Source organism: Erysipelotrichaceae bacterium 66202529, from assembly GCA_017161075.1.
Classification (GTDB): domain Bacteria; phylum Bacillota_I; class Bacilli_A; order Erysipelotrichales; family Erysipelotrichaceae; genus Clostridium_AQ.
Genome location: CP046174.1, coordinates 1,326,444 through 1,384,114, shown reverse-complemented (window position 1 = coordinate 1,384,114; position 57,671 = coordinate 1,326,444). Strand labels below are relative to the sequence as shown.

General features: G+C 42.7%; 50 protein-coding genes (2 of these 50 cut by a window edge). 13 read left to right on the top strand and 37 right to left on the bottom strand.

Annotation, left to right across the window (positions count from 1 at the left end; all coding sequences use genetic code 11):
- Positions 1-745, top strand: the 3' portion of a protein-coding gene (hflX, locus tag GKZ87_06470) for a GTPase HflX (GenBank protein QSI25151.1). The gene continues 503 nt to the left of window position 1, outside the view; the window shows 745 of its 1,248 coding nt (coding positions 504-1,248); its start codon lies off the left edge, out of view; its stop codon occupies positions 743-745.
- 387 nt (positions 746-1,132) lie between these two features.
- Here hflX and GKZ87_06465 read toward each other — a convergent pair whose 3' ends face one another.
- Entirely contained in the window at positions 1,133-1,780 is a 648-nt protein-coding gene (locus GKZ87_06465) for a polymer-forming cytoskeletal protein (protein ID QSI25150.1), read from the bottom strand.
- A gap of 638 nt (positions 1,781-2,418) precedes the next feature.
- Here GKZ87_06465 and GKZ87_06460 point away from each other — a divergent pair.
- Positions 2,419-3,114, top strand: coding sequence for a response regulator (locus tag GKZ87_06460; GenBank protein ID QSI25149.1), 696 nt, complete (start codon positions 2,419-2,421; stop codon positions 3,112-3,114).
- On the opposite strand, the gene GKZ87_06455 is transcribed toward GKZ87_06460, so the two are convergent.
- Positions 3,069-4,823 carry a hypothetical protein gene (locus tag GKZ87_06455; GenBank protein ID QSI25148.1) on the bottom strand — a complete coding sequence of 585 codons (1,755 nt, stop codon included), beginning with the start codon at positions 4,821-4,823 and terminating at the stop codon, positions 3,069-3,071. The genes GKZ87_06460 and GKZ87_06455 overlap by 46 nt on opposite strands.
- Positions 4,824-4,853: 30 nt before the next feature.
- Here GKZ87_06455 and GKZ87_06450 point away from each other — a divergent pair, with 30 nt between their 5' ends.
- Positions 4,854-6,764: a GHKL domain-containing protein gene (locus GKZ87_06450; protein ID QSI25147.1), complete on the top strand. Its 1,911-nt coding sequence runs from the start codon at positions 4,854-4,856 to the stop codon at positions 6,762-6,764.
- Positions 6,765-6,944: 180 nt separating this feature from the next.
- Here GKZ87_06450 and GKZ87_06445 read toward each other — a convergent pair whose 3' ends face one another.
- The 3 genes from GKZ87_06445 to GKZ87_06435 all read right to left on the bottom strand — a co-directional run bounded on the left by GKZ87_06445 (position 6,945) and on the right by GKZ87_06435 (position 12,046).
- Positions 6,945-8,162, bottom strand: coding sequence for an iron-containing alcohol dehydrogenase (locus tag GKZ87_06445; protein QSI25146.1), 1,218 nt, complete (start codon positions 8,160-8,162; stop codon positions 6,945-6,947).
- A 361-nt stretch (positions 8,163-8,523) separates the two neighbouring features.
- A complete protein-coding gene (locus tag GKZ87_06440) occupies positions 8,524-9,573 on the bottom strand; it encodes a hypothetical protein (GenBank protein ID QSI25145.1) in 1,050 nt (349 codons plus the stop codon).
- A 937-nt stretch (positions 9,574-10,510) separates the two neighbouring features.
- The gene (locus GKZ87_06435; GenBank protein ID QSI25144.1) at positions 10,511-12,046 is read right to left on the bottom strand and encodes an NAD(P)H-hydrate dehydratase; all 1,536 of its coding nucleotides are present in this window, start codon (positions 12,044-12,046) and stop codon (positions 10,511-10,513) included.
- A 291-nt stretch (positions 12,047-12,337) separates the two neighbouring features.
- Here GKZ87_06435 and coaBC point away from each other — a divergent pair, with 291 nt between their 5' ends.
- Positions 12,338-13,546: a bifunctional phosphopantothenoylcysteine decarboxylase/phosphopantothenate--cysteine ligase CoaBC gene (gene coaBC / locus GKZ87_06430; GenBank protein QSI25143.1), complete on the top strand. Its 1,209-nt coding sequence runs from the start codon at positions 12,338-12,340 to the stop codon at positions 13,544-13,546.
- Positions 13,540-14,319 carry a type III pantothenate kinase gene (locus GKZ87_06425; GenBank protein ID QSI25142.1) on the top strand — a complete coding sequence of 260 codons (780 nt, stop codon included), beginning with the start codon at positions 13,540-13,542 and terminating at the stop codon, positions 14,317-14,319. Before coaBC ends, GKZ87_06425 begins: the two co-directional genes overlap by 7 nt.
- Positions 14,320-14,520: 201 nt before the next feature.
- Here the strand turns inward: GKZ87_06425 and GKZ87_06420 are convergent, their stop codons facing one another.
- The 6 genes from GKZ87_06420 to GKZ87_06395 form a co-directional block, all read right to left on the bottom strand.
- Positions 14,521-14,979 (bottom strand): GNAT family N-acetyltransferase, encoded by a 459-nt coding sequence (locus GKZ87_06420; GenBank protein QSI25141.1) that lies wholly within the window; start codon positions 14,977-14,979, stop codon positions 14,521-14,523.
- Positions 14,980-15,078: 99 nt separating this feature from the next.
- The gene (locus GKZ87_06415; GenBank protein ID QSI25140.1) at positions 15,079-16,236 is read right to left on the bottom strand and encodes a hypothetical protein; all 1,158 of its coding nucleotides are present in this window, start codon (positions 16,234-16,236) and stop codon (positions 15,079-15,081) included.
- A 34-nt stretch (positions 16,237-16,270) separates the two neighbouring features.
- Complete coding sequence (locus tag GKZ87_06410; GenBank protein QSI25139.1) at positions 16,271-17,137, bottom strand: DUF2179 domain-containing protein; 867 nt, start codon at positions 17,135-17,137, stop codon at positions 16,271-16,273.
- A gap of 74 nt (positions 17,138-17,211) precedes the next feature.
- Positions 17,212-17,847, bottom strand: a complete 636-nt coding sequence (locus GKZ87_06405; GenBank protein ID QSI25138.1) for a hypothetical protein — start codon at positions 17,845-17,847, stop codon at positions 17,212-17,214.
- Complete coding sequence (locus GKZ87_06400) at positions 17,816-18,172, bottom strand: hypothetical protein (protein QSI25137.1); 357 nt, start codon at positions 18,170-18,172, stop codon at positions 17,816-17,818. Before GKZ87_06400 ends, GKZ87_06405 begins: the two co-directional genes overlap by 32 nt.
- Complete coding sequence (locus GKZ87_06395) at positions 18,169-18,822, bottom strand: DUF4004 family protein (GenBank protein ID QSI25136.1); 654 nt, start codon at positions 18,820-18,822, stop codon at positions 18,169-18,171. Before GKZ87_06395 ends, GKZ87_06400 begins: the two co-directional genes overlap by 4 nt.
- A gap of 218 nt (positions 18,823-19,040) precedes the next feature.
- On the opposite strand from GKZ87_06395, the gene GKZ87_06390 reads away from it, so the two are divergent.
- The 5 genes from GKZ87_06390 to GKZ87_06370 all read left to right on the top strand — a co-directional run bounded on the left by GKZ87_06390 (position 19,041) and on the right by GKZ87_06370 (position 25,872).
- A complete protein-coding gene (locus GKZ87_06390; protein QSI25135.1) occupies positions 19,041-19,622 on the top strand; it encodes a TetR family transcriptional regulator in 582 nt (193 codons plus the stop codon).
- A 3-nt stretch (positions 19,623-19,625) separates the two neighbouring features.
- Positions 19,626-22,556 (top strand): 2-hydroxyglutaryl-CoA dehydratase, encoded by a 2,931-nt coding sequence (locus tag GKZ87_06385; GenBank protein ID QSI25134.1) that lies wholly within the window; start codon positions 19,626-19,628, stop codon positions 22,554-22,556.
- A gap of 2 nt (positions 22,557-22,558) precedes the next feature.
- The gene (locus GKZ87_06380; protein QSI25133.1) at positions 22,559-23,863 is read left to right on the top strand and encodes a 2-hydroxyglutaryl-CoA dehydratase; all 1,305 of its coding nucleotides are present in this window, start codon (positions 22,559-22,561) and stop codon (positions 23,861-23,863) included.
- 343 nt (positions 23,864-24,206) lie between these two features.
- Positions 24,207-24,434, top strand: a complete 228-nt coding sequence (locus GKZ87_06375; GenBank protein ID QSI25132.1) for an AAA family ATPase — start codon at positions 24,207-24,209, stop codon at positions 24,432-24,434.
- A gap of 4 nt (positions 24,435-24,438) precedes the next feature.
- Entirely contained in the window at positions 24,439-25,872 is a 1,434-nt protein-coding gene (locus GKZ87_06370) for an AAA family ATPase (protein ID QSI25131.1), read from the top strand.
- 413 nt (positions 25,873-26,285) lie between these two features.
- Here the strand turns inward: GKZ87_06370 and GKZ87_06365 are convergent, their stop codons facing one another.
- The 12 genes from GKZ87_06365 to GKZ87_06310 all read right to left on the bottom strand — a co-directional run bounded on the left by GKZ87_06365 (position 26,286) and on the right by GKZ87_06310 (position 41,256).
- On the bottom strand, positions 26,286-26,954 hold the full coding sequence (locus GKZ87_06365) for a uracil-DNA glycosylase (protein QSI25130.1): 669 nt from the start codon (positions 26,952-26,954) through the stop codon (positions 26,286-26,288).
- Positions 26,955-27,009: 55 nt separating this feature from the next.
- Positions 27,010-28,758, bottom strand: coding sequence for an EAL domain-containing protein (locus tag GKZ87_06360; GenBank protein ID QSI25129.1), 1,749 nt, complete (start codon positions 28,756-28,758; stop codon positions 27,010-27,012).
- A 348-nt stretch (positions 28,759-29,106) separates the two neighbouring features.
- Complete coding sequence (locus tag GKZ87_06355) at positions 29,107-31,029, bottom strand: FUSC family protein (protein ID QSI27906.1); 1,923 nt, start codon at positions 31,027-31,029, stop codon at positions 29,107-29,109.
- Between the two features lie 131 nt (positions 31,030-31,160).
- Positions 31,161-32,912 (bottom strand): ATP-binding cassette domain-containing protein, encoded by a 1,752-nt coding sequence (locus tag GKZ87_06350; protein QSI25128.1) that lies wholly within the window; start codon positions 32,910-32,912, stop codon positions 31,161-31,163.
- A gap of 444 nt (positions 32,913-33,356) precedes the next feature.
- Positions 33,357-33,905: a hypothetical protein gene (locus GKZ87_06345; GenBank protein QSI25127.1), complete on the bottom strand. Its 549-nt coding sequence runs from the start codon at positions 33,903-33,905 to the stop codon at positions 33,357-33,359.
- A gap of 11 nt (positions 33,906-33,916) precedes the next feature.
- On the bottom strand, positions 33,917-34,087 hold the full coding sequence (locus GKZ87_06340; protein ID QSI25126.1) for a hypothetical protein: 171 nt from the start codon (positions 34,085-34,087) through the stop codon (positions 33,917-33,919).
- Positions 34,088-34,215: 128 nt separating this feature from the next.
- Positions 34,216-34,884: an AAA family ATPase gene (locus GKZ87_06335; protein ID QSI25125.1), complete on the bottom strand. Its 669-nt coding sequence runs from the start codon at positions 34,882-34,884 to the stop codon at positions 34,216-34,218.
- A 20-nt stretch (positions 34,885-34,904) separates the two neighbouring features.
- Positions 34,905-35,105, bottom strand: coding sequence for an AAA family ATPase (locus GKZ87_06330; protein QSI27905.1), 201 nt, complete (start codon positions 35,103-35,105; stop codon positions 34,905-34,907).
- Between the two features lie 363 nt (positions 35,106-35,468).
- Positions 35,469-36,797, bottom strand: coding sequence for an NOL1/NOP2/sun family putative RNA methylase (locus GKZ87_06325; GenBank protein ID QSI25124.1), 1,329 nt, complete (start codon positions 36,795-36,797; stop codon positions 35,469-35,471).
- Positions 36,798-36,825: 28 nt separating this feature from the next.
- Positions 36,826-39,273, bottom strand: coding sequence for a hypothetical protein (locus tag GKZ87_06320; protein QSI25123.1), 2,448 nt, complete (start codon positions 39,271-39,273; stop codon positions 36,826-36,828).
- A 454-nt stretch (positions 39,274-39,727) separates the two neighbouring features.
- The gene (locus tag GKZ87_06315) at positions 39,728-40,270 is read right to left on the bottom strand and encodes an NADH peroxidase (GenBank protein ID QSI25122.1); all 543 of its coding nucleotides are present in this window, start codon (positions 40,268-40,270) and stop codon (positions 39,728-39,730) included.
- 233 nt (positions 40,271-40,503) lie between these two features.
- Positions 40,504-41,256, bottom strand: a complete 753-nt coding sequence (locus tag GKZ87_06310; GenBank protein ID QSI25121.1) for a hypothetical protein — start codon at positions 41,254-41,256, stop codon at positions 40,504-40,506.
- Positions 41,257-41,458: 202 nt separating this feature from the next.
- Here GKZ87_06310 and GKZ87_06305 point away from each other — a divergent pair, with 202 nt between their 5' ends.
- A complete protein-coding gene (locus tag GKZ87_06305; GenBank protein QSI25120.1) occupies positions 41,459-41,737 on the top strand; it encodes a hypothetical protein in 279 nt (92 codons plus the stop codon).
- 49 nt (positions 41,738-41,786) lie between these two features.
- Here the strand turns inward: GKZ87_06305 and GKZ87_06300 are convergent, their stop codons facing one another.
- From GKZ87_06300 to GKZ87_06260, 9 genes are all read right to left on the bottom strand, one after another.
- Entirely contained in the window at positions 41,787-42,335 is a 549-nt protein-coding gene (locus GKZ87_06300; GenBank protein QSI25119.1) for a DUF1836 domain-containing protein, read from the bottom strand.
- A 242-nt stretch (positions 42,336-42,577) separates the two neighbouring features.
- Positions 42,578-43,864: a hypothetical protein gene (locus tag GKZ87_06295; protein ID QSI25118.1), complete on the bottom strand. Its 1,287-nt coding sequence runs from the start codon at positions 43,862-43,864 to the stop codon at positions 42,578-42,580.
- 1 nt (position 43,865) lies between these two features.
- A complete protein-coding gene (locus tag GKZ87_06290) occupies positions 43,866-44,612 on the bottom strand; it encodes an alpha-mannosyltransferase (protein QSI25117.1) in 747 nt (248 codons plus the stop codon).
- A gap of 9 nt (positions 44,613-44,621) precedes the next feature.
- Positions 44,622-45,962, bottom strand: a complete 1,341-nt coding sequence (locus GKZ87_06285) for a hypothetical protein (protein QSI25116.1) — start codon at positions 45,960-45,962, stop codon at positions 44,622-44,624.
- Positions 45,959-47,392 carry a hypothetical protein gene (locus tag GKZ87_06280; protein ID QSI25115.1) on the bottom strand — a complete coding sequence of 478 codons (1,434 nt, stop codon included), beginning with the start codon at positions 47,390-47,392 and terminating at the stop codon, positions 45,959-45,961. The genes GKZ87_06285 and GKZ87_06280 overlap by 4 nt, the downstream gene beginning before the upstream one ends.
- Positions 47,393-47,405: 13 nt before the next feature.
- Positions 47,406-48,221 carry a sugar ABC transporter permease gene (locus tag GKZ87_06275; protein ID QSI25114.1) on the bottom strand — a complete coding sequence of 272 codons (816 nt, stop codon included), beginning with the start codon at positions 48,219-48,221 and terminating at the stop codon, positions 47,406-47,408.
- Complete coding sequence (locus GKZ87_06270) at positions 48,199-48,948, bottom strand: ATP-binding cassette domain-containing protein (GenBank protein ID QSI25113.1); 750 nt, start codon at positions 48,946-48,948, stop codon at positions 48,199-48,201. The genes GKZ87_06275 and GKZ87_06270 overlap by 23 nt, the downstream gene beginning before the upstream one ends.
- 56 nt (positions 48,949-49,004) lie before the next feature.
- Complete coding sequence (locus GKZ87_06265) at positions 49,005-49,379, bottom strand: GntR family transcriptional regulator (GenBank protein ID QSI27904.1); 375 nt, start codon at positions 49,377-49,379, stop codon at positions 49,005-49,007.
- Positions 49,380-49,739: 360 nt separating this feature from the next.
- On the bottom strand, positions 49,740-50,594 hold the full coding sequence (locus GKZ87_06260) for a LysR family transcriptional regulator (GenBank protein ID QSI25112.1): 855 nt from the start codon (positions 50,592-50,594) through the stop codon (positions 49,740-49,742).
- A gap of 116 nt (positions 50,595-50,710) precedes the next feature.
- Between GKZ87_06260 and GKZ87_06255 the strand changes: the two genes are divergently transcribed.
- On the top strand, positions 50,711-51,232 hold the full coding sequence (locus tag GKZ87_06255) for a DUF4865 family protein (GenBank protein QSI25111.1): 522 nt from the start codon (positions 50,711-50,713) through the stop codon (positions 51,230-51,232).
- A 72-nt stretch (positions 51,233-51,304) separates the two neighbouring features.
- Here GKZ87_06255 and rpiA read toward each other — a convergent pair whose 3' ends face one another.
- From rpiA to GKZ87_06235, 4 genes are read right to left on the bottom strand one after another with little or no spacing between them, the layout of a single operon-like run.
- Positions 51,305-51,970, bottom strand: a complete 666-nt coding sequence (gene rpiA / locus GKZ87_06250) for a ribose-5-phosphate isomerase RpiA (GenBank protein ID QSI27903.1) — start codon at positions 51,968-51,970, stop codon at positions 51,305-51,307.
- Positions 51,963-53,366 (bottom strand): glucose-6-phosphate dehydrogenase, encoded by a 1,404-nt coding sequence (gene zwf / locus GKZ87_06245; protein QSI25110.1) that lies wholly within the window; start codon positions 53,364-53,366, stop codon positions 51,963-51,965. The genes rpiA and zwf overlap by 8 nt, the downstream gene beginning before the upstream one ends.
- The gene (gene gndA / locus GKZ87_06240) at positions 53,363-54,775 is read right to left on the bottom strand and encodes an NADP-dependent phosphogluconate dehydrogenase (protein ID QSI25109.1); all 1,413 of its coding nucleotides are present in this window, start codon (positions 54,773-54,775) and stop codon (positions 53,363-53,365) included. The genes zwf and gndA overlap by 4 nt, the downstream gene beginning before the upstream one ends.
- A 12-nt stretch (positions 54,776-54,787) precedes the next feature.
- Complete coding sequence (locus GKZ87_06235) at positions 54,788-55,720, bottom strand: beta-propeller fold lactonase family protein (protein QSI25108.1); 933 nt, start codon at positions 55,718-55,720, stop codon at positions 54,788-54,790.
- A gap of 560 nt (positions 55,721-56,280) precedes the next feature.
- Here GKZ87_06235 and GKZ87_06230 point away from each other — a divergent pair.
- Positions 56,281-57,240, top strand: coding sequence for an Rpn family recombination-promoting nuclease/putative transposase (locus tag GKZ87_06230; protein ID QSI25107.1), 960 nt, complete (start codon positions 56,281-56,283; stop codon positions 57,238-57,240).
- A gap of 410 nt (positions 57,241-57,650) precedes the next feature.
- On the opposite strand, the gene GKZ87_06225 is transcribed toward GKZ87_06230, so the two are convergent.
- On the bottom strand, positions 57,651-57,671 hold the 3' portion of the coding sequence (locus GKZ87_06225; protein QSI25106.1) for an ECF transporter S component. The gene runs 612 nt beyond the window's last position; only the last 21 of its 633 coding nucleotides appear in the window; its start codon lies off the right edge, out of view; it ends in the stop codon at positions 57,651-57,653.

The following is a 57,671-nucleotide window of genomic DNA, read 5'->3' as shown; positions in this document are numbered from 1 at the left end:
GCTGAAAAAGGTGGAAGCCCAACGCCTCACACAACGCCGTTCCCGCCAGAAATCCATGCTGCCACTGGTATCACTGGTCGGCTATACGAATGCCGGGAAAAGTACGATTATGAATATGCTGTTGGAATACAGCAGCCCGTATGAGTATGATAAAAGGGTACTGGAAAAGGATATGCTGTTCGCAACTCTGGATACCAGCATCCGGCATATCGATCTTCCTGATGGAAAATCCTTTCTATTATCTGATACGGTTGGTTTTATATCTGACCTGCCGCATGACCTTGTGGATGCCTTTCATTCCACATTAGAGGAGGTTCGCTACGCCTCATTGCTTGTACAGGTCGTGGATGTATCAAGTGAAGCCTGCGCAAGACAAATGGAAATCACGCAGGACACCCTGCAGCAGATCAACGCTGCTGATATTCCCATGATCACCGTATATAATAAGTGTGATCAAAGTCAATATCCCTATCCCAGAGAGCACGCACACGACCTGTATATGAGCGCAAAGGAAAAAGCGGGCTTACATGAATTGCTGGAGCTGATCCACCGGCATCTGTATCCGGATGAAAAGCATGTAATCATGCATATCCCCTACCAGCAGACAGGAATCTATTCCCTCTTAATGAAGCATGCCCGGGTCATCACACGAACGGATGAGGAGGATGGCATCCATCTGGAAGTTGTGATATCAGATCATTTGTATCAGAAATATCAGGAATATGTAACAGCTATACGCACATAACAGTTGTACAAAAACAAGACCCCATATTAGGTAAAGGGTCTGTGAACAAATCAGCTTACTGACGCAGAAAGCAATGCATACAGGAGGAAATTCTGAATGAATGCACGGAACTATGATGCTCAGGAAGCAGAACGATAAGAACCGCCTTCATCCTACACACAGCATGAGCCTTTATAAGTAAAAGCATGAGCCCTTACTTATAAAGGCTGTGCGCTGGATATACCACAACCAAAAAGACGAATTTCTTGCAGTTAAGCTTCTTTCCCGCAAGCATCCGGTTTCCCGGATATTTACAGGTAAGAACACTTTTAACGACCGCATGCTGAATTCGTCTTTTTTTATAGATTGGACAATTGATTGTGATCAGATGCTAATCAATGCATCCGCTTATGAATTTATTTCCTTGCGTTTCACAGGCTCAACAAGCAGATTTCCCTGTAAAACAGCACCTGATTCGATTTCAAGAACCTGCGTCTGTACATCTCCGATCACACAGGAGGTTGACATAAATTTTGCATTTTCAGATACCAGTGTATCTCCCTTGACCTGTCCCGAACAGATAATATCACACACACGGATATTCCCCTTTACCGTAGTTTCCTCACTGATTTCCATATGCTGCTCACATTGAATATCCCCTTCGATCTCAGCCCGCTGCAATACAACATTCTGACATGTCACATTCCCCTTGACACTGCCGCTGACAATCAGATTACCACCACAATGAATATTACCGATCAATGTACCATGAATCGTGATATTATCATCGCTGTTCATATCTCCCTGTATGGTTGTGTTGTGTTGTATAACGGTTGTTTCCTTACTGACAGGTCTGCTATCTGCCAGAGGAGCTGCGGATGCTGTTTGGGGCTGTGCAGCCTTCACCTGTATTTCTTTTTTCATTAACTGCTCCTTTTTTACCGTCTGTTCTACCGCGGCTTCCTTTTCCTGTGATGTTAGCGTTTTTCCTTCACTGCCGACAATTTCCTTTTGATTCTGATCATACAGCTTCTTCTGTTTCTCATACCATTTCATATTTCATAGTCCTTTCTCTAAAAGCTTCAACAATTCCCTATAAAATTGTCTCCAACGAATACCGGCTTCCACAGGAGCCGTATCCATAAGAGAAAAAAGATTCTTTTTAACACCACTTTTATAGGATTTTCAACATTCAAATTATAACAGACACATCCCCTGTCTTCCATATACCTATAGTAAAATGTAACGCCAGCGGATATTGGCAGATTTTTTTTTACATCGTCTATATTCTTTGCTTTCGTATTTTTTCATATGCAGAAAGTGAGCTCATATCATCACATCTGTATCATATCCTATTACCGGCTTACGTAAATCTAAGGCGACAGATACCGCAATGCTTTGTCCATTTATTCCTGCGCAGGATGAACCGTATTCGACAGAATTTACGGGTAACAGGACTACAATCCTGCAGACCAATCATTAGCCACAGCTGCTTTTTTTGACCGCGTAATGAAGCCTTATTAGAATAAGATGCAAATCCAGGAAAGCTAATGAGACTTTCCCGTTAAAAGGCACACGCTTCATTCACTGCCATTACCATAACCAGCTATAAAAAACGGACACTCAGCGGATAATCGCAGACGGTATGCAAAGGAATACATGATATAATATTATGGTAGTAAAGGAGTGGACATATGTATCATATATTATTCATAGACGATGACGACATGCTGCTGGAAAGTGCATGGCGATTCTTTAAAGGTATAAATTATCAAATGGATAAAGCAGCGAATGCAAAAGAGGGTTTAAAAAGAATGCAGTCACGTAGCTATGACTGCATCATTCTGGATTTAAAGCTCCCGGATCTGGATGGTTATGAGGTTCTTCGACAGATGCGTCTGCATACCTCAACACCGATTATTATTCTCTCAAATTATACAGAGGTAGACCGCCGTATTCAGGGACTGCGGATGGGAGCAGACGATTATGTATGCAAACCGTTCTCCTTTGATGAGCTCCTGCTTCGCATACAGCTTCGTATACAGGACAGCCGGAAACGGACAGCTGTTGTTTTGAATTATGGTGAGCTCATCATTGATACCGGTACACAGAAGGTCACGTATCAGGGAAATACCATATTTTTCAATCGCACAGAATTTGAAATACTTTCCCTGCTTGCAAGCCAGCCTGGCAGAATCTATACCTATGAACAGATTTACGACGCTGTATGGAAAGAACCATTAAATGAAAGCAGACATACGCTGCAGGCCCGCGTGGCAGAGGTTCGTATCAAGCTGCTTACTTTAACCGGACTGCAATATATTATTACTGTTCGTGGAAAGGGCTATTTATTCACCGCTGAGCCACAGAAATGCCGCAATACTGCATAAGAGAGCAGCACCAGCATTGAAACAGCTCCTGCACCAAGCAGAATCTGAACAGAAGCACTTCTGCTTTTCTCTTTTACAAATGCATGCTGTTCCTGTACAGGCAGCTTCTGTTCCTTCTGCCGTGAAGCCTTTTGTATGTTTGGTTCGCTTTTTTCAGGATATACCCGCTGAACCTGTCCTGCTTGAGATGACAGATATGTATTTTCTGTATGTTTAGAAAGCATAGGGGGATGTTGTATATTGGCAGAACGTAAATCCTGATTTATAATGAAATGAGGCTTTATGAAAGAAACAGAATTAAAATCGGATTTTTCAACATGGTCAGTGTGCATTCCTGCTAATGACCCCATTCCCGCTTCATTTTGTTCAGGCAGCTGTAATGGCAGCTCAATCTGATCTGTGTTCTCCTGTCCGGCAGGGAGCTGCTCTTTAGATGGCTGTTGTTCATAATTAGAACCAGAGGAGGGCTCCTGTTCAGGTACTGTATTGGAAACGGAATCATTCTGATCTGGTTCAGGCTGTGGAGGCTTTTGTGGCAGCAGCTCAACACCGCCACCCCTGCCGCCTTCGATGTCTTGAAAAACCAGTTTGTTTTTTTCCCATGATATCACGTTGGTCGCATAAACACCCTGATCCAGTACAACCTCTGCATAAAATTCAACATATTCTTTCTTATCCAGCAGGTAGACAAGGAATTTGCCTTCATCCAACCAACTTTCATCCTGCAGAACAGGTGTTATCTGCCAGGAATCCGTTGGTGCTGTTCTCCAACCGATAGCAACAGATTTGGGACGCTGTGCGCTATATACTGAAAATTCAGCCATCTCTGCTTCATAATTATAGCTGTAGGATTTGCGCATTCCCAACAGCGCCACACCGCCATCGGTGGTGATTACCCGCACACTGGGAGGTGTCAGAACATAAACATCATGAAAATCAGAGGCAGGAACACCCTTAATATCCAGCTTTCCGGCATACCTGCCATGATAGGTGTAAAATGTATATGGCTTTGGATGCGGATATTCATCCACATCCCAGACGATATCCGCATACTTTACATTATAGGATTTTCCCTGATAATAGAGGCTCAGACTATTGACATAGGATTGCAGCATATCCTCATGCAGTGTCTGCTGCTCAGATAAAACGACATCCGGCAATGTTATATTCGATGCATCAATAACCGGCTTTTGTGCAAACCGCACCTCTCCCTGGATCCTATTGCCATATACCGGGTTTAATTCTTTTGAAATACATCCCAGCACACTGCCTTCCTCCTGTATAAGAGCAAAGCCGCAAGCAGCTTCTATATTTACCATACCGATATCCGCATTCCCACCGGGCAAAACATGAATCAGCCCCTGTTCATTCCCCTCCCCGCGTATGGTCAGCTTGTAATTTAAAGCCTCCATTAACAAAAAGCCTTTCACATAAATGGTATGTGCACCAGTGTCAATGGTAACCGGCTGCAGATATCTGATCATTGTTCCTGATAAATAATCAAAATCATGTTCAATATAAATATCCTGTGTCAGTGTAAGTGTGCCGCCTGTTGTTTTGTGCGCATGCAGCCACGCTTCAAATTCCTCTGCTGTTGCGGCGGTATCGTTGCCGTTCACTACGGCAGCAGTCTGTCGTGCATACAGCGTATTGGGGAAACAGAAGAGAAAGCCCCATGTGACAAGAAATAAAATGCATAAACGTTTCATAACGGCTCCTTTCAGAAATGAGGTGATTTCATGCGTCGCTATACAGCTCTGTCTGCGATACTTTTTCTATTTGTTATTTTTTTGGTACAGCATGAATACCGTTTTCATAATAAGTATACCATCGCTTCGCAGCAAAATACAGCCTTCCTTTTAAAAGGGATGCTCTACCCGGACGTACTTTTATCCCCAAAGGAGGTAAAGCAGCATACAGGTATTCCTGTCCTTACAGGCTCTTATCAGAATCTTTCCGTATTTCATGAAGATGAAAGCGGCTTTGGAAAAGCAACGATGGTATTTACCTATACGACCGACAAGCCAGGGATCAAGCAATTATATTTACAGGAGCTGTTCAGTGCAGCAAAGCTGTATATCAATGGAAAACCGGTTGCGCAAAGTGGCAGCTTTGAGCCGTATCAGGAACAGATACAGGATATTCTCATCACCTTTCAGGAGGAGCGGGAAAACACCATTCTTATTCAAAGTGAAAACCGTTCCCATTACTATACCGGTGTGCAGTATCCTCCCATTCTGGGCGATGCGGATACTGTGACGGCTATGCTTGGGAAACGACTGCTGACCTATGCTTTGTTTGCCTGCAGCTCACTGACCCTTGCAGGCTTTACCATCGTATTATGGATAAAGGAGCGTGAAAAGGAAAGAGGACGGCTGCCGTTTTATTTTGGTATGATGGCTCTTTGCTTCGGTGTTTACAGCTGCTATCCCTTCTTCTCCTTTTTTCATCTTCCCGTCACAAGGCTGTTATATAGCATACAGGATGCCTGCATATGCGCAGCATTATATTTTGCTTATCTGAGCATTCTTTATCTGAAGGATCCGGTTATTTCCATAAGGAAACGTTTGCTTCCTTTCTCCATAGTAGTAATCAGCTTCTGCATGCCCTTCATCCTCCCCTATCTGCCTGCCTTTGTTCAGCCCTATGGCTGGATGCTATCTATCTGTAAGCTTGGTATCGCAGGCTATATGCTTTTTGTATGCATACGTATAATAAAGCAGGCGCAAAGGGAAGGAAGTATTGTGCTTTTCGCTCTGTTGTCTTACGCAGGACTGCTCATCGTACATGTGCTGACGATGAACCGCTTCGAGCCTGCGGATGGTGCGTGGTTTGAGGAATACGGCGTATTTATCCTGATCATTTTCTTTGCCTGGCTGATGGTAACACAGACCGCAGCATTGTGGAAGCATGATCATCTGCTCAGTATCCATCTACAGGAGGAGGTTGACCGCCAGACCCGGCAAATCAGTAAGCTGCTGGATGAGCGACGTTCTCTGCTTGCTGAGCTGCTGCATGATGTGAAAAAGCCGGCTGCCTCCGCAATGACCTATCTGGAAATGATGGATAAAGAGAAGACGGACATACAAATGAAAAAAGATCTTTCTCAGCTAAGGGAAAACAACCGGCTCATGATGGAGCAGCTGCAATTACTTCAGTCCTTCAATGAGCAGGATCACATTCCGATTCTGAAAAAGCCGCTGGAGCTTTGTTCCTTTTTACAGCAGATGGAGGCTCTGTTTGCGCCGGATGCAGAGGCCTATGATATTGATTTTCAATTTTCCTGCACATGTGACAGGTGTGAAATATTTGGTGACAGTAAGCAGTTAAAACGTATGATACAAAATCTATTTTTCAATGCTCTGTCCTATGCGCCTGCACAAACCTGTATTTCCATGACTCTTGAAAAAAAGGATGCAGAGGCCATCCTTCAATTTAAAAATCAGGGAGAAGTCATTCCACAGGAGGAGCTGCAGCATATCTTTGAGCGGGGGTATTCTTCACGAAAAAAGGAAGGTGGCACAGGTCTTGGACTGTTCATTGTCCATACCATTGTAATTCTTCATCAGGGCAGTATACAGGCAGCATCCGATAAGGATAGCGGCACCTGTTTTACCATACGGCTCCCTTTGTATGAGGTAATATCATAAAGCCTATCCATTCGTATACCTACAGCTTCCTTTCCTGTTTCCCATTCTTTTCAAGGAGGCTGAAATAGAAAACAAAATTATAACAGCTTCACAAACCATACAAAAACGGATGCAGAATTTCTTCGATGGCATCCGTTTTTTCTTTTCAAAATTTACTACCAGCTAAGTAAGCTGAAGCTGCTAGAAATCAACCTCTGTATCGTAATAGCAGCATTTCAACAGCTTCACCATTTCCTCCTGGCTTGGCTGTCTTGGATTACTTCCTGTGCAGGCATCCAGAATGGCATTCGCCGCGATATCCTTTACACGGGATAGGAATACATCTTCACTCACAAAGCCTTCCTCTGCAGGCAGACCGTCTTTTCCATAATGGGCAATGCAGTGCGGAATATGAAGAGCGTCACTCATATCACGCAGGTATGCAATGAGCAAATCCACTTTTTCCTCATCGCTGGAGCCGCCCAGATGCATATAGTCCGCAATCACACCGTAGCGTTTTCTTGCTGTTTCATCCATCGCATTAAATTTGATAACCTTCGGCAAATACATCGCATTCGCTGCACCGTGAATGATATGTGCGCCCTGATCTGCAAATACGGCACCTGTTTTATGTGCCATGGAATGAACGATACCTAGCAGGGCATTGGAGAAGGCCTGTCCTGCCAGACACTGTGCATCATGCATCGCAGCACGGGAATCCATATCTCCATTATAGGATTTTACCAGGTGCTCCTTAATCATTTCAATCGCATGAATTGCCAGCGGATCGGTGAAGTTACTGTTTGCTGTGGAAACATAAGCCTCCACAGCATGTGTCATGGCATCCATACCGGTATGTGCTACCAGCTTGACTGGCATCGTTGTTACAAGATCCGGATCGACAATCGCTACATCCGGCGTGATTTCAAAGTCGGCAATTGGATATTTAATGCCCTTTTCATAATCTGTAATAATAGAGAATGCGGTAACCTCAGTCGCTGTTCCCGATGTAGATGAGATTGCACAGAACTGTGCTTTTCTGCGCAGCTTCGGAATACCAAATACCTTGCACATATCCTCAAATGTGATATCCGGATATTCATATTTGATCCACATGGCTTTTGCGGCGTCAATTGGAGACCCGCCACCCATTGCGACAATCCAGTCCGGTTCAAATGCAAGCATTTCCTCTGCTCCGCGCATAACAGTCTCTACGGATGGATCGGATTCAATGCCTTCAAATAAACGCACTTCCATTCCTGCTTCCTTGAGATACGCAACGGCACGATCCAAAAAGCCTCCACGACGCATGGAACCGCCGCCAACACAAACGATTGCCTTTTTTCCTTCTAGTGTCTTCAATGCTTCCAATGCACCTTGTCCATGATACATATCTCTTGGCAATGTAAATCTCTGCATGTCTGTTTTCCTCCTTATAGGGCTTACAAATCCCCTTCTATAGTTACATTCTACGCCTAAGTGTAAAGAAAAACAACCACTTTGTGTATATTTTCACAAGAAAATACCACAATCGGATATCCTTCATCCTACAGCATGAAGAATGAAAAACAATGTAGCTGGTCACTGTTTTTGGCAATGAAGCAACAGCCACTACCGGCATTTTGATAAAATCTTTCTAATTACTGTTTGTCAAACTTGTTTATTAGAAAAGCATCAATTTCTTTATCTAGTTGTGATGCGGAAATCTATCAGTATATTGAAAAGGACTGGAAAAATGCAACAGTCCTTTTACTTACTATCAATGAATTATTTAGTTACATCAGGAGCATTTCAACGCATCAAAAATTACGGGTCGAATATCAGCTTCCACACCAAGCATATCCATTGCTTTCTCTGCATTGATACCGGCTGCCAGCATCAGGTTTTTTACATAAAGCAACGTTGAATCTATCTTTTCTTCTGCTTTACCCTGAGCCAGTCCCTGAGCCATGCCCTGTTGTAAACCTTTCATAATGCCTCTTTCTTCAATACCGTCACTTAAGTTGCACATATTCTGAACCTCGCTTTCTATTTCCTTCGTCATTATTATATCATATTTTTGCAGCTGTTCCTTCATATCCTTTACAGGAAGCTTAGCAATAAACAGGATGTTCAACAATTCCAGCAGGCTGTGCAAATGCTCGTCTGTATGCTCCTTTTTGTGGTCATATTGTTTTCCCGGATATATCATGATGGCAGTCATGAGATCATATTGCTCTTTAGGGGCATTCCAGGGTTTCATATGACAGCTTTCATGAATGGCATAGGTGTTGACTACATCATTCTTATAGTCGGAATGCTGGATGCAGATCCATATGGAATACACCTTCTTTATATTTTCAAACTCTGAATGCCGGAAGCCATCTGCTGCGTTTTTCTGCTTTGCCACCAATCTGCTGCAGTAATATAACGCTCTGCTCACCAGGGGATATCCCGGATTATCCTTATTTTGTGCTTCCAGATTGATAATCAAACAGACCTTGTTCCCTGCAGACGCGGTTGTAGTCTTTTCATTTTTTGTATTTACATCCTGCGGCAGAGCTGCTTCAAACAAGAGGTCATATTTTATCAGCGCTCCCGGTATTGCTTCATCCTCTATATTCCTGCCATTGATATTTTCATTCATTTCTGTATCTGTTACAGAAAAGGCTTCAATGTATTGCGGAATGGCTTCCAGAGCTAAATCAGCGTATTCTGGAACGCATCCCTTTAGAATATAGGCTAGAATCTGCTTGTTTGATAAGATTTTTTTACAATAGGCGTCATAGCTTCGCTTATCCTGATGCTCTGAAAGGATAGAAGCTATCGATAAATTTTCGTTCATAATCATATTCCTTCTTTCTTTAAAAAACATCTTTGTGTAAGAAATATGATAGGGCGGCCCTCTTTGATAAGCTCTATAAGGAAAATCGAAATCAAATGAGAAACCGCGGTCATGAACAATAGGCTTCTGTCGTATAGGCGGTTCAGCATATCCGGGGATACCCTGGATATATGGATTGCTTATGTAGGCTGGTTATGATACTTAATATAAATGTATGTTTTGTGAAAGTTGGATCAAGAAAAGAAAAGCTATCTTTAACAGGATCAAGAAACGCAGAGGTACCGGGGCTCTTGCGAATATGAAATGAAGCTGCTTCTGAAATATCTAATATTTGTTACCAAGAAAACCCCTCCTCGTAAAATGAATTACCTACAGTGTAGCATAAATGAATATAAAAATACAGAAGGTTATTTGCGTATGTTTATTCTTTTTTAATATAGGATGTATCCGGATCAGAGTGATAGATAATAAAAAAATAGCTACATACATCTACCGGTAATCAATGAACCGGTAAGTAGCAAGGTATTTTGAAGTATGCTGTATGCTTGTAATTTACCTTTCGTTACCCACCAAGGAATATAGAAAACAAAGCCGCCCTTTATGATGTAAGGATGACGATACTTTTTTGTTCATGTATTATTTGCACATTTGATGAGATTTGGGGGATATGATTTTGTAGCTTATGAGACACTATGCGTCTCTGCATAATCTTTACATTGTCTACTAATCATTTTATCTACGAATAACCTGTATTATTAGTTCTGCATTAAACCTGTGTTTTTTTCATATACTTTTTCCTCTATACAGCTTCAATTAGTCGTTGAATACTAGCTGCTTATACATTTACGGGCTTCACAAAGAAGAAGTACCTATACAAAAACAGGAATATATCGTATATCTTTATATATTCCTGTGTCCTTTGGAAACAATATCCGTTACGTTTCTATTTATTTTTTAGCTTTCCATAAATCCCTGACAAAGCGGTAATCAGATCATTGGGCTGAATGCTGTAGGCATCCATATGATGAATCAGCTCATCCGCAGCAGAAGCATGTACGTATACAGCTGCAGCAGCTGCCTGCAGCGGCTGCTTTCCCTGCGCATACAGTCCTGTTAAAATACCGCACAGTACATCCCCGCTCCCCCCCTTCGCAAGCGCATGATTTCCTGCCGTATTCATATATACGCTGTCTTTTTCTGCGATAATCGTATGCTGATCCTTCAGTACCAGCACGACATTCTCACAGCCTCTCACAAAATCCTGTGCACACTGTAGGGGATCCTGTAATACCTCCTTCACACTGCAGCCACATAAATAGCTCATTTCCTTAGGATGCGGTGTCAGGATGGTCACTGCCTTACGATGCTGAATCAGCTCCTGCATCCTTCCAGCCTCAAATAATGCATCGCCGTCCAGCAGACACGGACGGTTACTTTCTAGCACCGCCTGTACCATCGCACCGGTTACCTCATTACGTCCCATACCGTTCCCGATGGTAATCAGATCATAATGATCCAGATTGCGCTTTAACAGGTCAACGGAAATCATTGAAAACGTCCCATTCATAGATGGCGCCAGCATCAGCATACTTTCCTCCAGCTTCATGGAGATGATATCGGAAATACAATCCGGAAGAAACAGTGTCAGCGTTCCGGTACCACTTAGCAGGGCTGCCTTTGCGGCCAACGTGATAGCCCCATGCATAAAAGAGCTACCACCAACCATCAGCACCTTACCGAAGCTTCCCTTATTGGAATGTGCATCCCGCTTGGGAAGAAAGCTTTTTACAATATCCTCATCCAGCAGATGAATCTTATCCCGTATAGCTTCCTTCACCCTTTTAGGGAGAGTGATTTTTTTCACCAGAATATCACCGCAATAGCTGCTGCCCGGATATAACAGCTGCCCTTTTTTCAGACATTCAAAGGTGATGGTTACACTGCTCTGCACTGCACAATTCATTATCTTTCCCGTATCCCCATGCACCCCGCTTGCAATATCAATGCTGATTACATGCTTATGCAGTAAATTCAAATACAGAATAAGCACATCATAAAAGCCTTCGATATTTCGGGACAATCCGGTTCCAAACAAAGCATCCACAACAACATCGGCAGCATCCAGAGCAGGCTTCAGAATTTCCATATCCTGTGTCTGCAGAATTTCAATTCCATAGCTTTCCGCTATTCTGGCATAGATGGCTTCATCATGGCTCATCCGGTCATAGGGAACACTACAGTGAATACGCACATGCGTATACCCCTCCTCCACCAGAAGACGGGCCAGTGCAAAGCCGTCACCGCCATTATTTCCCGGGCCGCATAAAATCATGATGCGACTGTCCGCGGCTATATTTTCACGCATATACTCCATCACTGCCATAGCTGCATGCTCCATTAACACGATACCGGGAATCCCATATTCATGAATCGCTTCCGCATCCATTCTCCGCATGTCATCTGTATTTACGATTTCCATAGACTTCTCCTCCCGCATCATAGTTTTTGTAAAGGAATAACGCCTTTATAAACATAGATAGAAACATCTATAAAAGTAGGAACGTTTAAATCCCGATCCGCTATCCTTATCTATTACCTATATTATAATATCATTCGATATAAAATGTATAGAAATAATGAAACGGATTGCAATTTTGCAGGAATGTTTCATTTGTGAATTTTTTATCTTTTTTCGCTTTGAAACAGTTGTGATGCAGAGAATGATGCGTTATAATAATAAACGACTTATAAAGAACCTGTGAGGGATACTATGAAAAAAACAGTCGTATTGGGTGTCAGCGGCGGTATTGCTGCCTTTAAAGCCGCACAGCTGACCAGCAATCTTATCAAGAAAGGGTATGATGTGGAAGTCATTATGACCAGGAATGCCACAGAATTTATCGCTCCTTTGACCTTTGAATCACTAACAAAACACAATGTGATGGTGTCTACCTTTGAAAAGGTGGCAGATCGCAGTGTCAAACATATTTCCATCGCTCATCGTGCTGACGCCTTTGTCATCGTACCAGCAACTGCAAATGTCATTGCTAAGATTGTCTATGGGCTTGCCGATGATATGCTGACAACGACCTTTCTGGCTGCCAGCTGTCCAAAAATCATCTGTCCGGCTATGAATACCGGTATGTATGAAAATCCGGTCACCCAGAAAAACCTGGAAGCCGCAAAAGCACTTGGCTATGAGCTGGTTGAGCCGGAGGTTGGCTATCTTGCCTGCGGAGATACCGGAAAAGGGAAGCTGGCAGATATCAATCTTATTGAAGAACGCATTCTTCATGTTCTGGAAGCATCCCAACAGCTGAAGGGAAAACGCGTGCTTGTCACTGCCGGGCCTACTCGTGAGGCTTTGGATCCGGTACGCTTCCTATCCAATCATTCTTCCGGAAAGATGGGCTATGAAATTGCCAGAGCTGCCCGTGATATGGGAGCTGAGGTAACACTGATCAGCGGACCGGTGAACATCAGCGCACCACAGGGCGTACGTGTGATTCCTATCATCAGCGCACAGGATATGTTTCATGCGGTACAGCAGGAATATGCAAGTCATGATATCATCATAAAGGCTGCGGCAGTCGGTGACTACCGGGCACAGAAAATCGAAGAAAACAAAATAAAGAAGCAGGGAGAAATTCTGGAGGTCACCTTTGTGAAAAATCCGGATATTCTGGCCTGGCTGGGTGAGCACCGCCTTGATCGGCAAACCATCTGCGGCTTTGCCATGGAAACAGAGCATTTACTGGAGCATGCGACAGAGAAGCTGAATAAGAAAAACTGTGATATGATCGTTGCCAACAATCTGCATGAGCAGGGCGCAGGCTTTCAGGGAGACACAAACGTGGTAACCCTGATACAGAAGGATCATACAGAGACGCTGGATCTGATGAGCAAATATGAGGTAGGCGTGGAGCTTCTGACGCGTCTGGCAGCACTCAGCAAAGAAAAAGGAGAATCCCTATGCTAATAGTCATTGACGTAGGCAACACGAATATAACCATCGGTATCTATCATGGAGACAAGCTGATAGGAAACTATCGTCTAACAACAAAAATGAAGCGTACAAGTGATGAATACGGCTTTATGATGATGAACTTTTTAAATGCCTCCAGGGTACAGCCTGAGGATATTAAGGATGTCATCGTATCCAGTGTGGTACCGAAAATCATGCATTCCTTTCTAAACGGAATCCGCAAATATATGCACAGGGAACCGATTCTCGTTGGGCCCGGCATCAAAACCGGCATCTCAGTAAAAACCGAGAACCCCAAAGCGGTTGGAGCTGACCGTATCGTGGATGCCGCCGGTGCTTATTTTGAATACGGAGGTCCCTGTCTTGTTGTCGATTATGGTACAGCGACCACCTTTGATTACGTAGATGCCCACGGGAATTTTGAATATGGTGTTATCACGCTGGGAATTGAAACTGGAGCACAGGCGATGTGGACACAGGCTGCCAAGCTTCCGGAAATAGAAATAAAAAAGCCTGCCAGTATTCTTACCAAAACAACGACAACCAGTATGCAGGCCGGTCTTGTATACGGCTATATCGGACAGAGTGAGTACATCATTAAGGAATTTAAAAAAGCACTTAACGTGGATATGAAGGTTATTGCGACGGGCGGTCTGGGAAAAATCATTTACAAAAATACGGATGAAATTGATATATATGACCGCAATCTTACATTTAAGGGTTTAAAATACATCTATCAGAAATATACTGCTGAAAGAAAAAAATAAGAATTGAATATATGATCCCTGCGTCTGATCTCCTGAACAGGAGGACAGGCGTTTTTTTATTCTATTTTATTGGTATGGCTGTCTGTATGCACAAAAAACGGATGCACATTCCGGCAGAAATACATCTGTATCACTGCTGTAAAAACATCCGATTTCATTCTGTAAAGCACATACAAGTATCTACAGGATATTCTCCTGCTTCTACAGATTTTTTTTCATATAGATCACATCATTCATCGGATTATTATAATACGGAGCTGTTTCCTGAAATCCAAGGCGCTGATACAGGCGAACAGCACTTTGCAGAGGCTCTATGGTATCCAGCACCATTGTTTGATATCCGTCCTTTTTCGCAAGAGCAAGGATGTGTTCTGCCAGTTTATGCCCTATGCCGCAGGTTCGATATGACTCTTGAACATACAGCCGTTTCATTTCACAGCATTCCTCACAAAGGCGATGATATGCCACACAGCCCGCAACCGTGCCATCATCCGCAACTGCCGCAAGCAGTCTTCCCTGCTTTCCGCTGTATTTCTGCTTTAAATCTGCCAGCTCCTCGTCAAGATGCTGAAAACTCAAATCCCTGCCCAGCATCTTTGTGTATTCTTTAATCAGTGCTTCAACCTCTTTAAGACAGGTCGTTCCATCTATGATATTCATTTGACCACCTCCATATTTGTACGGTTGGATAATAGTAAATGCAAGGATGTGCAGGATGGCTGTATCGTCCTGTAAGAAAAGTCAGAGGCCTGACTGTCTTTAAAGCTGTGTATAGACAATGCTTACCTCTTGTTCCAGAAATTGTTCATAGGAATGTGCCCAGTGCTTGATATCCTCGTTGCTTATTGCTTCAAACAATGTGATTTCCAGTTCAATACCATGCCTTCGTTTCCGGGATTTCCAGATTCCGCATAAGCGACCGTTTTTTATAACAGCTCCCGGATTCTGCACTGTTTTCCATACCAGACGTTGCAACCTGCAATCCTCAAGAAGTAAGGAGCGATCATGAATATTCAGATAGGGATCATGTGCAGGCAGCAGCATGGTCCTATCCGTAATTGATTCAGTATAGGTATCCTGTTTCCAGATAACACACTCTTTTCCTTCATACAGCACACGCAGGCATTCATCTTCTGCAAGCATCCATAACCGCCGTGCCTGTGCCGGATCCATGCCTGTCCATTTTGCAAAGCCCTTCACATCTGATGGTCCATAAGCATGCAGAAAGCGGCACACCAGTGATTGACAGGCTTCTTCATATGTATAGGGATTTTCAGTTATATGATCAGGAAATGCTGTAAACAATGGTGATGCTTTCTGTCTTGGTCCGAAGATGATCCCTCTTTGAAAGGAAGCAGGTCTCAACAGAAAAGAAACAATGGCTTCCCCAAACAGTTGTCCTGCCGCATAAGGAGAGGGAGAGTTCCACAATGTCCGCAGGGATGCAGGAATACGTTCCTGCATTGCCTGTGCCAGAAGTGTATCCAAACGCTGCTTTGAAATAACAGGCTCTTGTTTCAGCATACGCAGACATTCCATCAGTTCCTTCAGAAGCAGCTCAAATGGAACTTTCATATCCTGCTGACAGTGCTTCAGACCTCCAGCATAAATCCAGCTTTCGTCTTGTTTTGCACAAAGAGCATCCAGAAACACAGCTGCATCCTTCACAGGAAAAATCCATGGAGCACCACGCAGACTCCACGCTTGTATTACTCCCTGCTGTTTGTCAAGCTGTTCCCGCAGCTGTTTTGCGGTAACCTCCTGCAGCCGATTAAAAGCAGCGCACAGCCAGGTGCCGGGTGGACTGTTTTGAAAGCCACAGGTGGAGGAAGCGACCTCCAGTGAAGTTATCGCAGTATCCAAATGGTGGGCACGTAGACGATGCGCCAGCACCTCTTCTTTCGTGATGATTCTCATACAGCTCTTTCCTTCCTATAGAAAAAGCGATTCCTTATAACCGCTTCTCAAAGTTTCCACTGATACTCATACCCTCATTAAAAATGACAAAGGCTCTGGGATCGATCTTATAAATGATTTTTTTCAGCTGTGTTACCTCATATTTGGAAATCACTGTCACAAGAATATGCGTATCCGTCTTAGTATATGCTCCGGCACCCTTCCAGTAGGTGACACCGCGTCCCATTTCCTTCATGATGTTTTCCTGTACCTCATCCTCCTTGGTAAAAATCATCGCCGTCATATTGATATTCTGATAATGCGTCTTATCCACTACCAGATACATACATGCCGTATAAATAATGGAATAGATTGCCGTTGTCACATTAAACAGAATAGCACAGACACCGAACACGAGGACATTGATGATATTTGACAACCGTCCGACACTGAAATCTGAGAATTTCTTTGTAAAATATACGCCCAGAATATCCAGACCTCCGCCGCTTCCGCCGCTGCGCAGCGCCAGACCGATGCCGAAGCCGCAGATCAAGCCTCCAATCAGACAGGCCGCAAGTACATCGTCAAGAATCGGTGTGGAGGGTATCATAACAATGGTAAAGGCTGCTGTCTGCGTCAGTACACAAAGTAGCGTCTTTACGAAAAACTTTCTGGAAATACTGCGGTAGGCCAGGATAAACAGCGGTACGTTCATTAGAAAATTGATCATACCGGCAATGTCCAGCTGTCCGAAATCCATATGCGCATACTGAGCCAGAATGGTACGGATAATCTGTGCGATACCGATGACACCGCCACTGTACAAGCCCAGCGGGACAATGAACAGGTTCAGGCCTATAGCAAACAAAAAGCCGCCGATGATCACATACACATATTCATACATAATTTTTTGCAATTTCATAACACTCACCATCCCCTGTAATCGTAAGAATTATACCATAAAAGGCGGCAAGCGCAATCCCTGCCGGCTAATTTCTATTTAACAATTTTTTCACAATCTCCGTCGATGCTTCCAATCCGGCAGGTACTGTCATAAAGCAGCTTCCCATCGCAGGTTATATGATCAACTCTGCAGTGGCTGGAAAGATGGATTTCAGTTGCGCTGATGGAATGAGCAGACATGTTACAGGCGGTCAGCTTACTGCATTCGATGTTGCGTGCTGTATTTCTTTTTTCAGGCCGAAAACCAAACAGACCGTGGAAGATATGCTGTCCATGACCATAATTGATCCGGATATCATCACCAAACAGATCATTTAGGGATGCACAGCCTTCAATGCGCACCTTATCGGCATTCACCTCTCCCTTATTTTTCAAAACACCCTCCACATAAATCTCATCCGCATAAACGCGGATACCATCGCTTTTCAAAACACCCTCTACATCCAGGCGCTTTACACGGATATCCTTTTTACAGGTCATAACACCCTCAACATCCATGGTTCCACCCTTTAAATCTCCACTGCATTGGCAGGTTCCTTCCACGTTCAATATTTCAAATTCCAAATCTCCGTTAATGGATCCGACACCCTCGATGTCAATACGTCCATAGCTGCCCCCTGAAATTGACCCGATGCCTTCAATCGTTGTATTCGTGTGCTCTGTATTCATACCAGCGTACCCTCCTTGTACATAATAACCGCAAGCCGATCGCAATGCAGATGATCGCCATCCAGACCGGATAGGTGAACTTCACATCGATCCACGCATTGGCATCAGCCAGAAAGTATGCCCCTGCCAGGGCTGTTAAAATATTATAGAAATGCAGACCGTGATCCAGCATACTGTAGACAGCAGGCAGAATCAGCAGCATGGTCCACCAGCCCGGAAAGAATATGGTGAAATCCCACCATTCCAGCTGTGTTCCCAGATATCCTATACCGATAGCCACAAACACCAGTCCCCACAAAATTCGTTTTACGCGATATGTCATCATGTCCTCATCTCCTCTTCATCGAACGTAAACTGAAAGGTTTCCTTATATTTCAGCTTAATCGCATTGTTTAATTCATTCAAATGTATACTTCTGACAACACCTAATGCATCATCCACAAATACATCACTGCCTTCCTTTTTCAACAGCACATACATTCTGTCCTCTGCCTGCAGCAGCTCCAGTACATAGTCCGCACTGTGCAGCAGCTCCATTTTTTTGCTGAGAAATACGATGGCACGTGTACGTTCCTCAGGGGAAATCGTTGTTTCATACATCGCCTGGGATAAGGCAATCATGACCAGCACCTCCAGGAAAACAAAGCTGTCCTTGTTCATCGCATCCATAAAATCCGCAGCCACATCGACATCCAGCTCATCGAAATGCTCCAGATCCTCCTCTGAAAACAGACGGTTACTGACCTCCGGTGTCAGAATATTCGCCAGCTCCTCCAGCGAATAGCTGTCCTTTAACTGCTGTATGGCATGAATGCGTTTGAGAATCTTGTCCTGCGGGAAAAAGGTTTCCTGCCCCGTTGGACTGGAGCGCTTTACAAACCATTCCTCCGGAATCAGACCCTCCCGTTTCCAGCGATACAGCTGTCCATAGGATATCCCGGTTGTCTTCAATAATTCCTTTTTGGATATTTCCATTTTACTACCTCTTTTGTAACATTGTTTTATTACATCACCATTATATCGTAACATTGTTATGTTGTAAAGAGATAGTTTTATTATTTTGAAGAAAACGGTTACACATTCGACAAGATGTGCTCTTTTCTGAATTCTGTCTGAAAAAAGATGCAAATCTATTGACCGCCGGTCATTATGGGTATAAACTATACAAATGTATGAATAAAGGAAGTGTTTTTGTGGAAGAAACCGTAAATAAACGATCACGCATTCAGGATGCCGCCATCGCTCTGTTTCATGAGCAGGGAGTGGAAGGAACCTCCGTCAATGAAATTGTCAAACGCGCAAATGTCGCAAAAGGGACGTTCTATGTATACTATAAGGATAAGAAGGAGCTGATATCTCAGATTCTCACCAAACAGCACGGCTGTCTCATGAACGATATTCTTAACCGCTCCTACGAAACAGCAAAAGCACAGCATACATGCTGGAAGCGCACCTTTATCGATGAGCTGATCTCCTATTATATCCAGCATCCGAAGCTGCTTCGTACGGTTCAGAAAAACATTGCTTCTATATTAGATACAAAGGAACATCGCAATATGGTCTTTACCCATATAGAACGCATGCCGGATTTTCTCAGGCTGCTGCAGCGCGAGAATGAATCGGAAAAGAAAGCACTGAATCGCTTTTTAATGCTGATGGAGATTATCGGTTTCGTCTGTTACAATGCAATCTTTTTTGAACAGCCGGATTCCATTGAGGAAATCCTTCCGGAATTGCGGGAAACGATGTTCAAAATGCTTGAGAGAAAGGAGTAACCTATGACATATAAACTGGGAATAGATGTAGGTTCAACAACCCTGAAGGCGCTTGTGCTAAACGATCACGATGAGATCGTATACAAGAGCTATGAACGCCATAAATCCAAAGTAAGGGAAATGAGTGTTTCCAAGCTGAGGGAGCTGAAGGAGCTTTTACAGGGACAAAGAATCTCGCTTGCCATTACCGGAAGCGCCGGTCTGGGCATCGCGGATGATGCAGGGTTTCCTTTCGTACAGGAGGTATTCGCAACAGCACAGGCTGTTCGTAAATACTATCCGGCTAGCGATGTCGTCATAGAGCTTGGCGGTGAGGATGCCAAAATCATCTTCCTGCAGGGAACATTGGAGGAACGGATGAATTCTACCTGTGCCGGAGGTACCGGAGCGTTTATTGACCAGATGGCTACCCTGCTGGATGTCGATCTGGAGACGATGGATCAGCTGTCACTGGAGCATACGACGCTGTATCCGATTGCATCACGCTGTGGTGTGTTTGCGAAAAGTGATGTACAGCCCCTGATCAATCAGGGATGTGAAAAATCAAACCTTGCGGCCAGTATCTTTCAGGCGGTAGTCGATCAGAGTATCGCCGGGCTGGCACAGGGAAGAAATATTGAAGGAAACGTCCTGTTTCTGGGAGGCCCCTTACATTTCTTAAAGGGACTGCAGGAGCGCTTTAAGGAAACGCTCCAGCTCAGTGATGCACAGGCCAATTTCCCTGAGCTTGCCCCTTATTTTGTCGCCCTGGGAAGCGCCGTTTATGCCGCAAACGAAACAACGGATTTCTCTTATGAGGAGCTGCTTGAAAGAATGGAGAGGATGGCTGCCAAAAAGGTACAGACGGCCGGACTCCCCCCGCTGTTTGAAAATGACCAGGAATATGAGGAATTTAAAAAGCGGCATACCAGCGCAAAGGTGGACCGCAGCGATATCCATACCTATAAAGGAAAGGCCTTTTTGGGAATTGATGCCGGAAGCACAACGACTAAGCTGGTACTGATTGACGAGCAGTGCAAAATCCTGTATGAAAGCTATGCGAACAATCTTGGAAATCCGGTGGATGTCGTACAAAAGGAGCTCATGAAAATTTATGAGCTGATGGAAGACCGCATCCAAATCGTTCACAGTGCCGTAACCGGCTATGGTGAGGAGCTGATGAAGCATGCCTTCCATCTGGATATCGGTGTTGTGGAAACGATTGCCCATTATCATGCGGCCCGTCATTTTAACCCGCAGGTGGACTTCATCATTGATATTGGTGGACAGGATATGAAATGCTTCCGTATCCGGGATCATACGATTGATGATATTTTGTTAAATGAAGCCTGCTCCAGCGGCTGCGGCAGCTTTATTGAAACGTTTGCCCGAAGCATGGGCTATGATATTCAGGAATTTGCTAAAATGGGGTTATCCGGAAAGCATCCGGTCGATCTGGGAACACGCTGTACGGTGTTCATGAATTCCAGTGTGAAGCAGGCACAGAAAAACGGTGCCAGCATGGAGGATATCTCTGCCGGCTTGTGCATGAGTGTCGTAAAAAATGCATTGTATAAGGTCATCCGTGCCAAGAGTCCGGATGATATCGGAAAACAGATCGTCGTACAGGGAGGAACCTTCCTAAACGATACTGTTTTGCGAAGCTTTGAGCTGGAATTGGGAAGGAATGTGATCCGCCCAAGTATCTCTCATTTAATGGGGGCATACGGCGCTGCACTGATCGCGAAGGAAAAGGGCGCAGCTTCATCCACGATTTTAAGCAAGGAGGATGTAAAAAGCTTTACGCACACATCCCAGGCCTTCAACTGTGCCCTGTGTACCAATCACTGCAACCTGACGGTAAACACCTTTGCGGATGGCAGAAAGCACATTGCAGGAAATAAATGCGAGCGTCCGGTAACTGGAAAGGTCAACCGGGATAAGCTGCCAAACCTGTATGATTATAAATATGAGGAGCTGATTAAGCTGAAGGGTGTACCCGGTATCCGTGGAAAAATCGGCATACCGCTTGTATTGAACATGTATGACAATCTTCCTTTCTGGCATTCCTTCTTTACCAATCTGGGCTATGAGGTTGTATTGAGTGACCGCTCCAGCAAGGCGCTGTATTCCTTAGGACAGCATACGATTCCAAGTGACACTATCTGTTATCCTGCAAAGCTGGTGCACGGTCACATCCAGTCCCTGATCAATAAGGGCTTGAAAACGATTTTCTATCCGTGTATGACCTACAACGTCAATGAGGAAATGGGAGATAATCACTTCAACTGTCCGGTCGTTGCCTATTATCCAGAGGTTATCGAGGGTAATATGGATGTCAGGGATGTGAATTTCCTATATCCGTATGTTTATCTGGAGGATAAGAATATCTTTGATCAGAAGATGTTTGAATATTTCCAATCCGAGAGCATGGATATACCGTTTAAGGATGTGCAGGCTGCCAGCAATCATGCTTACTTTGCCTATCAGCAGTTCAAAGACCGCGTTAAGGAAGAAGGGCGCAATGCTGTTGAATTTGCACGGCGCAATCATCGCAATGTCGTGGTGCTTGCCGGTCGTCCATATCATATTGATCCGCAGATCAATCATGGAATTCACCGGCTGATGAACGATTTAGGCTTTGTTGTCATCAGTGAGGACAGTATTGAAAAACAGCCTGTATTACCAAGTGTCCATGTACTAAATCAGTGGACGTTCCATTCCCGTATGTACAACGCCGCACAGTATGTGGCACATCAGGAGCATATGGAAATGATACAGCTCGTCAGCTTTGGCTGCGGCATTGACGCGATTACCACGGATGAGGTAAAGGATATCCTGCGGGATAACGGCAAGCTGTATACGCAGATCAAAATCGATGAGGTTGACAACCTCGGTGCAGTAAAGATTCGCTGCCGCTCCCTGCTGGCAGCCATGGAAGAAAGGGAGGGATAATCATGTCTCATGTAGAGTTTACAAAGGAAATGAAGAAAACACATAAAATTCTTGTTCCGATGATGCTGCCGATTCATTTCCAGTTTCTGCAAAACATTCTTTGTAAAGAGGGATACAATGTGGAAATCCTGCAAACAGAGGGTCAGCAGATTATTGATGAAGGCTTGAAGAATGTGCATAATGATACCTGTTATCCGGCCCTGCTTGTCATTGGTCAAATGATTGATGCATTAAAGAGTGGAAAATACGATACGGATCATATCGCTCTGGCGATCACACAGACAGGAGGCGGATGCCGTGCTTCCAATTACATCCACCTGCTGCGCAAGGCGCTGGTACAGGCCGGCTTTGAGCAGGTACCAGTGATTTCCGTCAACTTTTCGCAATTAGAGAAGAACAGCGGATTCAAGCTGACGCCTAAGATGCTGCTGAGATTATTATATGCATTTTTATATGCAGATATGCTGATGTGGCTCAAAAACCAGTGCAAACCGTATGAGCTGGAAAAGGGCAATACGGATGCTCTGGTCACAACCTGGGTGGAAACCATCACAGCACAGTTTGATTCCCTCTCCTATATGCGGCTAAAGCACAATTATCAGGAAATCCTGCATGATTTTGCAGCACTGCCAAGAAGCAGCAAACCAAAAATCCAGGTGGGAATCGTTGGAGAAATCTACATGAAATATGCCCCCCTGGGAAATAATGAGCTGGAAGACTTTTTGATTCAGGAGGGCTGTGAGCCTGTCGTCAGCGGTGTGCTGGATTTCGGCTTATATTGTCTTGAAAATTCTCTTATTGATCATGAATATTACGGACGCAATAAAAGAAGCTATCGTTTTATCCAGATGGCGGTTAAGCTAATTCAGAATATGCAGAAGAAAGCTATTACAGCTATTCAGAAGCAGGGCATCTTCCGTGCTCCGGATTCCTTTCAAGAAGTCATTGAGAGCAGCGAAGGAATCATCAATCGCGGTACAAAGATGGGTGAGGGCTGGCTTTTAACAAGTGAAATGGTATCGCTCATAAAAAGCGGTGTTAATAACATTGTATGCTGTCAGCCGTTTGGCTGTCTGCCAAACCATATCGTTGCCAAGGGAATGACACGTAAAATAAAGGATAAATATCCAATGGCAAACATCGTAGCGGTTGATTATGATCCAAGTGCCACAAAGGTAAACCAGGAAAACCGTTTAAAGCTGATGCTGAGCAATGCGCGGCTGAGTGAGCGTTTCGCAAAAGAGGATGCTGCATCTGCCGCAAGCGAACCACAGCGCTCACTTGCTAGCTCACGTTCCTATAATTAACCGATAAATCCTGTATTTGACATCAGATACAGGATTTTTTTTGAAAAGAAACAGAAATTTTCTTTCATCGTATACAAATTTTTCAGTCTCTCTATACCGCCTAATGCTTGGAATTCCTCATTTATTATCATATTCCTATGCATAAACAACTTAATTTCTATACGTTTCATGTATACATAAGGCTGTAAGAAACAAAAGCTGCCATAGGATTATTCTATTATTTTTTATCCCCTATGTTTTAGAACACAATGTATGGATGCTTATGATTACCGCAGTTTCTAACGTGTTTTTCTTTCATTGGTAAGGACTGCCGTGGTATAATACGAATAGAGGAGCTGATCATATGCGAAGATTACCAATTGGTATAGAAGACTTTAAGGAACTGATTGATAAGGAGTATTATTATGTAGATAAAACGATGTTTATCAAGGATGTATATAATGAGAAAGTCGTTTTATATACCCGTCCCCGCCGGTTCGGTAAAACCCTGAATATGAGTAGGCGGTGCCCGCTCAGGCGTGCTGTCTTATTTTTTTTCTATCAAGGAAAAAGAAAATGCGTATATATTTGATAACTTGCGTATTATAAAGGATCATGAAATAAAAAGCCATCAGAACCGCTATCCTGTCATTTTCATATCCTTAAAGGATATGAAGGATATCGCATTCGCAAATCAACTGGATGCTTTTAAAGGTATTATCAGCGAATACATTGGAAATAACAGCGAATTATTAAACAGCGAAAAGTTAGACAGTGTTGATCTGGAGACTTTGGCAAGATACAGAAAAGGTAATGTAAGCAAAGCAGAATTGAAAAAATCCCTTCGTTTTATTAGTCAATGCTTGAAAAAGCATTATAATGAAAAGGTCATACTTTTGCTGGATGAGTATGATGTACCTTTGCAAAATGCTTATCTAAATGGCTATTATGAAGAAACAGCAGATTTCCTTGGAGGTATTTTCAGTGCTGCATTGAAAACAAATGATGCATTGGAAAAAGGGGTATTAACCGGTTGTCTGAGAATTGCGAAGGAGTCAATTTTCACAGGACTGAATAATTTTAAAGTAGATTCCATCTTTGATGAAGTATCCAGTCAGAGGTTTGGGTTTACACAAAGTGAAATAGATCCATTGCTTCAGGCGTATCATGCTGAGGAATACAAGGCTGTAATAAAAGAATGGTACGACGGCTATCAGTTTGGCGGCTGTGATGTGTACAATCCCTGGAGTGTCCTGATGTATATGGATCGTTTGCTCAATTCCAGTAGAAAAGAGCCGGAATCCTTTTGGGCGAATACGAGCGGTAACGAAATCATTTATCGTTACGTAAAGGAGGCAAATCCTCTCATGCGGGAGGAATTTGATGTACTGGCATCCGGTGGTATAATTGAAAAGCCGATCAAGGATGATTTGACCTATCGTGAAATGGATCAGATCAACAATGTGTATAGCTTTCTCTTGTACACAGGATATTTAAAGGTCGTAAGCTGTGTGAATGAGGAAGAAAAAAGATACCGTCTGATGATACCTAACAAAGAGATTAAACGGGTGTATGTATCCATATTCAGGGAATGGTTTGACGAGCAGGTAAAAAATAACGGAGCCACCTTTGTGGAAGCGTTGAAGCAAAAGGATATATCAGGTGCAACTGAGCTGTTAAATACTGTTTTATTTCAAAGCATCAGTTATTTTGATTACGATGAGAAATTTTATCATGGCTTGTTGCTTGGAATGATGAGCGAATATCAGGTCGTATCCAATCAGGAGTCAGGGCTGGGAAGAAGCGATATTACACTGCTGCCAATCAGCAGATTATCCAGAGGGGTGCTGCTTGAATTAAAGGTCGCAAAGCGTGAAGAGGATTTACAAAAGCTGGCAGAGCAGGCGTGTAAGCAGATCATTGATATGAAATATATCGAAGGCCTAGAGCGAAAAGGTTATGAAGATATCGTTGGTTACGGTATTGCCTTTTATAAAAAATCATGCATCATTCAATACGTAAAGAAGTAAGCAAAAAAAATCTGTATCACAGATAATTATTTTTCATATACAGCCGGTATGAAAGCCGGCTTTTTTTATGATTATGACAATATGCAATACAGGTGTCCTATCGTATATGTGGTTCAATTTAGCAATACTATCAACATGCACACCTTTCACGTAAGCTGCAGGCTGTACAGCTTTTCTTTTCTATGCCGATTTCTGAACCTGTTTTTGCATTGTTCCTAATTTTATACAAACGGCTTCTTTGTATAAAATCTTATGAGGATTTAGTAATGCTTCTATATCATAAAAAGAATGAACTGAATACGCTTTTCATGAGGAACTATTATCACAGGTCATTGTTCCCCGCACTAAAAAGGCTGGCTTACCAACCAACCCGTATTTGCACTATATTAGTATACTTTTCCCATGATAGACTTTTAGACAATTTGCCAGTCAATCGGCTGCTGTCCATGCTCTTTGAGAAATGCGTTTGCTTTTGAAAAATGACGGCAGCCAAAGAAGCCATAATCTGCACTGAAAGGGCTTGGATGTGCACAGCTTAGAATCAAATGTGCCGGATTTGTAATCAGCTCCATTTTTTCCTTTGCATTGCGACCCCACAGAAGAAAGACAATCGGCTCTTTCCGTTCATTTAGCTTACGAATGATTTCATCCGTTAAAATTTCCCACCCCTTGCCGCGATGTGAATTCGCCTGTCCTCTGCGGACAGTTAAAACGGTATTAAGAAGCAGAACACCTTCCCTCGTCCACTTTGTTAATTCCCCATGTACCGGAATAGAGCAGCCCAGATCATCATGAAGCTCCTTATAGATATTTACCAGAGAAGGCGGCGGATTTACACCCTTTTTTACAGAAAAGCACAATCCGTGAGCCTGTCCCGGTCCATGATAAGGATCCTGCCCCAAAATAACAACCTTCACGTCCTTATAAGCGGTATAGCGAAGTGCATTAAAGATATCATACATATCCGGATAGATCGTCTGTGTTTTATATTCTCTTGCCAGAAAAATACGCAGCTTTTGATAATATTCCTTTTGAAATTCATCCTTTAACAGCTCGTCCCAGTCATTTCCAATTTGTACCATTATGATCACCTGTATTTATTCTACCGCATTCCCCGGTAAAAGAAAACCGTTTCTATCATAAAAGCACAGCGTTAGGAAGATATTGTACCGCAAACTGCTCTGCAGGAATAGGCCGGCTGACTAGGAATCCCTGTCCGATGTCACAACGCAGCATTTTCAAATCATAATATTGTTCTCTGGTTTCGATTCCCTCACAAATTACCTGCATACCGATACTGTGGGCCATTTCAATGATTTTCCATGATATCGTCATTTGTCTGCGATCAGTGCCAAGACCGTTCAGCATACTTTTATCAAGCTTTAATATATCAGCATCCACCTGACTCAGCATACCGATTCCGGCATATCCGGTCCCAAAGTCATCGATGGCAATCTGAAATCCTGCCTTGTGTATTTCCTTCATAAAATCCTGCAGCTCCCTGACGCAATCTGTAAATGCCGATTCTGTCAGCTCATAAACAATCAATTCATGTGGAATTTTGTAAAAATCAACAATTTCACAGAATTTCTTCAAATAGGAGGGCTCCTTGATATGCAGTCGGGACTGATTGATGGATATTGGAAGCATGCTTCTGCCCTCATCCAGCCAGGAGCGCATGACTTTACAAAGCTTTTCCAGCACATAAAAGTCAAAGCTAGAAATAATACCGTGCTTTTCAAAGAGCGTGATAAACTCATCCGGAGGAACAGCAGTACCATCCGCAAGAAACCAGCGGGATAGTGCTTCTCCGGATATGACATTTTTATCTATGAGGTTAAATTGCGGCTGAATATACAACTGAAATGCATCCTCCTGCATAGCCTTTACAGCCTCCTCCAACAATTCACTGCTGCGGTTTTTCTGATTCAGCATCCAGTCTTCAAAATATAAGAAATCACTGTTGCGGCTACTTCGCTCGACATACTGCATTGCCAGCACTGCCTTGTCCAGCATAGATTTAATACTCTCTGTATGCCCTGCCTGTATCAGATAGACACCTCCTATGTATTGTATTGGATGCTTCAGGCGTTTTTCAATATGCTCATCAAGCAAGTGCTTACGTATATTGTGCAGACGGTTATGAAGCTCTTTTTTATTTGTGAAATGAAACAATACAGCAAATGTATCCTTCTCAATACGCGCGCACAGCTCCTCCTTCTGACAGATCGAGCTTAGATTACGTGCAATACATTTTAACACATCGTCACCAAAAGCATAGCCGTGCGTTTGATTTATGAAACGAAAATCACGAATACCGAATTTAAACAAGGCAAACTGCTGCTTTGTGTTCTCAAGAACAGACTGCACTGCCTCTGCGAAGCCTTCCAGATTATAAATATGAGTGAGAGCATCGCATTGCCGGTTGTGCAGCTGTGTCATTGTTTGTGGGCCGTTGTCACAGCCTTGTGTCAGCTTGGGTGTTTCCTCCTTCCAAGGTGCAGAGATGTGTACATGGCAGATTTTCCAGTCTTCTGCTTCCAGAGTCCAGATTAGGGAAATACGAAGATAGTGCTTTGTGGAATCACGGCTTTCCCCTTGCGAATATAGAGTACAGGATATTGTTACAACTGCAAATGACGGTTTCTGACAGACAACCTCATAAGCCTCCTCCTGTATCAGAAAACGCTTTTTATACAATTTTGTTTCCTCATGAAAAAGCCGTTGTACATCAGGTAATGTGAGGCAGCAAGCATGCTGTCTCATCCCATACCAGGATATATCGGCAGACAGATAGGTATGCAAATGCTCATAATCTCGTTCCTCAATATAAAGATGGATAAAATGGCTGCTTAGCTGTTTCAGCTTTTCCATGTTCTGTATCATATAGATCATCCCTTCATCATTCCGGCGATAAATTCCATTTATATTATCTTTTAAGTACAACCCCATAAACAAAAACCAGACATATACCTTAAAACGGCATATGTCCGATACATCTTAATTTATAAATGACATTATAGTTCAGTGAATTACACCCTTATTGTAATATATTTAAACGTGAATTTCAATGTTTACCGGTTTCATTTTCCACAATCTGGCAGAAATGCTGTATTTCTTATAATCACACAGACATAACAAATACATCCTCTCCTTTTGCATCATTGATTTATGATTCTCCTGTGATTAAGCACAGGAATTACTCTCATAAAGGAAAAGGAGCAGCCATATATCTCAGCATTTCGTTGCTGTTAGGATACGGTTAAGATCCACAGTATGATGGTAATAGCGCTCCATAAGTGTTTTCAGTATCCTATCGCCTTCACAATCAAATTGCAATGATTCTGTTGTTTGTCCCTGTCCGTGCTCGCATTGCTGTATCAGAGCATCACATACATGAAGAAAGCTCTGAATCTGCTTTTCCTGTTCAGCAGTAGGCGGGGTGTGCTGCATGGTAAACATCATTTGTTCCATTTCCGCAGTCATATGCCATAAGGCTGACAGGATAGGACGATATGGATCCATAGGCTCTTTTCTGCTCTGCAGGTAGTCCAGAATCTGATCATATAGCATATGAAAGCTGGTAAGAGCATCCATAATGATGCCATAGTCAACCGGTGCATAAAGCGAAGCCTGCAGGATGCGTAGATAGGAATGCTGCATATGAAACATACGTTTCATATTATCGTGAAACAGACCGGTTTTGCTTGTTGGAAAAAAGAATCGGTTAATGACAAGAACAAGGATGATCGCTGCCGCCACATAGGCAAGACGAAGCTCTATTGCAATTGTTTCCTGCATAGCAAGCGAGGTTAATGTAATTGCAAAGCAGGTAGAGAATACTGCCTGTATCCAGGTACCGGGTGTAGCGCAATACATGAGGGATACAACAATACTGGCAAATAGAAAATGTGCACCTAAGCCAGGAAAATGCGGCAGCAGTATATATATGATAGTGCATCCCAATACCGTTCCGATAAACCGGGTTTTCATGCGATAAGCGCTTTCCTCATACATTGGCTGTAAAAGCAGAAATGCATTGAGTACCAGCCAGTAGGAATGATTTAGATTGGAAAGGCGGACAAACAAAAATCCGCTGAATAGTACCAGAGAAAGACGGCTTGCGAAACGAAATTCAAAGCTGTCCAGCCGCAGACGGCTGCGCAAGGAGGTGAAAAACTTACGATGCTTGGGCAGCTTCCATTCTCGATGCACCTTTTCTTTATCATTTTCTTGAAGATCCTGTAAAATCTGCTGGAAAAGCTGCAGAAAATTATGGAGAAATAAAGATACCTCATCCTGTTTGTTCTGACATCGTGTAAATACTTCCTGTGCCTCCTGGATCAGATATGCATTATCCGTACAGGTGAAATGCTCAGCATGTGCAAGAAAGCCTACAAAAGCTTGCAGAAGCTCCTGCTGTTCATCGCATACCTGAATATGATCGATCGTTTCCAGGAAATAGCTGCTGCGCTGAAAAAGCAAAGCAAACAGATATCGCAGCTTTCCCTCTTTTGTCGTAATATAAGTAAACCCACGGCTCTGATATGCCTGTTTATACAAAGCGCGCTGTATCTCAATCAGCTGCTTTTTCTGCGCTGTATCCCTGGTTTGCTGAAGGAATGCAGTCATCTGCTTCTGCAGTAAATCAATTCCCTTTCTTGCCAGTACGTAATCATCCTGCTTTCGATGACCGTAGGAGGCGATCAGTAAACAGCAGATGGCAAAGCCCAGCGAGAATGCCATAACCAAAAGATAGGTAAGAAAATCTGCATAGGGCACCGGACGGAGCTGCAGAAAAACAAAGCCCATGGCACTTGCCATGTATCCCTTTTGGTTGAATTGAGAGGATTGCAGAAAAACGAGCAGAAACGGTACAATAATATTCAAAATGATACAGGCAATAAGTGAATGGCAGGCCAGAAATGCAAGTATGCTCAACAGCATCTGAACGAGAAACATGGTAAGGAGTCTTCGCGGACTCTGCTTTCTCTGTCTGCGTAATTTATGAAGCAACGTCACAAAGGATACCACGATTACATACTGCACGCCGAACAGGACAAGGATTGCATAAAATAAAAACAAAAAGAAAAGAATGTCCGGCAGGGCATCCAGGATTTTTTTCTTAGCTGTCTGGTATAACACATCCGGTTTCAAAATTGAACCACTTCCTTTGGAATCTTTCCCATTATACCACAAATAAGGGTATACGTAAAATCAATACGCATGCTCATACAGCAAACAAAAGAATCAGTAAACGCTATCACTGATTCTGTATTCTCTTTCTTCTATTTTCCCTTTGCCTGCTCAATTTCCTGTTTCTTATCCTCCAGAAGCATCCAGCGTTCCATTTTTTCTTCCATTTTCTGTTCCAGTGCAGCTCTCTCATCTGCCAGTTCCTGAAGCTTCTTAAAATCATCCCCAGCCATAGTCATTTCCGTATCTAAATGATCAAGCTGCTCCTGAAGATGTGCGATATCCTCTTCCATATGCTCCAGCTCCTGCTTTTCCTTACTGCTCATCCGCGGAAGCTGCTGCACACGCTCCACTCGTTTCTTTTCCTTTTTCTCCTTGCCTGCGGATCCCAGCTCCAGATAAGCACTGTAGCCGCCGATGAACTGCTGTACACTTCCATTCTGAAATACAAACATTTTATCACAGATACGATCCAGGAAATAACGGTCATGCGATACCACGATCACTGCACCGTTAAAGCTGTCCAGATAATCCTCCAGAATCTGCAGTGTCTGAATATCCAGATCATTCGTTGGCTCATCCAGAAAGAGGATATTCGGTGCCTGCATCAGAATCTTTAACAGATACAGACGGCGGCGTTCTCCACCGGATAATCGCGCGATCGGTGTATACTGCATCCTGGAATCAAATAAAAAACGTTCGAGCATTTGGGAAGCACTGTACGTTCCCTCCAGTGTCCGTATTTCATTACCACTGTCACGGATATAATCAATCACCTTCGCCGACATATCCATTTCTTCGCAGCCCTGACGAAAATAGGCAAGCTTAACAGTTTCACCTACGACAACACTGCCATGATCGGGTTCCATATCCTTTGCCAGAACATGCAGCAGCGTGCTCTTACCACAGCCGTTTGGACCCAGGATACCTATGCGGTCATTTCTTGTCAGCGTATAGCTCAAATCCTGAAACAATACATGATTTCCATAAGCCTTTGAAATATGATTGATTTCAATGGTCTTCTTACCCAGACGGGATGTTACTGTATCCAAAACGACCTGGCCTTGATACTTTACAGCCTCCATATCATTCAGCTTATGAAACCGTTCGATACGTTCTCTGCTTTTCGTTCCTCTTGCCTGTACACCGGCACGCATCCATGCCAGCTCCTTGCGAAGAATACTCTGACGTTTCTTTTCCTGTGCAGCCTGTATACTTTCACGCTCTGCCTTTTCCTGCAGATATGCTGAATAATTAGCATGATAGGTATAAATAGCTCCTCGATCAATTTCCATCATGGAAGTACAGACACGCTCCAGAAAATAGCGGTCATGCGTTACCATAATCAATGCATTGGCATAACGAATTAAATAGGTTTCCAGCCACTCAATCATTTCATTATCCAAATGGTTGGTAGGCTCATCAAGAATCAGCAGATCACTCGGCTTTAACAATGCCCTTGCCAGGGCTACACGCTTTCTCTGTCCACCGCTGAGATGCGTTATATTCAATGAACTATCCTGGATGCCCAGCTTTCCAAGAATTGATTTTGCTTCAAATTCCTGAATATCCTTATCCATGGACAAAATCTGATGAAGAATTGTGTCCTCCTCATCAAATTCAGGATCCTGCGGCAGATAGGAAATACGCAGTCCATTTTTTCGAATGATCGTTCCTTCTTCATAAGCTTCCAAGCCTGCAATTATACGTAAAAGCGTTGTTTTACCGGTACCATTTACTCCTATCAGAGCAATTTTATCGCGCTCCTCGATCGCAAAGCTCACATCGTTCACGATTTCCTTTATATTCTGACGCTTGCTCAGATGCTCCACTGATATCAGCATACTCTCACCACTTTCCTGCCTTATTTTATCACATTCATGACGAAAGAAAAAGAAGAACTCCCGGTATGAGCGAAGAAACATTAGAAAAGAACAACCAGCGGTAAGCACAAGAAAGAAGGAGAACATATCCATTCTATCAGGGATACATTTTTCTGATTTTATTTTCCTATATTTAATCACAGTTATTCTATATGTTTTATCAGCAAGCTACTAAATCATCGCTAATCAGGTACTGTCCAGTAATCAACATAATGCAGTAGCTACTGATATGTCCTTAAACTGTCCTTATAATATATTTAGATTGCATGTACGTGATATATGAGCTTTGCTTATAAACAGCTATCGCATCACAACTGTATTCTACTGTATTCATAACAAACTGATAAAAAAAGAAAGGAACATTTTCACATTCCAATCTAATGAATTTTTGTACTTTTTATGCTTCTATTCACACAAGATCCATTGCATTTCCACATCTTTCCCGCTGTGTGCCAGTGCGATATAGATTACATTCCCGCTAATCGCAATATCGTATTGATTCGCTTCTATCTGTTCAACAGCCTCTTTGCATTTTTCCTGTAATAGCTCCGGTCGCTTTTCATACTCCTCTTTCTTCAGATATTTCAGCTCTATGATATATGATGGATATTTGTTCGTTTTACATTGCAGGATGATATCATATCTTCCTTTTCCCGCTTCCTGATTGCTTTTTACCTCATAATCTGCGTACAGACATGCACACATCCCCAATAACAGGGTGTGATAGCTGTTCTCATTGATCAGGTCATGATAGCTTGTGGTTTTTAAGAGAAACTTTCTATAGTTCTCCAAAAACATTTGCGGATTCTTGCGTGTCAGTCCCCGCATCATTTTTGTGAATCCGTCTGGATCCTTTTTCATATAGTCAAATGTCAGCGTTTTAAAAGCCTCCATCACTTCCTCATTTGGTACAACCAAGGAGTACAAGCCATCATCCACACCTGTAATCGTCAAGTATCCGGCATTCAGGCAATGCCCGCCTTTGGTGCAAAAAGCCCCCACAGGCTGGCATTGCTGGAATACTCATAAAAGGATGTCTGCAGATCAACGACCGTTTCTAATTTTCTCGTCCTGATCAGTGTCTCATATTGTGCATGAAATTCCGCATCCGCTTCCTCCATCGCCTTTTTTATCATTCCAGATGAGCTGACATTCACCCAATATGGCGTTAATTCCCCTTGCTTTACATAGTTGATAATTGACCAAGGATTATAGATGTCCTTACCGCCGATATGATAACCGTCACGCCATGGGTGGGCACCGCCTACATCGCCTTTACCGCATCACTATAGGCGAAGCCATAGTATTCCAGCATAGCTTTTACTTCTTCTTCTACAAAGCCAAAATAGCTAGCATAGGTCTTATCTTTAACAGTACATACCTCTAAGTTATTTAAGCCAGAGAAAATATTCTCTTTCGCAACACGCTGAATCCCTGTCAGCATTGCATACTGCAAATAAGGGTTATCCTTTAATGCACTGCTCAACATACCCGCAAGCGTATTATGGAGCTTGTCATAACATTCATGAGTATGTGCTTCAATAAACGGCGTATCGTATTCATCAATAAATAACATTACAGGTTTCTGGTATACTTTATTTAATAATTCGCACATCACGCTGATACTGAATTTTGTAGAAATAAAATCCGTTTTATCGCAGATTTCTTTATACATACTTTGATACCTGTCTCTCAAATCTTCATCAACCGTATCATTTTTAAGCAATGCAAGATACCTTGCCATTTCTTTTCTTAATAGATAAAAGATACTGATTTTTATATTTTCTTCATCACCCCTGCAATTAGCAAAACTCAAAAAGATTGTAGGATACTGATTTATTTCACTGGCATTTTCTGTTTTCATGATTTTCGTATCTTCAAAAATCAACCTGGAATCCTTTGATAGGTCGAAAAATTCAGCCAGCATACTCATATTTAGTGTCTTTCCCGCTACTAGCGCGCCTCTTGTTGGATACCAAAGGTATCAACACTATTTCGGTGAAAACGGCGCGGACGCGTAATCAACGTTACCTTTGCACCGCTATCCAGAAATTCTTTAATCATTAAAGATTTATCCACCACATAATACTTCTCTGTCTTCATTTCTCGATAATTGGATAAACCAACCGGTATTTTTCTCTTACTTGGTTTCATTTTCTGCTCCTTTCCTGTCCATAAGACAATCTGCATTCCTATGATACCCTGCAGCAAGGATAATAGTACCTGTCCTGTTTGGTTCATTATAACATACATCGATGCCCCTTTCATTATCCACCGCAACAAATTCTTAAACGGTTTTCCAAAAGGGAATCCTTTACAGCCCAGCATCATTTTTGTAATCCCCCCTATGTGCATTCACTATTTTAAAGTAAGCAATACTCACCATTCCAACAGACTGTCCCATGCACTAAAATACTTTATCCGACAGAAGTGAGAAGCTGTTTGATGATGTTATTTTCAATAGAAAAAACGACGCAGTTTAACGCCGTCATGATATTCCATTCAATAAACCTCTGCTTAATGGATTCGCAGTCCCTTTGGATATTTATTTTTCAAAACAGTGCCATCCCCCTTGGCAAACCCGACAGCATAGCCATGCCACAGCATTTGTGTATAGCCTTTATAGCCGGGTACAGAAAGTTGCTGACCCTGTAGGAAAAGCAGGCATTCTTCCTCGTTCATTTCATAGGATTGCAGGATATCTTTGCCATAGGCATTGGAAACATAAAAATGCTGATGCGGCTCCAGGCGATTTTTAATAAGCTCACCGATCTGACACCCCTGACGAAGAATGCGGATATCCTTCAGCTTCAGAAATGGCTGCTCCATCGCATACACACGCCCGTTGCTTTCCATGAGATAAGCCGGCTGTTTGGATAATGAGGTCTTTAGAAACTGTGTCACAAACGGTGGTACCACAGCCGTTTTCATTTCTTTTTTCCTGCTTTCCACTTGGCTTCCGTGTTTTTTAAGCTTGGCTACAAAATGCCCCTCCCCCTGATCCATAGGAAAAATCCTTCTCAGCTTTTCATGCTCCAGCTTCTCATAAGGCAGACCGGAACGCCCAAAGGACACACCGCAGTCCACAAGCTCCATATCCGGATGCGACTGTAAGAATGCATATACCACCTGCTCATTTTCTTCCATCGCATACGTGCAGGTAGAGTATACGAGAATGCCATCCTTCTTCAATGCTGTATAGGCACTATCCAGAATGTGCTGCTGCCGCTGTCCGCAGGCCTTTACATGCTCCTCACTCCAATCCTCCATCGCCTTGGAATGCTTTTTAAACATTCCCTCACCGCTACAGGGTGCATCAACCAGAACGCGGTCAAACCAACCGCCCATTTCTTTGGCAATCTGCTGAGGACGCGTATTTGTTATCATACATCTGGAAAAGCCGAGACGTTCCATATTGGATAAAAGAATACCCGCACGCTTACTGTCAATTTCATTGCTGACAAGAAATCCACTGTCCTTCAGCTTAGCGGCAATCTGCGTACTCTTTCCTCCGGGGGCAGCACACATATCAAGCACCCAATCTCCGCTTTGTACATCCAACACCTCAACAGCGCTGGATGCACTGGGCTCCTGCATATAAAACAAGCCTGCTAGGTGCGCAACATGATTACCAAGCCCCTTTAAATCCTTTGGTATATAAAAGGACTGGGGGCAGATGGCAGAGGGACGGCAATCGCATATGCCAAGCTTTAAAAAGTCTGTTTCCGTAATTTTTGCTGTATTTACGCGGATTCCGCGAAAGGCTTCCTCATCCAGTGTTTTCAGATAATCCTCATAGTCCTCCTGCAGATACAGCTGCATACGCTTTAAAAATTGTTCGTTCATAATCATCCTCACTTACCCGGTTATTTTATCATACTTTTCTGGTTTCCTCATCACAAAACAGCTCCTCAACAATACATTTCCGCTTTACAAGCTGATGAATCAGGAAAATCATGCAGAGCAAATATGCAGCCGCAACCAGTAAAGGCAAAAACAGTGACAGCAGAATGGAAATATCTGCGGACAGCTTCAGATAAATCATACCCACAAATACAGCTACCACCAAGGTTGCCATAAGACAGCCGGCAATAGTATGCTTGCGCAGAAGGGTACTCATATGCTGCTCATAAAACTGCTTTAATACATGCATATGCTCCCCAAACATATAATAAATGCTCATTTCCTTTTTTCCATCCTCCATAATCAGATTTAACAGATGGATAAGCAGGGTGATGGATAACAGCATCGCACAACCTCCGCTCATAAACAAAAGAAAGCTCATTTTCTTTAAATCAACTACAAAGAACTGTAATAAACGGGAGCGGCTGAAAAAAGCAGAATATGTAGGATGCTGACGCAGATACTGCAATGCCCCGCGCATATCCGCTTCCTTTTCCGTATGAAAATAAACACTCTGTATCATACTGTTTGGCTGCATACTGTCAGCTACCGCATGTTTATTCATCAGAATACTTCCCTCACTTTTTACATAGTTCTCATCAAACTCCCAGGTGATAGGAAACAAAAAGCCTTTGATTGTAACGGTTTTCTTCATCAGAGTACTGTCATCCGGTGCCGTATCGATCGCATATGCCTGTACCTGTATCGTTTTACCGATCCAGTTCTTTATAAAGCTGCAGTAATCAGCCTCACGCATATCCCAGGAAACCCCGCCGTCACGAAAGCCCTGAATATAGCGCGACTGATAGCCAAGCTTCAACGCCATGGAAAAATCCAGAAGAACCTCGTCCTCTTTGACCATAGATTCATTATTCCCGTCATTATCCAGATGCAGCTGTTTCCCGTCATAGAAATAATAGGCGTTCGCATAGGGAATCGGATATATATTGCCAACCTCATAGGAGCGCAGGGTCAGGGTATCAATAAACCGTTTATGAGAAGGTACAAATGCCTGCTGCTCCTGCATACTGTGATGTTTGTGAAAGCCGGGATAAACATACAGGGAACGGCTGTTCAGACTAGATGCCTCACTCGTACTGCCTGCATAGCCTGTCATATTCAAAGAGAGGTTGCTGTTTGACTGCTTTTCATCTATAATGCCGGTGACTGTCAGCGGCAGACCATACCAGCTTACCGTCTGATACAAATAAAATTCAGGTGCCTGTATCCCTTCCGTCGCTGAAAATAAATCCAGGGCAGTCTGATAGGTGATCGCTGTCTCATACACATTTTCAGGATAATGGCCATACAGGTTCTGTAGGCCTGCCATATCGGAATGCTTCATTTCAATTACTGCATAGTTATCCGCAGAGGTAAGATAGCTTATCTGTGTGGCAATGCTGGTATTGACAGGTACATAGTCGGCAAATACATCCCCATGTAATTCCTTCTGCAATGCTTTTAAATCGGAATCCTGCATAGGAACATATTTTTTTTCATATATATCCCCACTGGTGCCAGTCGCATGCTTTTCCACTGCAATGCTGGTGAGATTATTCTGCTTCAGATACAGCATTTCAATCTCTGTAACATCCAGTGTAGTAGAGAAAACCGCGGTTGATACAAGTACAAAAGCGGTTAAATGCAAGAGCATCAGCAGCAGGTATTTCAGACGAAAGCGGTGATGCAGCCTGGTTAAAATGCGTTTTTCCATAGCAGGCTCCATATGAAAATCCACAGCTTGAACAAAGCCTGCTTCCTTACCAGCTCCCTTACCGCAGGAATCGGATATGACATAGCCTGCTTCAAATTCAATGATACGATCACTCCAGGTATAGCTGTTTTCATCCTGTATGACAATCACAAGAAGCTCTGTGCTTAGCTTTTTCAGCAGTGGATACATCCTTCCCCATTCTCTTGCGGAAAAGGGGGAGCTTGGCGGATATACAATGAGTATCTGCGGATGACGCAGCAAAATGCGCAGAAGAACCATGCGAATATGATCATCGAAATCCAGATCCTCGATCCATGTTTCTTTTTTCCCATAAAGTCCCCACTGCTTCAATAATTCATCTAGCTCCTGCTCATCAACCTGAGAGGTAAGATGGATATTATCCAGTACGGATCTTTGTTCCAGCAGCTGAAAATCACAAAACAGGGAAGCCGTACAGGAGGTACGGTAGCGGCAAAGCTCATCCTCGCTGAATTGCTCAATTACAGTATCCTGGTATTCCAATGTCCCGCAGGCCGGTTTGGAAAAGCCGGAAAGAAGCCTTGCCAGCTGCAGCAGCATGTCTTCATCATCCCCGTGTATACTGATAAAGCCTGTATCAGAAAAGCAGAAAGACACATCCTCAATCAGATGCTCCTGTCCCTCTTTTTCCAGTGTGATGTGGTTCAGCTTCAGCATATCATCCATCCTTTTTCTTTAGGTATACCGTATCTGCGTGAAAATGTCAAATGCCTTCCCATATTGTAAGAAAATGTTCATGAACTATGCGATTATATTTATCTCATTGTATAGCATAGAAACGAATTGCGACATTTATTTTTAAATGATATTATTACTCTTCATATTATATTGTTTACCTTCAAATGACATTGTTAATCTTCATATTATATCGTTCACCTTCAAATGACATTGTTTATTTTCATATCATTTCTCTTATTTCTCTTCAAATGATATCGTTTACCTTTAAATAGCATTATTTATCTACAAACAGAGTTACTTCATCCCTTAACTTTATTATATTATAATTCTTTTCTAATATGGTTTTATCCGATCTTCAAAGCTGTTTTTCTTATTCTTCTAGCCGCAACGAAATTCTTATCAGATAAAAAAAGACAGCCATATCAGCTGCCTGTTCTGCATATTATTTAAAATAACGATCCAGCAGACCCTTGAATGCTTTTCCGTGTCTTGCCTCATCACGAGCCATTTCATGAACAGTATCGTGAATTGCATCAAGATTCAGAGCCTTTGCACGTTTTGCAAGATCAAATTTTCCTGCAGTTGCGCCATTTTCAGCATCTACACGCATTTCCAGATTTTTCTTTGTGGAATCGGTAATCACCTCACCCAGAAGCTCTGCAAATTTTGCGGCATGCTCTGCTTCCTCATAAGCTGCTTTTTCATAATACATACCAATTTCAGGATATCCTTCACGATGTGCCACGCGAGCCATTGCCAGATACATACCCACTTCGCTGCATTCACCTTCAAAGTTCATACGCAGATCCTTCATGATATCTTCTGGAGCACCCTGTGCTATACCAACCACATGCTCAGCAGCCCAGCTCATTTCACCTTCCTGTTTTGTGAATTTTTCAGCAGGTGCCTTGCAAATTGGGCAGAATTCAGGAGCTGCATCCCCTTCATGAACGTAACCGCAAACACTACATACAAATTTAGCCATAATCAAATATCCTCCTTTTAACTTTACAAACCTATTGTATTACATTTTGGTAAAATTTGTAAACTTATTTGACTGAAAAATCACAGAATTATCACAAATCAAAATACTATGTCTCTCCGGGATGAAATACTCAGATATTTCCTAAACAAAATCCCACCGTATTTATGAGCTAAAGAAGCATACAGCGCTTATGACATTTTACATACATTCGGATATGGCTTTTTCCTGTGTGCTTATGCAATCCTGTTATCCACACGGTATACCTTGCGCAGTATGTATAAAACAATGCATTGTATCAAAAACAGAGTGACCAGAATAACCGGAAGAAACATCATTACACCGGTTACCTTGTACAGACTTGCTATGAAGCTGATTTTCGGCGGTACACCGACAAACATATACTGTGTATGTAAATTCAGATTGATAACGAATGCAGTTGTGAACATGCCACAAATGATCAGAAAATTCTTTTTCATATAATGATATTGCAAGAGCGTATGATCCTGCAGCTGAATCAGCGCAAACAGTACGAATGCCGCATGCAATGCATAAAAGTTAATTGTCCGATAAGATAGTACCGGATATAATTCACTGATATTAGCCGGATACAGCATAGCGACAAGGCCTGCACAAAGACCAACCACACCACTGAAAAAACGCAGGGTATCCCTTTTTAAATATACTGTCAGTGCATTCATATAAACGCACAGGGAGCATAATTCCAAAGGCAGAATCTGATGCCATACATTATCATGGCAAAACAGAAACAGCCAGGTTGTATACAGCAGCTCCTCCACCAGAAAATAAACTGCCATAATCACCTGCATACGGCGTTGTATCACGGCATCCTGGCGCCGATAATACGAAAACAATACCGCAATCCCAACAGCCGATACTGCCAGAAAGAGCATATGGTAGAGGCTGAACGCCGTAAATGGTACTGCCATATCTTTAATATCTGTATAAAACGTAAAAAAATCCTTCATCCCTATCACCTTTGCCTATTGTAACATATTTCATATACTTATCACATCATTTTAAGATTTCTTCAGATTCTTTTAAAAATGTGATAGAATAAGCATGACAATCCGATGGGGTAGATAGCAGTAGCGATTTTTAGCGAAAAGCTTTCCCCCCCTTCCCTATAACACCTGTAGTCACACACAAAGCAAAGAATGAGAGGCAATTATGAAAATAGAAACAGCTGCTTTACATGAAATACAATTTAATGAATGCGCATATACGGACGCCTTATACTGCAGTCTGAAGCGCATCGGACTGAATTTTCCCATTCATGTCAAAAGACTGGAAAACGGGTATCGTTGTGTGGATGGTGTGAAGCGCTTAAATGCCATCCAGCAGATTCTTTCTGAGGATCCCCTGTTTCCAAAATTCCAACAAATTCGCATCCTTGTTGTGGAAACCGCAAGAACAGCACCTCCCTATCATTTACATAATCATCATTAAAAAAACAGCTGCATCGTTTGTTTGATAAGCAGCTGTTTTCCATATGACATTATAACCGTCTGGTATAGGAATTTTGAAGATGGAGTATCTTTTCTGCGACAAGCTTTCCTGCAAATGACATCGTTGCCATTTTAATTGCCGTATTCTGAACAGTGATCCCTTCCAGTTGAAAGGCACTGTCCTGCTTCTTTATATGATCCGCGACTGCCTTAATCGCCGTTTCCTGTTCTTCACAAAACAGATTAAATGCCTCCTTCAGACCGTTGATACCGGCCTGATACTCAATCCCCTGCTTTACCTCACTGATCGTCAGTACCTGTTTCAAAATGGTAATAGCGATCAGATAGGCGATATGTACCCGGTTATAGCGCTTTTTTTCAGCCTTGGGTATCAGCTTCAGCTTTACATAATTATTGATCATTGCGGATGTTAAAATGGTATCATTTTCCTCATCAAAGAGATGCTGCAGATATCCCTCAATCAGCGTAATCACCTGATCGAGATATAAATCAAAATTGGGCAGCTCCTCCCAGCGGGGAAGATGGAAGTCCTGCAATGTATCACTCCACAAAATCAGATCCTTGCGCAGATTGCTCATGTGTGTACCTTCTTTCTCATATACGCCATTCATGGGGTGGTAATATCGGATACCCAAGAAAACGTATATCGCTGTAATTCCTGCTATTGACATGAAACGTCATGCTTACGGGAAATAAAGTGAGAACACAACCGCATTGGCTGTGTCATTCTTAATTTCCTATATTATAAGTATACGGTATTCCTTCCTTTTTTTCTACTGCATATTTTGCAAAGAAAAAGACCGCACTATCGCATTACGGTCTATTCCCTAAAGCCATACGCATATATATCGCGAACCTTCACGGCCGGCATAACCGGCTGATCCTGCTCTGCAGGAGTTACCCTTTGTATCTGTTTAAAATGTGCATATGCCTTTTCATCCTCTTCAAACTCTCCCCTGACATACCCGTCAAATACCAGCTTCTTAGAATCAAACACACTGATTTCCAGCTGATGCTGCGATGAGTTTTCCAGCTGCTTCAGATTCAGTGCAAACAGCTTATTCCCCTGCAGCTTCAATTTGGATGAGGCAAGAGAAATCGGAGATGTTATTCTCATAATCTGCGTTTCCTTATCGTACACATCCAGATAGCTCTCATTTCTCTTGGATGTCAATATGAGAAGCTTATCCTCTTGTATATCAAAATGGTGAAATACGATATTTTTTTGTAATTTTTCTTCCTTTATAAGCTGTCCATTCACATCATAAAGCTGAAGCCAGCTCTGGTTATTTTTCTGTACAGCGACATACAGCTGATCGTTATAGCTGATCATATCGGAAATCGTAACCACAGACGGATCAAAGACAATAAACTCAGCTACCCTTGATTCCTGCCTTGCTTTCTTTATATCCGGCATATCCTCACTTTGCAGGGCCTTTTCGATTTCGAAAACACGGTATCGTCCACTGGTGCCATTTCCTGCATCGTATAGCGTTACAAGCGTTTTATCCTTCAGCTTCGTATAAGGATGCCACAGTCCCTCTCCCTTTAATTTACCATAACGTTTGGGATTGCTTTTAAAATACAGCTGATCATCCGCCTGCAGGTGCAGGATGGTGCCACGGGTATTGGGAAAGCTCTGATGCAAGCCACTTGGAAAGCATGCATATCCTTTATCTGTTTTCACGAGCAGATCAACGCTGACATCATCAACATTATAGAAACCCGCCGTTGTTTGTTCCTCATAGCGCATATCGTCTACAGGCTTGCTTTGTTCCAATTCATAATCTGTAAGCTTTTTTCCTTCCAATAAGCGTGGAATATAGAGGTAAAACCCCTCGCTGAACGTCGCATATTCCAGCGAAAGTGATTCATTCTCCTTCAGAAATGCAGTCGTATAGGTGAGTTCAGCACCGTTGCCACTAACATCCCAGCGCATGGCATCATCTGCAAGCGTCAGGCTGTATTGCAGACCCTCCACCTCCCGGATATTCCCGCTGCTTGTTTTTAGTACAAGGGAAAATTGCGGCTTTGCCATATACAGCAGGGTACTGATGAAAAAGAGTGCGGCAAGCAACAGAGGAAATAGGATCATATGCCGTTTCATATTATCGTCCTCCATACTGATTCTGAAGCATTGCATATCGAAATCTCAGTGCCATCACGCCGGCAATCAGCAGCATGAGAGCCAGCTGTATACCGCGCTGTAAGCAGAACTGTATGCCATAGGGGATTCCCCACACATAAAGGATACAGCCAAATGCTACTATAAAAAGAAGATAGCTCTGCAGTTTCTGGTAGTAAACGCCCAGATATACGGTCATTGCGGATACCGTTACAATGCTGCATGCGATAATCAGAAGCTGTGTTATCGTTAATGGGAACAAGTATTTCAGCATGTCACTTCTGACAATAGATAAATAGAAACCGTTTTTCAGGTTATAGAAGGGCGCAAGCGTCATATAGTAGCAATATCCTATATAATACACCGCATACTGCAGCAACAGCAGGAATACGATGGCACTGATATTCATAAGCAGTTCCGAGAGCATGAAGGCTACACGGGAGCGTGGAAGAATCAAATAACGATGCAGTGCATTTGAGCGCAGCTGCATGTATAAGAGCGTTGCTACACCATACACGACAAGCACACTGAATGCAATAAGAAACATGATTAGACATGGGCGTGAGCCAAAATACACCTCATAGCGTACCCAGCCAATCTGTTCCCCCTTCATAAACAAGAGTCCCAGACACGTAATCAAATAGATTGCAAAGACAATTCCATAAAATTTCCAGCTTCGCTTCCAGCGGTAATACAGAAGCAGATTCAAATTTTCAAATTCCCTCGTCATAGTTTTCACCTACCTTATTTCCAACAGCTCCAGTGTATCCAATGATCTTCCACGATCAAAGGTAAAGCCTGCTATCAGCTTCTCATACGCGGATACCTTTTGGTTATAAAAGTCAAGAGGCGTAAGCTGTTCATCCTCCTGATATTCCCCATACACCTCACTGCTGTACAAAACCTTATCCTTATTCGCAGCTCCGATATAAATCTGTCCTTCATTGTTGTAGATTGCCTGCAGATAGTATAAAATGCCATCCTCATACTGCAGGATTTTTTGATCTGTACTTTCAGCCAGCTCCGTTGGTATCGTAATTTCATCCTTCTGCTGCAAGCCCTGATCACGCTGTTCAAGAACATGGACATGAATTCCCTTTTCAAACATTTGGTGATAGCCGGCAAGCAGCTGCTGATCCTTTCCAAACTGAAGCAGAAGCTCGGTGGCATCCTCCAGCTTTACAGGCAGCTTTTTGTTTCCAAGCTCCTTCCCGCTGTGGTCAAAGGTATGAATATACAATTCATTTGTATGCTCCAGTGTCAATACGGCAAGCAGCTTATCCGTACTTGTCATTCTCAGAATATCCTGAGAGCCGAGTGGAAGGGAAACAATTTTCTTTACTACCCCATGTTCCATTTTGTAAATACCGCCCGGATTCTTTTCTATATTCACAAGGGAAAAATCAATACTGAATTGCATGGGATTGATATTGAAAAACCCATATTTATCAGGAATCATATAACGCCCTTCCTCATACATTCCCATCATGCGTGCATTCATATACGGATCCCCGCCTGTATCATTTTGCATGTCGCATTGCAGCGTGGCCTGCGGCTCTGTAAAATCATAGCTGATGTTCAATGGCCGCTCATCCAGGAGAGATGAAATGCGAAAGGATATGCCTGTATCATCCGGCTTTTCATCAAATTGTTTTTTCTCATGCAGTAAACGATATGTGATTGCTTCTACACTCCCTATCATATGCCAACGGCTATCAACGTCGGATACAGTTCTATCTATGAATGAATTCATCTTCATGCTGTCCTCAAAAACAGGCTGCAGCTGATAGCTTTCCTCACTATCATATACCCCAAACTGTGCAGTCTTACCTTGTGGATCATACACTGCCTTTAGCTGATTTCCTTTGCCGTCAATACGCCAGATATTGACACTATCCGTAACAGTAAACCGGTAGGAAAGATTTTTAATAGCATCTGCATCACCGAGAGCCGCAAATTCATTATCCTTTGTTTCCCGCAGACCTATATGCATATTATTTCTTTGTGTCCATACAACTGCGGAAGAAAGAGGAATTGCCAGAAGCAGTGCAGGAAGAAGATACATCATGTATTTTTTCATGTATCATCACCAGCCTTTAACAAACGAATATCAAATATATTTCTTTTCTGTGTATTTAAAAAATCTGAAATTATTTTTTCATAGGCATTGGCCGTGGTGAGCTCTACAGTGTCCGCAAGTGCCAGCTTATCATCATCGCTGTAATCACCGAATAAGCTGCTGCTGTATAATACCTTCTTTTTATTTTGTGCTGTAATGCTCAGGGTAGTGTTATTATTGACAATCGAATACAGGACGCCTTTTGTCCGGTCATAATGCAGTATGGCATCTATCATAAAGCCATCCAATGCCGTTATTTGTTTTTCAGCAAGCACCATACGGTCTATCTGTTTCAGCTTATTGTCGCTGATATCATATATCCGCACATCACGCTCCATACTGTTATAAATCGGTTCTTGTATATACATTAAAGCATCCTCTTCCGCATACAGCATGAGGCTGTTTGTCTGATTTAGTTCTTCTTCAAACAAGAATTCATCCAGAAGCTTTCCATTTGTGGAATACAGATGGCCGTACAGCTTCCCGTTTTTTTCAACAACCGCTGCCAAACGTTCTTTGAACGCCGTCATATATAAAATAGTCTCTTTTTTTACATTCATCGACAGGATTTGTGATACCTTACCAGCCTTGTCAATTTTATAAATTCCGGTAGGATCCTTATCAAATTCCACCAGATCAAAATTCACATCGAACTGCAGGGCACCGATACTGATATACGTATCACCATGGATTTTTGCTATGGATGCCCTGGAAGCTTCATAAATTTTCAGATTCCCGTATTTATCATCCGCATTCCCATCACTGAATGTTGTTCTTATATACATTTGTTTCTTTCCCCTATTGTATGCTTCATTGTAAGTAACCGGTATATCCTTTTTTCCACTCTTTGCCAGAAGTGTATACGTATTCGTATAGTTATTTTTCAATTTTTCAGCTTTTTTACCCGACGTATCGTATTGTTCAAAAACGATTTCATACGATAACTGCTTCAAATCTGCTTCATAACTACAAACTGGTGCACCGTCACTGTAATAGGTATCACAATTCAACACATTATCGGATACCGGCATTGTTTCCTGATCATAGACAGGTCTAACATCTACAAGAGTTGAAGTATCTTCTGATTCTTTGTAACGGTAAGTAGTATACATCTTTTGAGGCTCATAGGTAACCTGGAAGTGATTTCCCTTCGCATCAATGCGCCAGGCATTTCCACTTTCAACACTTTTGCCATTCATGATTGCATCTGCGATATAAAACGAGTAGTGTAAATCTTCAATTTCTTTAGGATCCCCCACAGCCTTATTTTCCTGTTCAGCTATTGTACTGAGTCCCACGCTGAAATTATTGCGTCTGCTGGAAACCAGCTGAGATAACAAGACGATCAGACACAGCATGCATACCGGTAGATAACTGCAATATTTTTTCATACTCTTCACCTGCCTACCATGCCTTACGGCGTGTTTTTCTTAGTAAGCCTGCGAACATAAGCACGCATACAGGTATCAGATACAAACGCTGCCAGCCGTTATAATAAACTTTTATATACAAGGATAACATGGTTTTCTCAATTCCCTCAGGCATATCATATAAGTTTACCTGATAATAGCTTCCATAGAGATTGATCAGAACCGGAATCAGAATATACAGAAGCATTAAAAACAGGATCAGCTTATTTCTACGAAAACCGAATCTTCCGATACAAACAACAAATAGTGATATGATCACACTATACAGAAGCTGTAGCAGGTATCCGCTGACATGCAACGGCAGAAACATAGAGGTATAATACTGCGTTCGCGTCATTGACAGGAAAAATCCGTTGTGCAGCAATATCTGCGGACTTTTTAAATTATAAATCTGATATCCTGCATAATATACGATGCTTTGCAATACATAAAAGGCATACAGACTCAGTAACGTAAACAATATATTGGACAGGATTAAATCTGTTCGGGAAACCGGCAGAATCAGCTCCCGGTCCTGTACATTGTATTTCCATTTCAACCGCTTCAGATCAAAGATGGAATACAGCAGCCATAAAAATATAACAATAGGAAATACAAGTGCACACGTTGGTGTCAGTAAAAATTCATTATAATACCCCTTTTGAAAAAACGAGATATCCTTTATACTCATGGAAATCAGCGGCAGCAGTACCAGCACAGCCACAAACAGCACATACACCTTTCCTGTACGATGCAGCTGATAATACATCAGCTTGGAAATATGCTCCCTATGCGTCTGGAAGCTCTTCATGCGGATCACTTCCTTCCTCAAACAGAAGATTCACTCTGTTTGGATCATATTTTTCTATATCGTTCAGACATTCCTTTAAGGATAATCCCTGATCATGTAGCTCCTCCATGCAGACATCCTGAACGATTCTGCCACGGCGAAGTACAACTGCCCGGTCGATAACCTTATCGATGTCGTCAATATCGTGAGAGGAAATCAGTACCGTTTCCTCATCGTTTAACAGACTCAGCAGCATCTTGATAGAATCCTGCTTTGAGAATACATCCAGATTGGAAAACGGCTCATCCAGTAACAGCAGATGTGCACCCTGTGAGAAACCGGCAGCGATTTCAACCTTCAGCTTCTGTCCGGCAGACATCTTCTTCAGCCTCTTACGGCTGTCAATTTCAAAATGCTGTAAAATACGGTTGTAGCGCTCCATGTTAAATTTTGGATAAAAGTCCTTTAGGAAGCCGCCATATGTCCTTGGATTCATATCCGGCAGAAAGCTTAATGTGTCTGTGATATAGGCTATATCATCAAAGATGTCCTTGATTTCCGATCCCTTCCATGTAATCGTTCCCTCCTGAAAAGGCAGAAGCTGCAGGATGGTTTTGATCAGCGTTGTTTTCCCGCTTCCGTTGCTCCCAACAAGACCGATGATCTGTCCCCTTTCACAATCCAGACAGATATCGAATACCCCCTGTCCGTTCCCGTAATCCTTTGTAAGATGTTCAATGTGCAGCATACTAAGTCCCTCGCTTTCTGTATTACTTAAGTAGTACACTTCTTATAAACAAAAAATCAGATGTCCCAACGTGTGCTCAGAATAGCTATCACCTTCTGAAATGGGAGTCCGCATTCGCGGCAGTTGGCGATGAAATCATCCACGGTTTCCTGAATCATTTCCTGCTGCAGCCGTTCTATGATTTGCTCATCAACATAGACCACACTTTTTACATTGCTCATGGTACGCAAAATACCTTCTTCCTCCATTAGCTTATACGATTTCTGTACCGTATTTGGATTGATGGATAAAAAGGATGCCAGCTCTCTGCGTGAGGGCAGCGGCGTATAGCAAGCAATGCTTTTATTCAGAATCTTGCGTTTCACATGTTGGATGATTTGGAGATAAACGCTCGTTTTATTATTAAGCTTCAGATCACTGAATACGTTCATCATATCACCTCTTCAAGTGTATTATACAAATAGTACACCACATTTGTCAATAACCTATCACCTTTAACTATATATTTTCTGTAATCTCATTACGATTCGTCGATTATTAACGAAAAAAGAGAGTATAATGAATACTCTCACACGAAAGCTATAGCAAATGCTTCATATACATAGACACAAGAGCATGTAATGATACAGGTCTTTGTATCTGAACAGCATGAACAGTAATTTTCAAAAGGAAGTAAGGGCTGCATCATACTACTATCATAATCCTATCTTTCTTGTATCAAAACCAAAAAAAAGAATAGCATATAGTAAATTTCACGTCTACCGTCCCCGCATGCGCAGCCTGCTTGTGTTTTATAAGCATGCAGACGTATGACGCTTCAGCTGCTTTTCCAATAGCATCACAAAAGGATTCCACATATTCGCAGCTCCATGTTCCGGTATCCACAGCTTGATCCTTGTACCCTGTAGCTCCCTCACATAAAATTTTTGAAGCGGCAAACTTTCTGAGAGCACATGCTGGGGCAGCAATGTAAATCCGCCCAATGCCGCCATATTGAGCAATCCATTCAGACTATCATATTCTATAATTTCTGTATCATTTTTATGTAATGCCGACTTCCAGCGAAGCAATGCTTTGCGATATGGACAGGATGGCAGCGTGTTTACTAGCAGCGGATATCCCCATATATCCTCTATACACGAGCAGGATAATGGTGCTATCAGCATCAGCTTTTCCTCCTGCTGAAACAGCAGCTTCCCAAATATAGCAGATTCACTATTCGTAAGCAGACAATCCAGTTGTCCCTGTTGTAACAGCTCTTCCAAATGATCCTGATCCTGTATACGTACAGAAATGGATACCTCGGGATATTGTTTACGGTATTCAGCAATACACATCGGCAAGAGAAATCCTGCAATCGTCTGCGTTGTTCCAATAACCAGTGATGCTGTCCTTTTATTAAATTCATGCTCCAGTTCATCAAGCTGTATAATAATCTGTTCAGCACGATACAGCAGCTGCTCCCCATCCCTTGTCAGCGTAATACCTTTGTTACTACGTATAAATAAGGGTGTCCCTAATTCCAGTTCCAGCTTTTTAATATGTGCCGTAACATTGGATTGTACATAACCAAGCTGCTCTGCAGCCTTTGTAATTGATTTTGTTTGCGCTGCCTTTACAAATATACGCAGCTCCAGACTTTCCATATTCCGCCTCCATCATTTTAAATGATACGCTTCATCATTAACAACTATTATACACATGAATGCTACAAAAGTATAATGAAAGAAACAGCAAAGACTGTTTAGAAAGAAGGAATAGTATGATAGCAATGCAATATAGAATTATGCTTCCCAACTCATATGATATGCAGCTGATCAGAAAGCGCGTAGCAGATAACGGACACAAAACCGACGGCTTTCCGGATTTAATCTGCAAGGCCTACCTCATGAAAGAAAGCAGTAATTCCTACAGTGGAAAAGAGTATTCTCCACTCTATATCTGGAATCGCAGCGAGGGAATGAACAAGTTTCTTTTTGATGGCTTTTACGATAATATTCTAAAGTCCTTCGGTTGGCAGAGCATCCAGACAGGAATCGTTCTTCACTGTGAGCTTACAAGTGCATTTACCTCCTTTTGCTATGTATCCCTCATTGAATATACGTTATCACCAAAACAGCATATGAACCGCATACCGTTCAGCATGGAATCAGATGAGCAGACAGGGAAGATATTGATATACAATCCTACGCAATGGACAATCAGCGAATTTTATTTTTATAAGAAGTACCCTCAGGAAACAAAGAATGCCATAGTTTATGAAATCCTGCACCTATCTGTATAAGGTAAGAAAAAACTGTTTCTTTCCGTAATTTTTATGTTACGAATACGAAACAGTTTTTCTGTATTTATAAGATCACCATATCAGGAGCTCCTTGGCTGAAGCAGTTACACAGGTAGCATCCATGCAGAAGTAGCCGGTTTCCACAACGCCGGCGATATGCAGCAGCTCCTCATGTGCTTCACAAAGTAAACGGTTTTTAGGAAGCAGCACATCCAGGATAAAATTGCGGTTATCGCTGCAATATGCTTGGCCATCCTGCTGACGCTGCTTCACGGTATATCCCTTCGCTTTTAGCCTTCGTATCACAAAGGGTAAGGAGAATGGAACAATTTCAACAGGCAGCGGGTAGGCTTCTATCGTGCTCACCCGCTTGGATGCATCCATGATCCATATGATATGCTCTGCCGCCTCCGCCAGTATTTTCTCACGGACAAGCGCACCGCCACCGCCTTTGATAACCTGCTTCTGCTCATCAATCTGATCAACGCCGTCAATTACCAGATCGATATGATCGACAAGCTTTGGCTCTATGATATGCAGGCCATACTGCTGTGCACGCTGTTGTGAATCCTTCGATGAGGATATGATTTTTAAATGTGTTAAATCCTTACGGGCTCCAAGCTCCTCAATCAGCCAGCGCACAGTACTTCCGGTTCCAAGACCGAGCACCATGCCATCCTTCACATAGGAAGCAGCTTTTTTTGCGCTGCGCTGCTTTTGTTCCTCTGCATCAGACATCACGGTGTCCCCATGCATGATCATGTCGCTGTAAGAGCTCCTCTGCTTCCTTCGGCCCTTCACTGCCCGCCATATAGGTGGTTAAAGGCAGGCGCTCCTTTTGATAACGCTGCTTCAGCTCCTCCACATACTTCCAGCTGCTTTCAATCTGATCCCATTGCGAGAACCAGGAGATATCCCCCTGTACCGCAGCTGCGAGCAGACGTTCATATGCCTCCGGTGTATTGATCCGGTTAATATCGGAACAGCTTTGGCAGAAATCCATGCTTGTCGGCACAATCTCATCACTGTCTCCCGGCTTCTTGATATTAAATTGAAAATAAACACCCTCTGTCGGCTGAATACGGATCAGCAATACATTTGCCGCAACATCCGGATTGGTCTTTTTAAAGGTGATAACAACCTCCATTTCCCGCTCCTTCAGCTTCTTCCCCGTACGGATATAAAACGGAACATTCTTCCAGCGTTCATTATCCACAAACAGACGCAGTGCCGCATAGGTTTCCGTCATGGAGTCATCCGCAACACGATCCTCCTTCTGATAATGAAAATACTGTCCCAAAACAACGCTGTCCGCCATGTCCAGCTGTTCCACCGGACGCAGAGCATGCAGTACATCCAGCTGTTTCTGATGCATATCCTCTCCGAAGAAGGAAGCCGGCTGTTCCATTGCAGTAATACTTAGAATCTGAAACAGATGATTCTGCACCATATCCTTCAACGCACCGCTTTGATCGTAATAGCCGCCCCGGTTTTCCACGCCGACCGTTTCCATCGCACTGATTTGCACGTGCTCGATATACTTCGCATTCCACACATCCTGAAAAATCGGATTCATAAAGCGAATTGCCTGCATGTTGCGTACCATTTCTTTTCCCAGGTAATGATCAATATGGAAAATCCGCTCTTTTGTGAAAAAACGTTCCAAATCCTCGTTTAATATTCTGGCAGATTCCAAGTCCTCACCAAATGGTTTTTCAATGATCACCTTTCCCTTGCAGGCTTTTTCCACCTGTACAAGTCCCTGTGCGATTACAGCAAAGAAACGGGGAGCCACCGCAAAGTAGAAAACATGATGCTGGAGATTATGGTCTTTATAAAAGGTATTCAGAGCTTCATAATTTTCCAGTTTCGTAAAATCCATCCTTACATAGTGAATGCGATTCGCAAACCGTAAAAATTCATCATCCCGGTAGGGAAGGCGGGCAAACTGCTTGATCCAGCTTGCCGCCTCTGCACAATAGCTGTCATGGTCATACTCTCTGCGTCCGATGATGACAATGGAAAAATCTTCTTCCAGCTTACGTTGCGCCTGCAGATTATACAGGGCCGGCAGCAGCTTGCGAAAGGTTAAATCCCCGGTACCGCCAAAAATCGTAAATGTCAGCTGCTTCATGCGGAACGCCTCCATTCATGGTGGAAGCTGCCTTCTTCATCTGTACGTTCATACGTATGCGCTCCAAAGTAATCACGCTGTGCCTGTATCAGATTGGCACCGACATGCCGGGCATGAAAGGCATCCAGGTAGCTGATGGCATTTGCCATTGCCGGTACGGGAAGTCCGCTCAAGACTGCCTGAGCCGTGATTTGACGCAGATTTTTTTCATAGGAAACCACACGCTCCTGGAAGAACTCATCCAGCAGCAAATGGGATAATTGCGCATCCTTTTCATATGCTCTGGTAATTTTGTTGAGGAATTTTGCCTGAATAATACAGCCGGCACGGAAGATGGACGCAATATTTCCTAACGGAAGATTCCAGCCATACGCAGCGCTTGCCTGCTTCAGCAAATCAAATCCCTGTGCATAGGCGATAATTTTAGCCGCATACAGTCCCTGACGAACCTCTTCCGCAAATGCCTCTGTATTGGATATTTCAGCGATTTTGATATGCGGATACCGCTTTTCAGCGATTTTCCTGTTTTCGTTATTGGACATGACACGGGCATTTCCTGCCGCTGCAATCATGGACACATCCACACCCTGCTTTAAGGCTTCTATGCTTGTCCAGCGCCCGGTACCCTTCTGCTGTGCTGCATCCCGAATGCGATCCACCAGCTCACCGTCTCCTTTATCATCACACTCACGGAAGATATCCGCTGTAATGTGAATCAGAAAGCTGTTCAGCTCCCCCTTCTGATATTTGCTAAATACCTCGGCAAGCGCTGCATTGCTCAGATGCCCGATGTGTTTTAACAGCAAATACGCTTCTGCAATCAACTGCATATCGGCATATTCAATTCCATTGTGCACCATTTTGACATAATGTCCTGCCCCATTTTCTCCGATATACGTACAGCATGGAGTTCCATCCTCTGCACGGGCCGCAACCGCCTCCAGAATCGGACGAATTTCCTCATACGCTTCCCTGTTTCCTCCCGGCATGATGCTTGGGCCAAAGCGCGCTCCATCCTCGCCGCCGGAAATACCGACACCAAAGTAATGCAGCCCCTTTTCCTTTAAATCGCGTTCTCTGCGAATCGTATCCTCAAAAAAGGAATTACCGCCATCCAGAATGATATCTCCACGCTCAAGCAAAGGAATCAGCTGCTCAATAATCAGGTCAACAGCTTTTCCGGCCTTCACCATCAGCATGACCTTTCTTGGCTTCTCCAGAGATGCCACCAGCTCCTCCAATGTTTTGTAGCCGGTAAAATTCTCATGCGGCCAGGCTTCCAGCATATGCTTGGTTACTTCATAGCTGCGATTGTAGCCGCCTACCTTATATCCATGGTCTGCCATATTCAATGCAAGACTTCTTCCCATAACCGCAAGTCCTACCATACCAATATTGTTTGTTCTCATATAAATCTCCTCCTATTTGTAAAATACTATGCTGACACCTTCCGGTATCGTATCCGTTTGTGCCCTTTTTTCCAGCATTCCCGTGATACGGTCAATATGGAATACCACCAGATTACCGCTGTTTCGATTAGCGGCAAACAGATAGTCACCCTGTGGTGACAGATTGATATCCCGTGGATGGTCACCACCGCTATCGATCTGCTGCAGTATTCTCCAGCTTGCTATATCAATGACATAAATGCGATTCACACCGCGAACAGAAGCATACAGAGTATTACCGTCAGCACTGATACGGATTGCGGCGCCGCCTCCCTGTTCCTCTTTTTGAAGCAGGGACAGCTTTCTGGTAATCACACCACCCTGCTCCATATTCATTTCAAATATTTCGCAGCTATCCTCACTGATCATATACAAAAATCGTCCGTGATCATCCATTACACCGTGCCGGATTCCCGTACCCTTGGGAAAAGAAATGGCGCGAATCAGCTTCATACTAATTTGATCATACACATAGACACGATCCAGTAAACGGCAGGGTACCAGAATGGTAGAGCCGGTTAATATCGCCTGATGAGAGCCTGCCTCATGCTGTATATGCACGATATGCTCCTCCTGCAGCCCAGCCTCACTCAATCGGTAACGAATCAGGGTACCATCATGATAATTAACAGTATAAACACAGTCCCCATCCTGTACAACGTAACAGGCAGTACTGTTTTCCAGACCTGCATGCAGCTCATTTCCATTCACAAGCACGCAGAGTCCGGCATCTGTCAGCTGCGTTGGAAACGCCAGTCTATTCTTATAATATGACAGATACTTTGCATCCTTGACCGGATAAAACAAATCTGTCTTTACAAACTCCTCTTTCTGCACATCATACAGAAAGGAATAAATTCCCTTCCCAGGTGCATAGGTTCCTACAAAGCCCTTGATTTCATTCATAGTGAATACCTCCAGTATTTACTTTATTTTTTAAAGTCACCTTCTATACCTATCATACAAAAGTATTTCCATAAATGCAAATATCATGCACAAAAGAAAAAAGACTGCTGCATGACCAATATCATTAAATTAAGCTTCTTTAATAAACAGCGGAGATAGGAAATAATAAACGATATCAAGCAATTACCAGGAGGAAGGTATAAATATACAAAAATCAGCTTTTCAATATGATTTGCTTTTATTTTTGTGTTTCTTACCTCTTGTTGGTCATTTTTTTAAATCATATTCATAAGAACGCATAATTTTACATCTATCATCATACATATCCAAATATCCTGACTGGGTAACAACAAGATAACAGATATTTCACTATTCAAATAACAAATTGCCCTATCCTCATTAGCAACTATATACGAGGTCGTTTTGCATATCGTTTTTACTCTATAGCGTAAAAATGTTTTATTATATTTTAATTTTTTTTGAAATTTTTAGGAATTACAACATTTCTTTTCGTATATAAGAGTGTAAGGAATAACCTTGCAGAAACGAGGAAATGTCAAATGACTAGAAAACAACCAGAAGATGTATTGAATTACCGCAATGATTTGTTCTTCAAGTACACCCTCTCTCGTGAGGATGAAGGCTCCATCTTTGCTCGCAACACCATTATTGAACGTGTGACCGGGATACGGGTTAAAGAAAGTACGGTTATGAATCCTAATCTGGACCCCAAGACCATCGGAAAGAAAAAGATTATTTTGGATGTCCACGTAAAGGATGAAAACGGCCAGCTGTTTTGTATCGAAATGCAGACAACGTTTACTGAAACAGAATTGAAGCGCTTTGAGTTTTATGGGGCAAGAGCGCTGAATGATCAGTTAAACAGCGGGGAGAAGTATGAGCTATTGAAGCCTGTACATCAGATAATTTTCATTGATGAATATCCATGGAATAATCAAAACCTGATGAATCACTACCAGATGCGTACCGAAAAGGGAGAGGTGGAGAATAAAAAGGCACTGATAAAACGCAGCTACATACATCTGCCGGTAATCAATGAACTGGTAAGAAAGCAGGGAATTTTGAAGTTGAATGACTTTGAGCAGTTGTGTTTCTTATTTGAAAATAATGAAAATGATGCTATACTAAAAACGAAGGAAAGGCTGGTGAAAGTGTTTATACCCACAGGGCACCAAGTGGAAAAGTACAAGGAAATGCAGAAAAATGAAAAGCTATGGTCAACGGCAATGGCAATTCAGATGGGAGAAGCACGCTATCGCAATGGTCTGAATGACAGCTATAAAGAGGGACTTGAGAAAGGCAGAGAAGAAGGAATAAAGGAAGGGAAAGAAGCAGGGGAGCGACTTATCCTGAACCAGCTGATTGAAAACATATATCATGAAGATGCCACGACATGGCTACAATCACTTACCATCGAACAGCTTAACAGTATCTCTCGTATGATTTTAAGCTGTGATACTTTTGATGAGTTAAAGAAATACGTTTATAACAGCCTTTAATACTTTCTTAGCAAGGACTTTAAAATAACACAAAAAAACGTTGATGACTTTCATAATGTTCATAGTAAAACAAAGCAACATCTAAACAAAATGAATAGATGTTGCTTTCCTCGTGCTTCCTTAATTTCATAATATTGGCGGCAGAGCCTCTGATTCCTTTATATAATACTTCCATACGAGCCTTCTGTATGATGTTTCTAAACCTTTATTCTGTTAACATGCTCCCATTAGAGAAGTTTCGTTTCACAAGCATTCATTTGCATAATTTATTCTAGTAGCGATATAATACCTTGCACATTGTAAAAGGCTACAAAGTTTATTCTATTAACCTTTTAAGTATAATATTTCAGCAAGCTCTATAAAAAAAGATAGAGTCCTCTATCATAAGGTAATCTATCCTTTACTAAACGCTAGCAGTTTCTTCTGTCAAA

Excerpts from the sequence above, each read along its gene's own strand:
- GKZ87_06465 (QSI25150.1), bottom strand. The coding sequence starts at position 1,780 with ATGAAATGGTATGAGAAACAGAAGAAGCTGTATGATCAGAATCAAAAG.
- GKZ87_06460 (QSI25149.1), top strand. The coding sequence starts at position 2,419 with ATGTATCATATATTATTCATAGACGATGACGACATGCTGCTGGAAAGT.
- GKZ87_06455 (QSI25148.1), bottom strand. The coding sequence starts at position 4,823 with ATGAAACGTTTATGCATTTTATTTCTTGTCACATGGGGCTTTCTCTTC.
- GKZ87_06450 (QSI25147.1), top strand. The coding sequence starts at position 4,854 with ATGCGTCGCTATACAGCTCTGTCTGCGATACTTTTTCTATTTGTTATT.
- GKZ87_06445 (QSI25146.1), bottom strand. The coding sequence starts at position 8,162 with ATGCAGAGATTTACATTGCCAAGAGATATGTATCATGGACAAGGTGCA.
- GKZ87_06440 (QSI25145.1), bottom strand. The coding sequence starts at position 9,573 with ATGATTATGAACGAAAATTTATCGATAGCTTCTATCCTTTCAGAGCAT.
- GKZ87_06435 (QSI25144.1), bottom strand. The coding sequence starts at position 12,046 with ATGGAAATCGTAAATACAGATGACATGCGGAGAATGGATGCGGAAGCG.
- coaBC (QSI25143.1), top strand. The coding sequence starts at position 12,338 with ATGAAAAAAACAGTCGTATTGGGTGTCAGCGGCGGTATTGCTGCCTTT.
- GKZ87_06425 (QSI25142.1), top strand. The coding sequence starts at position 13,540 with ATGCTAATAGTCATTGACGTAGGCAACACGAATATAACCATCGGTATC.
- GKZ87_06420 (QSI25141.1), bottom strand. The coding sequence starts at position 14,979 with ATGAATATCATAGATGGAACGACCTGTCTTAAAGAGGTTGAAGCACTG.
- GKZ87_06415 (QSI25140.1), bottom strand. The coding sequence starts at position 16,236 with ATGAGAATCATCACGAAAGAAGAGGTGCTGGCGCATCGTCTACGTGCC.
- GKZ87_06410 (QSI25139.1), bottom strand. The coding sequence starts at position 17,137 with ATGAAATTGCAAAAAATTATGTATGAATATGTGTATGTGATCATCGGC.
- GKZ87_06405 (QSI25138.1), bottom strand. The coding sequence starts at position 17,847 with ATGAATACAGAGCACACGAATACAACGATTGAAGGCATCGGGTCAATT.
- GKZ87_06400 (QSI25137.1), bottom strand. The coding sequence starts at position 18,172 with ATGATGACATATCGCGTAAAACGAATTTTGTGGGGACTGGTGTTTGTG.
- GKZ87_06395 (QSI25136.1), bottom strand. The coding sequence starts at position 18,822 with ATGGAAATATCCAAAAAGGAATTATTGAAGACAACCGGGATATCCTAT.
- GKZ87_06385 (QSI25134.1), top strand. The coding sequence starts at position 19,626 with ATGACATATAAACTGGGAATAGATGTAGGTTCAACAACCCTGAAGGCG.
- GKZ87_06380 (QSI25133.1), top strand. The coding sequence starts at position 22,559 with ATGTCTCATGTAGAGTTTACAAAGGAAATGAAGAAAACACATAAAATT.
- GKZ87_06375 (QSI25132.1), top strand. The coding sequence starts at position 24,207 with ATGCGAAGATTACCAATTGGTATAGAAGACTTTAAGGAACTGATTGAT.
- GKZ87_06365 (QSI25130.1), bottom strand. The coding sequence starts at position 26,954 with ATGGTACAAATTGGAAATGACTGGGACGAGCTGTTAAAGGATGAATTT.
- GKZ87_06360 (QSI25129.1), bottom strand. The coding sequence starts at position 28,758 with ATGATACAGAACATGGAAAAGCTGAAACAGCTAAGCAGCCATTTTATC.
- GKZ87_06350 (QSI25128.1), bottom strand. The coding sequence starts at position 32,912 with ATGCTGATATCAGTGGAGCATCTGAGCAAGCGTCAGAATATAAAGGAA.
- GKZ87_06340 (QSI25126.1), bottom strand. The coding sequence starts at position 34,087 with ATGATAAAAAAGGCGATGGAGGAAGCGGATGCGGAATTTCATGCACAA.
- GKZ87_06335 (QSI25125.1), bottom strand. The coding sequence starts at position 34,884 with ATGAGTATGCTGGCTGAATTTTTCGACCTATCAAAGGATTCCAGGTTG.
- GKZ87_06330 (QSI27905.1), bottom strand. The coding sequence starts at position 35,105 with ATGAAACCAAGTAAGAGAAAAATACCGGTTGGTTTATCCAATTATCGA.
- GKZ87_06325 (QSI25124.1), bottom strand. The coding sequence starts at position 36,797 with ATGAACGAACAATTTTTAAAGCGTATGCAGCTGTATCTGCAGGAGGAC.
- GKZ87_06320 (QSI25123.1), bottom strand. The coding sequence starts at position 39,273 with ATGGATGATATGCTGAAGCTGAACCACATCACACTGGAAAAAGAGGGA.
- GKZ87_06315 (QSI25122.1), bottom strand. The coding sequence starts at position 40,270 with ATGGCTAAATTTGTATGTAGTGTTTGCGGTTACGTTCATGAAGGGGAT.
- GKZ87_06310 (QSI25121.1), bottom strand. The coding sequence starts at position 41,256 with ATGAAGGATTTTTTTACGTTTTATACAGATATTAAAGATATGGCAGTA.
- GKZ87_06305 (QSI25120.1), top strand. The coding sequence starts at position 41,459 with ATGAAAATAGAAACAGCTGCTTTACATGAAATACAATTTAATGAATGC.
- GKZ87_06300 (QSI25119.1), bottom strand. The coding sequence starts at position 42,335 with ATGAGCAATCTGCGCAAGGATCTGATTTTGTGGAGTGATACATTGCAG.
- GKZ87_06295 (QSI25118.1), bottom strand. The coding sequence starts at position 43,864 with ATGAAACGGCATATGATCCTATTTCCTCTGTTGCTTGCCGCACTCTTT.
- GKZ87_06290 (QSI25117.1), bottom strand. The coding sequence starts at position 44,612 with ATGACGAGGGAATTTGAAAATTTGAATCTGCTTCTGTATTACCGCTGG.
- GKZ87_06285 (QSI25116.1), bottom strand. The coding sequence starts at position 45,962 with ATGAAAAAATACATGATGTATCTTCTTCCTGCACTGCTTCTGGCAATT.
- GKZ87_06280 (QSI25115.1), bottom strand. The coding sequence starts at position 47,392 with ATGAAAAAATATTGCAGTTATCTACCGGTATGCATGCTGTGTCTGATC.
- GKZ87_06275 (QSI25114.1), bottom strand. The coding sequence starts at position 48,221 with ATGAAGAGCTTCCAGACGCATAGGGAGCATATTTCCAAGCTGATGTAT.
- GKZ87_06270 (QSI25113.1), bottom strand. The coding sequence starts at position 48,948 with ATGCTGCACATTGAACATCTTACAAAGGATTACGGGAACGGACAGGGG.
- GKZ87_06265 (QSI27904.1), bottom strand. The coding sequence starts at position 49,379 with ATGAACGTATTCAGTGATCTGAAGCTTAATAATAAAACGAGCGTTTAT.
- GKZ87_06260 (QSI25112.1), bottom strand. The coding sequence starts at position 50,594 with ATGGAAAGTCTGGAGCTGCGTATATTTGTAAAGGCAGCGCAAACAAAA.
- GKZ87_06255 (QSI25111.1), top strand. The coding sequence starts at position 50,711 with ATGATAGCAATGCAATATAGAATTATGCTTCCCAACTCATATGATATG.
- rpiA (QSI27903.1), bottom strand. The coding sequence starts at position 51,970 with ATGTCTGATGCAGAGGAACAAAAGCAGCGCAGCGCAAAAAAAGCTGCT.
- zwf (QSI25110.1), bottom strand. The coding sequence starts at position 53,366 with ATGAAGCAGCTGACATTTACGATTTTTGGCGGTACCGGGGATTTAACC.
- gndA (QSI25109.1), bottom strand. The coding sequence starts at position 54,775 with ATGAGAACAAACAATATTGGTATGGTAGGACTTGCGGTTATGGGAAGA.
- GKZ87_06235 (QSI25108.1), bottom strand. The coding sequence starts at position 55,720 with ATGAATGAAATCAAGGGCTTTGTAGGAACCTATGCACCTGGGAAGGGA.
- GKZ87_06230 (QSI25107.1), top strand. The coding sequence starts at position 56,281 with ATGACTAGAAAACAACCAGAAGATGTATTGAATTACCGCAATGATTTG.